Below are 57,671 nucleotides of genomic sequence, written 5' to 3'. Positions count from 1 at the left end.
TTTTGTAGAACAACAGGGCGACCGCCAGAGCGATCACCACCGTCCAGGACGCCGCAACATAACCTTTCAGTTTGAGCTTAATCAGGGCGAAGAAAAAGAACAGGATAGGTAGCGATGCTATCAGGCTGGAAAGCCAGATGTTACCGGCCGGGTCGTAGTTTTGTTGCCAGAGATTCATTGCAGGTCTCCTGAGGGCCTTCAACATAATGGAATGAGTCTTTGCTCATCTCTTCGTCACATTATGTGTAAAAGTGGCCCTGCCAATATTGTTGTGTAGGGATAATGACAACGAATGGTTAACCAGATGTTATTTATTGGCAACGGTATTGTAGGCTAATTTTAACGAAATGTGAGGGGGTATTCGGATCTGGTGATAATTGGTAGGGCCAATTAGCGGGGGAAGTACAGGGCCGGGCAAGCGGAAGCTGCCCGGCAGGCGATTAGAACTCGCTCTTCGCGAAGCCTGTCATCTCTTTCAGGCCCATTTCACGGCCCAGTTCGGTCATTGGGTGGACAACAATCAGGCCGCGCACGCTTTTCTTCAGCTTACCCATGTCTGCTTGTTCTTTTTTGGTGATGGCGCGACGGAACGGAAGTTTCGTCAGCTTTTGCGCTTCTTTGCTCAGCTTCTTACCATGCACTTCACGCAGACGCGCAATCTCTGCTTCCAGCGTTTCTTTCTCTTTTTCCAGCTCGGCATATTTGTCGGCGGCTTCAACCAGCGACAGGTCAGCCTGCTGGTGGCGGATAGCGTCCAGACGATCGCTGAGACGTTTAATTTCGTTTTTTTCGACTTCTTTCATAGGATAGCTTCTGATAAAAATAGGATGAATATCCTATAGTATGCGCGCAGAGCGGGATTATTCACAACTAATCGAAGATAAATAATCAAATACCGCAAGTATTACTCCGCTAATGATAATGCTAGTGTTTTGATTAATATGGAATTTTAAGCGATAAGATCGGTGGCGGTGCTTTTTATTTGCGGGTTTATAGTGAAGCACGTTTTCCTCAATATAATCGCCCACCTGATCCTAAACTTAAATCATCGACTGCGTAGGCCGTACGCGGAGAATACATGGAGGATTGGTCATCATGGCGAAAATAGGTGAGAACGTTTCTATTCTTATTGATAAAACTATCGATTTTATGGCTTCAAGCCAGGCTTTCCGCGAGTATTTGAATAAAACACCGCCGCGCAACGTTGTCCCTTCTGAAGTGCCGCAAGAGAATGCCGAGCTGTATCTGCAACGCCTGGCGTACTATCGACAGCTGTATCGGCCACAGCAGGAAGGGAAGTAAAGCGCTCCGCTTTATTTTTGAAAGGCTTTTTTTAAGCTGATTTTAGAAATCAGCTCGGTCAAGGAAAGCACCATCGTGGAGCGTACCATTTGCTGGTAGCGCTGGATTTGCATGGCGTGCAGACCCGAGTCTGAGGTATCAAACTGTGGTGGTGGCGGGAGCGCCGTCACGCAGTGCAGCTCACCAAATGGCCCAAGAATTTCGTCATCGGTGAACGCATATTCATTGCCGTCGTGATTTAACTCTTCACGCAGTGCCATCAACAGTTCCGCATCTTCATATTCCGGACGACTGAGTACGCCCAGACCGTAGATTAGCTTCAAACGAACCGAAAGATCGCCCAGCGGGCCATCGCCGTCGAGTAACGGTTCTACGGCATATTTCACCGCATAGTCGTCTTTGCGAAATACCTGAAGCACCAGGATATTCACCGCCTCGGTGAGTAATTCTACGGCGGTGATGAGGAAGCTGCGTACGGTTTTGCCAGCATTCAGACGCTCAAGCACACGATTTTCAAAGGCCTGTGTTTGTTCCATTATTGCCTGCATATCTGACAATCTGTCATGTCGGCGCAGGATGACCTGCGCCGTATTCTGTATCATTTGGTTGCGTTATATGCGTTAACCGCCTCCGCAACCACATCACTGTTGGCATCCAGTCCGGACACTTGCGCCAGCGCGGCCTGTGGGCCTTTTTCGTCAATCAGTGCAGCCAGTTCCTGCGCCTGCGGATCTTCTGCACTGCGATAATGCATCGCAGCGGCAATACCCTGAACCAGATTAACGTGCGGCAGACCATATTCCAGCGTGCCCAGCAGGGGTTTAATCAGACGGTCGCCTGCGCTCAGTTTACGCAGCGGCTGACGGCCAACGCGCTCAACGTCATCTTTCAGGTACGGGTTTTCAAAACGACCGAGGATTTTCTGAATGTATGCCGCATGTTTTGCTGCATCAAAGCCATAGCGTTTGATCAGTACCGCGCCGCTCTCTTCCATTGCACCTTTTACCACTGCGCGGATTTTCTCGTCGAGAATCGCGTCACGGATGGTCTGATGACCGGTCAATTTTCCGAGGTACGCGGTTATAGCATGCCCGGTGTTCAGCGTGAAGAGTTTACGTTCGACAAATGCCATCAGGTTATCAGTTAATTCCATTCCTGGGATGTTTGGCAATTCGCCTTTGAACTGCGTTTGGTCGACAATCCACTCACTGAAGGTTTCCACGGTCACTTCCAGCGGATCGTGGGTCGCAGAAGCAGATGGCGGTACGATGCGATCCACGGCGGAATCGACAAAACCAACATGTTCTTCAACCCAGGCTTTGTCTTCATCTGCCAGCGCGTTCATCACGTGGCCTTTCAACTGTGTGGTTCCGCGCACCATGTTTTCACAGGCGATGATATTCAGCGGAGTGGTGATGCCCTGAGCTTTGCGTTTGCCCAGCCCTTTGGCGATGGCCGGTGCGATACGCTCAAGCACAACCGGACCCACAGCCGTGGTGATTAAATCAACGTGGGCAATCAGTTCGACGACATCATCACCGATGCTGCTAACGGCGTTGACGCCTGAAACAGTATCGACCTGCTCGTTTTCACCGACTACATGAACCTGATAGCTATGACGGGCATTCAGGGCATCAAGGACTACCTGATTTACATCCGCAAAGGTGAGTTGTATCCCCGCGTCAGCCAGCAGTTTGCCGATAAAGCCACGACCGATATTACCTGCGCCAAAATGTAATGCTTTCATAGTATTAACCTTCATTAATGTTTTTACCCAAGAGGGCTGGGGTGAGGGACCGCATAGATTTCCCCTCAACCTAACCCTCTCCTTTGCGGAGAGGATTTTGTAGGCCCGGTAAGCGTGAGCGCCACCGGGCAATAACGCTTACTTACGACCTGCCAGCAGTTCCAGAACTTCATCCACGCTGGTGGTATGTGCCAGCCGTTCGATGACAGATTCATCATCCAGCGCGTTGGTCAGGCTGGTGATCACCTGGATGTGCTCATTGTTACGCGCAGCGATACCAATGACCAGGCGGGCAATATCATCTTCTTCTTCACCGAAGCGTACGCCTTCCGGGTACTGGCAGAACACGATACCCGTTTTCAGCACGCGATCTTTTGCTTCGATGGTGCCGTGCGGTACCGCAATGGACTCACCCAGGTAGGTAGAGGTCAGTTTTTCGCGGTCCAGCATTGCCTGGACGTATTCCGGCTCAACGTAGCCGCCTTTCACCAGTTGCTCACCGGCAAACAGAATGGCTTCTTCTTTGTTGGTGGCTTTACGGCCAAGGAAGATGTTCTCCGCACCCAGTTTGAACAGGTTGTTATCACCTTCATCAAAGCTGTCTTTCAGGTGATCGCGTACTTTTTCTTCGTTGACGTTGTGGCGTTGCGCCGCAACCAGACGCTCAGTCAGGCTGGTGTAAAGGCCGCTGTCGAGGAAGTTGGTTAGCGAAATGTGCTGAGCCTGCGGAACCTGGCGCATCGCACGTTCGGTCAGATCACGGTGAGTAATGACCAGATCCACATCCGGCGGCAGATTGTTAATTGCGCTGTTGGTAACGGAAATCTGCGACAGACCAGCATCCTGTACTTTCTTACGCAGTACGCCTGCACCCATGGCACTGGAACCCATACCAGCATCACAGGCGACGATGATTTTACGAACGTGGCTCAGGTCGTTGGTGACATCGCCAGCAGACAGCGGAGAAGCGCCTTTAGATTCTGCTTTCATGTCCTGCATACGACGGGTTGCCGCATCAATATCATCTTCTTCTTTCACTTTGCTGGTTTTCAGCAGAATCGCCGAGACCACAAAAGAGACCGCCATTGCCGCACAGATTGCCGCGATGTTAGCGAAGTAAGCCCCTTTCGGCGTCATTGCCAGCACGGCCAGGATTGAACCCGGAGAAGCCGGAGACACCAGACCACCGTTCAGGATTGTCAGGGTGAATACACCAGTCATACCGCCGAGGATAACGGCCAGGATCAGGCGTGGGTTCATCAGCACGTATGGGAAGTAAATTTCGTGAATACCACCCAGGAAGTGGATGATAGCCGCACCGCCCGCAGACTGTTTAGCGCTACCGCGACCGAAGAACATGTACGCCAGCAGAACACCCATACCCGGGCCTGGGTTTGCTTCAATCAGGAAGAAGATGGATTTACCCATCTCATGGGACTGCTGAATGCCCAGTGGTGAGAAAATACCGTGGTTGATGGCGTTGTTGAGGAACAGGATTTTCGCCGGTTCAACGAAGATAGACGCCAGCGGCAGCATGTCATGGACAACCATGAAGTTAACGCCGGCCGCCAGAATTTTGGACAGGGCTTCAACCAATGGGCCAATGCCGAGGAAGGCCAGAATGGCGAGGATCATACCGATGATGCCAGCGGAGAAGTTATTCACCAGCATCTCAAAACCGGATTTGATCTTACCGTCTACCCAGCCGTCGAAATGTTTGATTGCCCAACCGCCCAGCGGGCCTGCAATCATCGCACCGAGGAACATCGGCATATCAGCACCGACGATCACGCCCATGGTGGTAATCGCACCTACTACGCCGCCGCGTTCACCGCCTACCAGCTTACCACCGGTATAACCGATCAGCAGCGGCAGCAGATAGGTGATCATCGGGCCGACCAGCTTCGCCAGCGTTTCGTTCGGCAACCACCCTGTCGGAATGAATAATGCGGTGATAATACCCCACGCGATAAACGCGCCGATATTTGGCATCACCATGTTGCTGAGGAATCGACCAAAGCTTTGCACCTTGATCTTAATATCGGATGACATAAAAACACCCCTTCTTATGTTTGCTATCGCGCAGGCTGAAAGCCCGAGGTTTGTTAATGTAGCGGCAGGAGGTAGCCGGACCCTGTAGATACTGCGAAATCTGGCACTGAATCGTTCAACTGTCCAGTCGATGGCCTTTTATGTGACTTGTGTCACGTAAATATAGGGTGTGTGGCGTTAGTTAATGTGATTTTAATCACAAAATGTCGGTACAAAAAAACATCGGCACTCAGTAATTTGCTAAAAATGGCGATTAAATGTGAATTGGTTCACGTTTTGTAATTCACTGTTTGTTGGATTTTTGTGAAGTAGATCGCAAAGTATTTTCATTGGAGATTCCCTGGATGTGATCTTCAACAGCTTCTACCCTGGCACTTTTTTTCGCACAAGAGAGCAATTTCTCACCAGAAAAAATATTTATTTTGTGGTATGGCGAAAACCCCGATCTCCAGTTATGTTCAAAATATCAGCCAGGAAGCATACGGCTGCCGGCACAAAAAAACTCTAATTAGCGTGAATTCGAGGCAGGTATGTTTCTAAATTATTTCGCATTAGGCGTGCTGATCTTCGTTTTTCTGGTTCTGTTTTACGGAATCATTGCCATCCATGACATTCCCTACAACATGGCTAAAAAGCGTAACCACCCGCATGCGGAAGCCATTCATACCGCTGGGTGGGTAAGCCTGTTTACGCTGCATGTTATCTGGCCGTTTCTGTGGATCTGGGCCACGCTCTACCAGCCTGAAAAGGGCTGGGGGATGCAGTCACATGTCGCGCCGACCGGAAAGGAACAAGACCCTGAAATTGCCGCGCTGGCTGCGCGCATTACCCAGTTAGAACAAAGGCTGGCTGGGGAGAAAAAAACTGATGACTCCACTTTCCCGGAGATTTAATCATGGATTTGTTGATTGTTCTGACCTACGTGGCGTTTGCCTGGGCCATCTTCAAGATATTCCGTATTCCGGTAAACCAATGGACACTGGCGACTGCCGCATTAGGCGGGGTGTTTATTGTGGCGGGACTCATCTTATTAATGAACTATAACCACCCTTATACGTTTACCGCGCAAAAAGCCGTTATTTCAATTCCTATTACCCCGCAGGTCACGGGTATTGTGAGTGAGGTAACCGATAAAAATAACCAGCTGATTAAAAAAGGCGAAGTGCTTTTTAAGCTCGATCCGGTGCGTTATCAGGCGCGAGTCGACAGGCTACAGGCCGATCTGGTGACGGCCACGCATAATATTGAGACCTTAAAAGCGCAATTGTCTGAGGCGCAGGCCAATACCACGCGTGTTTCAGCCGAACGTGACCGTCTGTACAAAGATTATCAGCGCTACCTGAAAGGCAGCCAGGCGCGAGTCAATCCATTCTCTGAAAGCGATATCGATAATGCACGCCAGAACTACCTGGCACAGGATGCGCTGGTCAAAGCGTCGGTCGCTGAACAATCACAAATTCAAAGCCAGTTAGACAGCATGGTCAACGGTGAGCAATCACAGGTTGTTAGCCTGCGCGCGCAACTGACAGAGGCGAAATACAATCTGGATCAGACCGTGGTGCGGGCGCCCAGCAACGGTTACGTGACGCAGTTACTCATCCGACCGGGGACCTATGCAGCCGCTCTTCCGCTGCGACCCGTAATGGTATTTATACCTGAACAGAAACGGCAAATTGTGGCGCAGTTCCGCCAGAACTCTCTGCTCCGTCTGGAGCCGGGTGATGAAGCGGAGGTGGTGTTTAACGCGCTGCCGGGTCAGGTATTCACCGGTAAGCTGACCAGCATCCTGCCGGTTGTGCCGGGAGGGTCTTATCAGGCGCAGGGGGCATTGCAGTCCTTAACCGTTGTTCCGGGAACGGATGGTGTACTGGCGACGATTGAACTGGAACCGAATGCTGATGTAGATGCTTTACCTGATGGGATCTACGCACAGGTGGCGGTCTATTCCGACCATTTCGCCCACGTTTCGGTGATGCGTAAAGTGCTACTGCGTATGACCAGCTGGATGCATTATCTTTATTTAGATCATTGAGACCAGCATCACCTGCCATTTGTCGTGGCCTGAGCCATACTAAGCGGTGTCCAGATAGTCGTTGGACATCGCTTTTTTGTTGGCAAAAAGGACACGGCATGAAACTCATTGGCAGCTATACCAGCCCTTTTGTGCGTAAAATTTCTATTCTGTTGCTGGAAAAGGGCATCACCTTCGAATTCGTTAATGAACTCCCCTATAACGCGGAAAACGGCGTGGCGCGATATAACCCGTTAGGCAAAGTGCCCGCACTGGTCACCGATGAGGGAGAGTACTGGTTTGATTCACCGATCATTGCTGAATATATAGAGCTGTTGGATATTACACCCGCTATGCTTCCGCGTGAGCCGCTGGCGGCGCTGAAAGTACGGCAACTGGAAGCACTGGCGGACGGTATTATGGATGCCGGGTTGGTGTCGGTACGTGAGCAGGCGCGCCCCGCTGCGCAGCAGTCAGAAACTGAATTGCTACGCCAGCGAGAAAAAATTACCCGCAGCCTGGATGTGCTGGAAGGTTATCTGGCGGATGGTACGCTGAAAACGGATACGGTTAATCTGGCAACGATTGCGATTGCCTGTGCCGTGGGCTATCTCAATTTTCGTCGGGTTGCACCTGGCTGGTGTGTTGACCGACCACGTCTGGTCAAACTGGTGGAAACACTCTTTCAACGAGAAAGCTTCGCCCGCACAGAACCGCCAAAGGCTTGATGCGTATTATGTCCGCCTGAGTAAAGTCACGGTACAATCCTCTGCATATCGATATCCCTCTCCACGGTGGAGAGGGCCACCAACAGCCAGGCCCTTTCATGACAACCGACATGCGTTCACTCTACAGCCAGCTTCCTGCTATCGATCGTTTACTGCGCGATAGCGCCTTCCAGGTCTTACGTGAGTCCCACGGTCATACCCGCGTGGTGGACCTGCTGCGTCATATGCTCGATGAAGCCAGAGAGGCGATTCGCGACACGCAGGCGCTTCCAGCATGGGGGGAAGACTGGGCGCAAGAGGCCAGCGCCCGGCTAGAGCGAGAATCGCAAAGTGCACTGCGTCCGGTAATTAATCTGACGGGGACTGTGCTGCATACCAATCTTGGGCGTGCATCACAAGCTGAGGAGGCGATTGCTGCGGTGGTGCAGGCGATGCGTACGCCGGTGACGCTGGAATACAGCCTGACTGACGCCGGGCGTGGACATCGTGACCGGGCGCTGGCGGATTTACTCTGCCGTCTGACCGGCGCGGAAGACGCCTGTATCGTCAATAATAATGCCGCTGCGGTTCTGCTGATGCTGGCGGCCACCGCAGCGGGCAAAGACGTGGTGGTATCACGCGGCGAGCTGGTAGAAATTGGCGGCGCGTTTCGTATTCCCGATGTGATGTCTCAGGCTGGATGTATCCTGCGCGAGGTTGGCACCACCAACCGTACCCATGCCAGTGATTATCGTCAGGCGGTTAATGAAAATACGGGCCTGCTGATGAAGGTGCATACCAGTAATTACAGCATTGAAGGCTTTACAAAAGCGGTGGATGAAGCTGAGCTGGCCGCCATTGGTCAGGAGCTGGATGTGCCGGTCGTGGCGGATCTGGGTAGCGGCTCGCTGGTCGATCTCAGTCAGTATGGTTTGCCGCAGGAACCGATGCCGCAGCAGCTCATTGCCGCAGGTGTGAGCCTGGTGAGTTTCTCTGGTGACAAGCTGTTGGGTGGGCCGCAGGCTGGCATTATTGTGGGTAAAAAAGAGATGATCGCCCGCTTACAACGGCACCCACTGAAACGAGCGTTACGGGCTGATAAAATGACGCTGGCAGCGCTGGAAGCAACGCTGCGGCTCTATCTGCACCCAGAAGCGCTGGCGGAGAAATTGCCAACGCTACGCCAGCTCACCCGCACGAAAGAGGCGATCCACGAGCAGGCGCTACGATTACAGGCACAACTGACAGAACATTATAGTGCCGAGTTTGCGTTGAATGTCATGCCTTGCCTGTCGCAGATTGGCAGCGGCTCGTTACCGGTTGATAGGCTGCCGAGCGCGGCATTAACCTTTACCCCGCATGACGGGCGTGGAAGCCGCCTCGAAGCGCTGGCCGCCCGCTGGCGTCAGCTGCCCGTGCCGGTCATTGGGCGAATTTATGATGGTCGCTTGTGGCTGGATCTGCGCTGCCTTGAAGACGAGACCCGGTTTATGGAGATGATGCTGAAATGATTATTGCAACCGCCGGACACGTTGACCACGGAAAAACAACGTTATTACAGGCGATTACCGGCGTGAATGCCGATCGACTGCCGGAAGAAAAAAAGCGCGGCATGACTATCGACCTCGGCTATGCCTACTGGCCGCAGCCGGATGGGCAGGTACTGGGATTTATCGATGTCCCTGGCCACGAAAAGTTTCTGTCCAACATGCTGGCGGGTGTCGGTGGTATCGACCACGCGCTGCTGGTGGTGGCCTGTGATGATGGCGTGATGGCGCAAACGCGTGAACACTTGCAAATCCTGCAACTGACAGGCAGCCCACAACTTACCGTGGCGCTCACAAAAGCCGATCGCGTCGATGAAGCACGCATTGACGAAGTACGTGCCGAGGTGCAAACCACGCTGGGTAACTATGGTTTTGCCGATGCGATACTGTTCGTGACTGCCGCCAATGAAGGCCGTGGTATCGAAGCGCTGCGTGACCACTTGCTGCAGTTGACGCCGCGTGAGCTGGCCCGCGATCACACCTTCCGCCTGGCAATTGACCGCGCTTTCACGGTAAAAGGCGCAGGTCTGGTCGTAACCGGAACAGCGCTCAGCGGAGAAGTGAACGTCGGGGATGCGCTGTGGCTGACCGGGGTTAACAAACCGATGCGCGTACGTAGCCTGCATGCGCAAAACCAGCCGACCGAACACGCTCATGCCGGGCAGCGAATTGCGCTGAACATTGCCGGTGATGCGCAAAAAGAAGAGATTAACCGTGGCGACTGGCTGCTTGCTGATGCGCCGCCGGAGGCCTTCTCACGCGTCATTGTCTCTTTAGAACACTCGGCCCCCCTGATGCAGTGGCAGCCGCTACATATCCACCACGCAGCCAGCCATGTGACCGGGCGCATCTCACTGCTCGAAGGGACGCTGGCGGAACTGGTGTTTGATACACCGCTGTGGCTGGCCGATAACGACAGGCTGGTGCTGCGTGATATTTCTGCCCGTACGACGCTGGCAGGCGCACGTGTCGTGACGCTGAATCCGCCGCGTCGTGGGAAGCGTAAGCCGGAGTATTTACAGTGGCTGTCGGCGCTGGAAAGTGCGCAGAATGACGGTGAAGCGCTGGCATTGCATCTGACGCGCGGCGCGGTGAACATTCCCGATTTCGCGTGGGCACGCCAGCTCAATGGCGACGGCATGCGTCCGTTGATTGAGCAACATGGATTTATTCGCGCCGGGTATAGTCTGTTGAATGCGCCCGTTGCTGCACGCTGGCAACGTAAGATTCTGGATACGCTGGCGACCTACCATGAGCAACATCGTGATGAGCCAGGACCCGGACGTGAACGTCTGCGTCGTATGGCCCTGCCGATGGAAGATGAAGCGCTGGTCCTGCTGCTGATTGAAAAGATGCGCGATAGCGGTGCTATTCATAGCCATCATGGCTGGCTGCATTTGCCGGATCATAAGGCCGGTTTCAGCGATGAGCAGTTGGCTATCTGGCCAAAAGTAGAGCCTCTGTTTGGTGATGAGCCGTGGTGGGTGCGCGATCTGGCGAAAACCACGGCTACGGACGAGCAGGCGATGCGTCTGGCGCTACGGCAGGCGGCGCAACAGGGCATTATTACGGCGATCGTCAAAGATCGTTATTACCGTAACGATCGGATTGTGGCCTTCGCGAATCTGATCCGCGAACTGGATCAGGAGAGAGGGTCGACCTGCGCTGCCGATTTCCGCGACAGGCTCAATGTCGGACGCAAACTGGCTATCCAGATTCTGGAATATTTTGACCGTATCGGCTTTACTCGTCGTCGGGGAAATGATCATTTATTACGCGATGCATTACTGTTTCCTGAAAAGGAATGAAACAATTAATTCAGGAATAGAATGAATTAATACAAAATAAATATTGATTTAAATAAGCACATTGGATTATGAACCTAATGTGCTTTTTAATCTCTGATGTTATTAAAATAACAATCACGATCATATTTTGTTGGGATTATCACTCGTATGCTTCCTTCCTCTTTTGAGTAATTAAGGATCGTACAATGGCTGCTTCAACATTTTTTATTCCTTCCGTGAATGTAATTGGCGCTGATTCATTAAAAGATGCAATGAATACAATGGCGGAATATGGATTTCGTCGTACGTTAATTGTCACGGATGCCATGCTGGCGAAATTAGGCATGGCGAGTGAAATTCAAAAAGCGCTGCAGGAACGTGATATTTTCAGCGTAATTTATGATGGTACGCATCCTAATCCGACAACCAGCAACGTTGCCGCTGGTCTGCAAATGCTGAAAGAAAATGCCTGTGATAGCGTCATTTCCCTCGGCGGCGGTTCCCCACACGATTGTGCGAAGGGGATTGCGCTGGTGGCGGCTAACGGCGGCGATATTAGTGATTACGAAGGCGTTGACCGTTCTGCAAAACCACAGTTGCCGATGATTGCCATTAACACGACGGCAGGAACGGCATCTGAAATGACCCGTTTTTGCATCATTACCGACGAAGTACGCCATATCAAAATGGCGATTGTGGATAAGCACGTTACGCCGCTGCTGTCCGTCAATGATTCTTCGCTGATGGTCGGTATGCCGAAGTCCCTGACTGCGGCAACCGGTATGGATGCGCTGACTCACGCGATTGAAGCGTATGTCTCCATTGCGGCAACGCCGATCACCGATGCATGTGCGCTTAAAGCTGTGACGATGATTGCAGAGAACCTGACGATCGCCGTGGATGATGGTGCCAATGCTCAGGCGCGTGAAGCGATGGCTTATGCGCAGTTCCTCGCGGGTATGGCATTCAACAACGCCTCTCTTGGTTACGTTCACGCGATGGCGCATCAGTTGGGTGGTTTCTACGACCTGCCACACGGTGTCTGCAACGCAGTACTGCTGCCGCACGTTCAGGTGTTCAATAGCAAGGTTGCCGCAGCGCGTCTGCGCGATTGCGCTGCGGCAATGGGCGTCGACGTGGCTGGATTGAACGAAGCGCAAGGCGCCGAAGCCTGCATCGCGGCAATCCGTGAACTGGCCCAGAAAGTGAATATTCCGGCAGGTTTGCGTGAGCTGAACGTTAAGGAAGAAGACTTTGCTGTTCTGGCTACCAATGCCCTGAAAGATGCCTGTGGCTTTACTAACCCGATCCAGGCGACCCATGAGGAAATCATGGCGATCTACCGCGCGGCAATGTAATTCGTGATATCTGTCGTAAAGCAGTAAAAGGCTGGCGAATAATTCGCCAGTCCCGTCTACCTTTGTAATACCCCTACAGCAAGGAGACGGTCATGACCAATAACCCCCCTTCAACGCGTATTTATCCCGGCGAATATGGTTACCCTCTGAAGTTAAAGGCCCGATACGATAACTTTATCGGCGGCAACTGGGTCGCACCGGTGGACGGTGAGTATTACCAAAATCTGACGCCAGTCACCGGGCAATTACTGTGCGAAGTGGCCTCTTCCGGCAAAAAGGATATCGACCTGGCACTGGATGCTGCGCACAAAGTTAAAGAGCAGTGGGCGCATACCTCGGTGCAGGACAGGGCGGCGATTCTGTTCAAAATTGCCGACCGTATGGAGCAAAACCTGGAGCTGTTGGCCACCGCAGAAACCTGGGATAACGGCAAACCTATTCGCGAAACCAGCGCCGCTGACGTGCCGCTGGCCATTGACCATTTCCGCTACTTCGCCTCCTGTATCCGCGCACAGGAAGGGGGAATTAGTGAAGTTGATAGCGACACTGTGGCGTATCACTTCCACGAACCTCTTGGCGTGGTAGGACAAATTATTCCGTGGAACTTCCCACTGCTGATGGCGAGCTGGAAGATGGCGCCTGCGCTGGCGGCGGGGAACTGCGTAGTGCTCAAACCTGCGCGTCTGACACCGCTTTCTGTGCTGCTGCTGATGGAAGTGGTCGGTGACCTGCTACCGCCTGGCGTGGTGAACGTGGTGAACGGCGCGGGTGGGGAAATCGGGGAGTATCTGGCGACGTCAAAACGCATTGCGAAAGTGGCGTTTACCGGTTCGACGGAAGTCGGGCAGCAGATCATGCAGTACGCAACGCAAAACATCATCCCGGTGACGCTGGAACTGGGCGGTAAGTCGCCAAATATCTTCTTCGCTGATGTGATGGATGAAGAAGATGCGTTCTTCGACAAGGCGCTGGAAGGCTTTGCGCTATTTGCATTTAACCAGGGTGAGGTATGTACCTGCCCAAGCCGCGCATTGGTACAGGAATCCATTTACGAACGTTTCATGGAAAGAGCGATTCGTCGCGTAGAGAGTATCCGCAGCGGCAACCCGTTGGACAGCATCACACAAATGGGGGCGCAGGTTTCCCATGGTCAACTGGAAACCATTCTGAATTACATCGATATTGGTAAGAAAGAAGGGGCGGATGTGCTGACCGGCGGACGGCGTAAGCAGCTGGAGGGTGAGCTAAAAGAAGGCTACTACCTCGAACCGACCATTCTGTTCGGTAAGAACAACATGCGTGTTTTCCAGGAGGAGATCTTTGGCCCGGTACTGGCGGTCACCACCTTTAAAACCATGGATGAGGCGCTGGAAATCGCCAATGACACGCAATATGGGCTAGGCGCCGGTGTCTGGAGTCGCAACGGTAATCTGGCATACAAGATGGGACGCGGTATTCAGGCAGGCCGTGTCTGGACCAACTGTTACCACGCTTACCCGGCCCACGCCGCGTTCGGCGGCTATAAGCAGTCGGGCATCGGGCGCGAGACACACAAAATGATGCTCGAGCATTATCAGCAAACCAAATGCCTGTTGGTGAGCTACTCGGATAAACCGCTAGGACTGTTCTAATATCCCGTCACTTACTGCCCGGACGCGTTTAGCGTACCGGGCATCAAGTTATGTCCTGCCGCTCGAAAGACGACGGGTATATATAGAAACCCATATATCGTTATATAAATAACACCATTGCATCCAATCTGGTCATTCCACTACTATTATCAACGCTATTGTTTAAATCAAACAGCAGCCGATTATTTAATTTAAATCCCTGAGGCAAATATGTTCCTTGATTATTTTGCATTAGGAGTGCTTATTTTTGTATTCCTGGTCATTTTTTACGGGATTATTATTCTGCATGATATTCCCTATCTAATTGCAAAGAAACGTAACCATCCACATGCTGACGCAATACACGTCGCGGGCTGGGTTAGTTTGTTTACCTTACATGTTATTTGGCCCTTTTTATGGATCTGGGCAACGCTTTATCGTCCGGAACGCGGGTGGGGCATGCAGAGCGCGGATTCTTCCCTGATCCAGCTTCAGGCAAGGGTTGCCGATCTGGAAAAGAAACTGGGTGAGGCGAAGACCTCTCCGGCGGAGTAATATCGATGGATTTACTGATTGTTCTAACCTATGTGGCATGTGCCTGGTCGATATTTAAGATTTTTAAAATTCCTGTCAATAAATGGACCGTACCTACAGCGGCATTGGGTGGCATATTTATTGTGTGTGGTCTTATATTACTGATGAATTATAACCACCCGTATACATTTAAAGCACAAAAGGCGGTAATTTCTATTCCCGTCGTGCCACAAGTAACGGGAGTGGTAACGGAAGTCACGGATAAGAAGAACACGCTGATCAAAAAAGGCGAAGTTCTGTTTAAACTGAATCCGGGGCGTTATCAGGCGCGGGTTGACCGCCTGAAAGCCGATATTGTCACGGCCCAGCATAAAGAGCAGGCTCTTGCTGCGCAGCTGGATGAAATGGCTGCAAATACGCAGCGGGCAAAAGCCACACGTGACAAGCTGGCGAAAGATTACCAACGCTATGCGCAGGGGAGTCAGGCGAAGGTGAATCCTTTCTCTGAACGCGATATTGATGCGGCGCGGCAAAACTATCTGGCGCAGGAAGCGTCGGTGAAATCCTCCGTTGCAGAACAACAGCAAATACAGAGTCAGTTAGACAGCCTGGTGTTGGGTGAAAATTCGCAAATTGCCAGTCTGAAAGCACAGCTGGCTGAAGCGGAGTTTAATCTTGACCAAACCGTGGTTCGCGCACCCAGTGATGGTTACGTTACGCAGGTATTGATGCGGCCGGGAACCTATGCCGCTGCGCTGCCGATGCGCCCGGTAATGGTGTTTATTCCGGATCAAAAACGGCAAATTATCGCCCAATTCCGCCAAAATTCGTTGCTGCGACTGGAACCCGGCGATGAAGCCGAAGTGGTGTTTAATGCACTACCGGGTAAAGTGTTTAGCGGTAAGCTGGCGGCTATTAGCCCAGCCGTTCCGGGAGGGACGTATCAGTCGAACGGGGCGTTGCAATCGTTGAATTCTACGCCTGGTTCAGAAGGGGTGATTGCCACAATCGAATTGAATGAAAATGCGGATGTGAGCGCGTTACCTGATGGGATTTACGCCCAGGTCGCTGTCTACTCAGACCACTTTGAACATGTGTCGGTCATGCGCAAGGTCCTGCTGCGGATGACCAGCTGGGTGCACTACCTGTATCTCGACCACTAGACGCCGGCTATTTGGCCTACTCAGGCTGTCGTAGCGCCTGAGTAAGCTGCTGGCGTATCTCTGCCAACATCTCATCTAGAATAAACTGCACTCGCCAGGGCTGATATTCACGCTTGCGGAAGATCGCGACCAAATCCAGCCACCATTCATGTTGTTCAGAGAAACACGGAACTAGCAGCCCGGCCTGAACATCCTTTTGCACGCTCGTATTCGGCGCAAAAACAATGCCCAGATGGTTTCGAGCCAGCGCCAGTGCAGACTGCGTGTTGTCGCAGACGTAATTTCCCGTCACGCGGTAGTCGTGCATCTCTTTGCCACCGGTGGAGGTAAATCGCCAAATATTGGCATCGTCGATCATCATGGAATCAATCAGAATACAAGAGTGCTGTTCAAGATCTTCAGGGCCACTTATAGGATGAGTGCTAATATATTCCGGGCTGGCAAAGGCCGTTACTGCATATTTAGTAATAAAACTGGCGACCAATGATTCGTCTTTGGGATGCGCATAAGTGATTAAAACGTCACAGTCATCGGGAAACTCTACGCCTTCATAAAATGCTTTCCGTTCCAGATTACATGTTTTTAGCGAAAGGCTAATACCACCAATATCATGGATTTTAGCAATAACATGTTGTGATAAGTAGGCAATAATTCCGGTTGGTGCATATACCGTTACTTTGCCACGTTTTTCATGCTTATAATCAGCAATGAAATTATTCAACTGATCGTTTCGATCTAACATGTCATTGATGTAAGGGAGCAGCGCAGTACCAAACGGCGTGAGGGTCAGCTGCCGGGTGGTTCGGTCAAACACCTTTAGCCCTACTTTTGATTCAAAATCAGCAAGATATTTGCTGACATTGGCCTGTGCAATGCCGAGAACTGTGGCAGCGTGACTGATGTTTTCACTGGCAGCAATGACCGAAATAATCTTCAGTTCCCGGTGTTTGAGTTGTAATTTATTCATCGCCAAGCCCGATATATATAATTTTTTATATATTACTATATAAATATGGATGTTGCACCGATGAAATTGTAAGCATTATTATGCACGCGCTTTGTAGCTTATTTTAAAATGGAATGTTGGCATGTTAATTAAACGCAATATTGTGGCGCTATTTGCCTTTTCTTTTATGGCGAGTGCGACAGCCGCGGAATTTTCTATTGGCGGTGGCGCTGTATATAATGAATCTCCTTATCGTGGATATAATGATAATGTTCACGCAGTACCGCTTGTCAGTTATGAAAGTGAATCATTTTATTTTAGGCAAACAACGTTAGGCTATATTTTGTCGAAGAGTAAAAGTAATGAATTTAGTCTTACTGCCTCATACATGCCGCTTGAGTTTGATCCAGGTGATAACGACGATCATGCGATGAAAAAGCTGGATAAGCGCGATGCGACCGCTATGGCGGGCGCCGCGTGGTATCACCATGAGAAATGGGGCAGCGTGAAAGTCTCCGCGGCGGCAGATGTTCTGGACAACAGCAATGGTTGGGTCGGGGAATTGTCGCTGTTCCGCCAAATGCCAATGGGCAAGCTGACGCTGACGCCTGCGATTGGCGTGCTCTATTATGACGAAAACTTCAACGAATATTACTACGGCATTTCCGGCAATGAATCCCGCCGTAGCGGGTTATCAAGTTATTCCCCAGGCGATAGCTGGACGCCCTATGTCGGGCTGTCGGCAAAATATGCGTTAACCACTAATCTGACGTTGCTGGCAAGCGCCAACTATAGCGTGCTACCGGATGATATTAAGAATAGCCCAATGGTCGATCGCGACGACAGCTTTACTTTCCTGTCAGGGGTGAGCTGGCGCTTCTGATTCTCACCCGTTTGTCCTCATGGAGGAGGGCAATTTTTTCAGTGTTGCAGGCCGGATAAGACATGAAGCGTCGCCATCCGGCATGTTTTCACTTACCGCTCATTTACCCAGATGCGCATTTCACCTTCACCACGGTTTGCCCAGCTAAACCACGGAATAAATGTTAATGTCTGCGCCTTGCGGGAAGAGGGGGAGACATCGTAGTGCCACAAGGACTGTTGCGTCGCATCGTTCGCGCTGTGTTTCACGCCTTCAGCTTGAATCAGCATTTTATGGCTGAACAATCCCTTACCCTCAAATACCCTGAATTCACTCTCTTTCGGCAGCCACAGGTTATGTAACTCTTCACCATTGTCGGCTTGCTCCAGGCAATACACCAGCGGTCCACGTTGAACGGCAACTTTACCCGCAACATGGCGAACAAGTGGGTTCCCGTACACCCGACGCACTGGCATAGGAAGCGTCAGGCTGAGCGTATCGCCCTCCTGCCAGGTGCGACTGATGTGCAGATACCCTTTGCGAATATCCTGTTCAACCGGCAGACCATTCAGTGTGACCTGTGGTGCGGAGCACCAGTCTGGCAGGCGTAACGCCAGGGTGTGATACACCGGCTGGACTGAATCAATGGTGATTTTTACCTGCTCATGCCACGGATAGTTGCCACTAATGCGTAATTTGAGCGTCCCGTTCTCAACGGGAACCTCCATGCTATTGCCCACATACATATTGATATACAGCGCGTCCTGACGTGGTGTGTAGAGGTAATGACCAATTGAGGTTAAGACGCGGGCGATATTCGGTGGACAGCAGGCGCAACCGAACCAGCGCTGACGAACAGGTTTAACGTGATCATAAATATGATTGAATTTTAACGATTTAGGATGCACTTCCAGCGGGTTAACGTAGAAAAAATGCTTGCCGTCCAGCGCCATGCCACCGAGTACGGTGTTGTACAATGCACGCTCCATGACATCGGCATACTGGCTGTCGGCCTCCATCTCCAGCATCCGGCGGGCGAACATCATCAATCCGATTGAGGCGCAGCTTTCTGCATATACGGAATCGTTGGGTAGATCGTAATCGCTGCTAAATGCTTCACCGCTGCTCTGAGAGCCGATTCCACCCGTAATATACAGCTGGCGCTGGGCCATATTGTTCCACAGACGCAGACAATCCTGACGTTTGCTCTCGTCCTGGCTTAAACGCGCCAGATGCGCAACGCCAGTCATCAGATAGACAAAGCGCACGGCATGACCGATGGCTGTTTGCTGTTCTGAAATCGGTTGATGTGCCTGACTGTAAGGTTTGTCCTTCACCATCCACGCCGGGCCGTATATGTGCCAGTAAGAGGTTTTTCCGCGTTTTTCGTACTCTTCGTCGTAGAAATGAGGCTGTGTGCCGCGCTGCTCAACAAAGTAGTTTACCAACGTCATATAGCGTGATTGCTGGGTCACTTCGTACAATCGCATGAGCGCCAGTTCAATTTCCGGATGTCCGGGGTAGCCGCGCAGTTGATTTTTTCCGAGCCCAAACACGCTGTCGATATGATCTGCCAGGCGGCAAACGACGTCTAACAGGCGACGTTTTCCCGTGGCCTGGAAGAAGGCGACGCCCGCTTCAATTAAATGACCGGCGCAGTACAGTTCATGGCATTCGGCGAGGTTGGTCCAGCGTTCATCCGGTGCTTTTACCGTAAAGTAAGTATTGAGATAGCCATCTTCACACTGTGCCGCAGCCACCAGTTCAATGACCTCATCAGCGGTTTTCTCGAGCTCGGCATCCGGTTTTTGGCACAGTGACCAAGCGACAGCCTCCAGCCATTTCGCGACGTCGCTATCCTGGAAAACCATGCCGTAAAATTCGCCCTCTTGTTGCCCGGCCGCAATACGGAAGTTTTCTATCGCATGGCTGGGATCGGCTTCGGCGATGCGGTCATTGAGTGCATCCCACTGGTAGGGGATCACCACATCACGCACCAGCTGCTGATATTGTCCGAGGAACGGATCGCTGACCGTGAGCTTATGCAGGTCGACTTCCAGTACGTTCATTTCGTGCTCCTTAAGGCTGTACATGACGCTGACGCAGATCGGTGGAAATACGCGACATCATCGGGTTATTGAGTTTGCAGATGCGGATAAAGAGTGCCAGCAGAAGGTGGAACAGTGCCGGCAGCAGCGTCTCCATGGCAGTAATACCTTGCAATGAACTGACAGTTTGGTTGCCGGCACCTGGCTGATAGGCGACAAAAATAAACAACAAGCTGATGATCCCCGCGCTGGAAGCCCAGGCCAGTTTGATGAAAAACAGGTTGAAGGCGAAGTTCATGCCTGATGAACGAACGCCGGTTTTCCACTCGCCGTAATCGTCGGCAAAAGCCATCAGTGAGAAGTGCAACGGAAGTGTGAAGCCCAGAATAATGCCGTTGCCGAGGATCACCGCCAGCCACAATGTCTGATAGGCCGGGCCGGTTGGCAGGAACCACATCATTACCGCCAGCGCGGCCAGTACCAGGTTGGTGTAGTAATAGAGTTTGACGGTATCGATGCGACGGGTTAGCGGACTGACAATCACCGAGCCAAGGATGGACGCGAAGGTGACCATGGTGAAAAACAGCGACGTGTAAGCGGTACTGCCTTTCAGCACGTAGGTAATGAAGTACATGTACCCGCCGCCGCGAATATTGAAAACGTTGATCAGCAGGAATGACATCACCAGCATCAGCAATAGCTGGTCATTTTTACGTAGTCCGCCGATATGTTCGCGCAGGGTAAATTTCCCCATCATCGCCAGCGGCACGCGCTCGCGCACCCAGAAGAAACAGCACAGGAACATTACCACCGCGATAGCACACAGTATGCCAACGCCGAACTGATAACCCTGCGCGGCATTGCCCTGACCGAGAGCATCGACCATCCACGGCAGACCTACGGAGACAAGGAATCCAGCTACACCGCACAGCACAAAGCGCCAGGACTGACAGCCGATGACCTCACTGTGACGGGTTGTCATGGTGTTGATCAGCGCGCAATACGGCACGTTGATGGCGGTGTAGCCGACGGAAAGCAGCAGATAGGTGCCAAACGCCCACGCGATTTTTACGCCCATACTGGCGTCCGGGACGGTAAAGGTCAGTACACCAATGATGCCAATGGGAACTGCGATCCACAGTTGCCATGGGCGAAAGCGCCCCCAACGGCTTTGTGTGCGGTCGGCGAGTATGCCCATAATGGGGTCGGAAATGGCATCAAATACACGCAAAGCGATAAACAGTGTACCGACCAGTGCGGGCGTTAAACCGAACACGTCGGTGTAGAAAAAGGTGAGGAAGTTCATGATCAGGCAGGTAATTACCGTTCCACCCGCATCGCCTAATCCATAACCTATCTTTTCACGCAGAGATAATTTGTCGTCTTGCGCACGTTGCGCTAAATCGCTTGTCGTAATCGGAGCCGAAGTCATAAATAACTCCTGGAGATGATGTTCAGAAAGTATCCCGCTACATTGCGGGTTTTTTAGTGGTAATTTGCAAAGTACGTTATTTATTCTGCACGAAATGTTTAGCGCAACAAGGGAAGGGAAAAGTATAAAAAGATGACAATTCCGACTTCATTATGAAAATGTGATTTTGATCCGGCAGAACATGATTTTATCGTGAATAATCAAAGGTAAAGAGCACGTTAGATAATGTAAAAAGCAGAGGTTTGAATAGTTATGCTCGAATTATCCATGTCTCTTCCGATTAAAGTGCAAAATGGTGGCTTATTTATTTCCCGTGGTGTCGGTAGTCATCCGGCACGGCAATTGCAATCCTGGGAAATAATTTTTGTTGAAAAAGGGACATTAACGATTCGCGAGGGTAATGATCTTTTTCGCGTGAATGCCGGTGAAAGTTTGCTGTTATGGCCGCAACGATTACATATCGGCGTGGGGCAATTTCCAGCCGACCTGAAGTTTTACTGGCTGCACTTTGAGGTGGCGGCAGAAACCGACGCAGCCATACCTGAACCGCTACTCACAATTCCTCAGCATACCCGGGTGAGTGAGCCGCAGTATATTATTTCGCTGTTTCGCCAGTTCTTACGTGAGCAAGAAAATATACATCGCAGTATCGCATTAGAGCTGCTCTTGCTGTTGATTCTGCAGCAAATATCCGCCGCTGCCAGCGAACAGCCCGCTGATAGCCCTGGTAATGCGCTGGCATGGAAGGCCCAGCAAATTATACATACTCAGTTTCATCTGCCGATTTCGGCTTCAGCGCTGGCAAAAGAGCTACATTGTAATGCGGACTATCTGGGGCGTGTATTTCGTGGTGCTTTTCAACTGACATTAACCGAGGCGCTGCATCGTCAACGGGTGAGAGCAGCAGAAAAGCTGCTCATTAGCGATTCACTGTCGTTAACTGAAGTGGCGATGAAATGCGGATTTAATGACGTCGGTTATTTTCGCAAAATCTTTCGTAAGCACACCAGCCTGACACCGGCGGCGTGGAAGCGCCGCTATTGTAAGGAGCATATTAATTCGGCGTAACCGAAGCCTGACAAAATTTAACCGTTTCCCTTGTCCGATCAAGGCAGCATAACCGGGCTCTCTGGCACTCTGTGATTTTCATGCAGATGGAGGGGGCAATGAACGCGTTTATTATGGCGGATGCGGCGAAGTGTATTGGGTGTCGTACCTGTGAAGTTGCCTGTGTCGTCGCGCATCAGGAAAACCAGGATTGTGCGGCCGTCTCCTCTGGAGCATTTGCCCCGCGGATCCGGGTTATCAAAGATGATGCGTTTACCACTGCAGTTGCCTGCCATCAATGCGAGGATGCGCCCTGCGCTAACGTCTGTCCCACGTACGCTATTCGCCGTGAACATGGACATATCTTCGTTGAACAGGCGCGTTGCATTGGTTGTAAAAGCTGTATGCTGGCCTGCCCGTTTGGGGCGATGAATGTCGTCGCGCACACGTCACGGGTGCAGGCGATTAAATGCGATCTGTGCTGGCATCGCGAGACGGGGCCGGCGTGTGTAGAAGCCTGCCCGACCAGCGCGTTGCAGTGCATTGATGCTGTTAGTATTCAGCGGCAGCGTCTGCGGTCACAACCGCTGTAAAGCGAGTCCCGACCTGCACTGAGGTCGGGGTTTTCGTCAGCCTTCAAGCCAGGCGCGTTCTATCTCTTCAGCCAGAATCTTCACGCCAGCCTCGATTTTTTCCGGTTCCGGTACGTAATTCATCCGCATGCACTGATGCGTATGCGGCCAGGGTTTATCCAGCCCTGGGAAGAAATAGTCGCCAGGCACCATCAGGACACCGCGCGCTTTCAGACGCTGATATAACAGCTCGGTGGAAATCGGTAAATCCTTGAACCATAACCACAGGAAAATCGCCCCTTCGGGTTTATGAATCAGGCAGCGATCTTCAGATAAATAGCGGCGAATAATCGCAATTGTTTCCTGAACTCGCTGGTAATAAAACGGTTTGATAACCGTCTCAGACAGACGCAGAAGGTCGTTGCGCTTGATCATTTCGCACATGATTGCCGGACCCATTCCGCCAGGCGCAAGGCTGATAATGCCGTTCATATTGGTGATGGCGGTGATGATTTTTTCATTAGCAATAATGATGCCGCAGCGAGAGCCCGGTAGCCCCAGCTTGGAAAGGCTCATGCACAGTACAATGTTTGGGTTCCACAACGGACGCGCTTCGCTAAAAATGATGCCTGGGAAGGGGACACCATAGGCGTTATCGATAACCAGCGGAATTCCATGCTGATTGGCCAGCCGGTCCAGCTTCATCAACTCTTCATCGGTGATCACATTGCCGGTCGGGTTCGTCGGACGTGACACGCAAATCATGCCTGTCTCTTCGCCGATATGCAGGTGTTCAAAGTCAACGTGATACTTAAACTGACCTTCCGGTAACAGTTCGATGTTTGGGCGTGCTGAAACGAAAAGGTCTTCTTCGAGCCCTGAATCGGCATAACCAATGTATTCCGGTGCCAACGGGAACAACACTTTTCGGGTGGTTCCATCGGCGCGACGTCCGGCGAAGAGGTTGAATAAGTAGAAAAACGCGCTCTGACTGCCATTTGTCAGTGCAATATTTTGTGGTTCGATATCCCAACCCAGCTTTTCACGTAGCAGTTTCGCCAGCTCAGACAGTAGCTCGGTTTTACCTTGTGGACCGTCATAATTACAAAGCGCATCAGTGGCTTTGCCGTTTTCCAGCATCTCAGCCAGCAGAGACTGAAAGTAATTTTGCATCTCTGGGATTTGTGCCGGATTACCGCCACCGAGCATGATAGCGCCTGGGGTGCGTAAGCCGTCGTTGAGGTCCTCCATCAGGCGTGTGATGCCTGAATGGCGGGTAAATTTGTCGCCAAAAAGTGAGAATGTCATAGCAGGTGGTCTGTCGAACTCAGTATTAAAGTGGCTAACCATAGCGCTACCTATGGCGGGGTGCAAATCAGGCCTACAGAGCCGAATTGATGTTTTGTGCTGCAGATTTTTTGCTGGATAGTTTTTTATATTGAATCTGGCTTCCCGCGCCGTTGAGCACGAGAAGCCTGTTGGGATCAGCGTTGTCCGGCCCACACGACCATGACCTTATCGTCGCCGTGTTCGCGGATAAATCCGTATCCTTGCTTTAATGAAAGCGTGGTTTGTTTACCCGCTCCGATTGCGGGATGGCGGGCCCTGAACTGGCTAATGCGCTGCCAGTGTGCGACGCTGGCGGCCGATTTCCCGCTAACGTCCTGCCAGTTCATCTGCGAGCGCGTACCTTGTAACGGGTCTGAGCCGGTTGGGCCGAAGGGGCGTGCCGACTCGTCACCGTAAAAAAGTTGTACCGCGCCAGGTGCCAGCAATAACAACTCGGCGGCTTTGTCTCCACCTTCACGGAACAGCCGGGTGTCGTGTGATGAGAGATAGCTTAGCACGTTGAAATTCTGCAATTTATCGGCCATCTGCTGCCAGGTGAGATCGATATTCGCCAGACAATCGACGGCCCCGGCCGCCTGCTCCTGATAGTCAAAATTGATCATCGCATCGAAACCGTGGCGGTAATAATCGCTTTGCATGACGCCATGTCCCCATGCCTCACCGGTCATCCAGAAGGGGTTATCATCCAGCGCTTTGTCTGGATTAGCTTTCTTCCATTCGGCCAACGCTGAGCTGGCCTGCGCTTTTAGCTGTTGCCAGGCCGGAAGCTCGACATGTTTAGCGGTATCGACCCGAAAACCGTCAATGCCGTAGTCACGCACCCACTGGCTGAGCCAGTGAGTCAGATAATCTCGTGGCGTATAACCAGGGATGGCTTTGGCGTGGGTATCCGGCTTGTGTTGATAAAAATTCGGCAAACCCGAAGGCGTAGTGGACTCCGTTTTCAGATCGGGCAGGAAAGCCAGCGACATGGTCAGGTCGTCAAAACCTGGATTGTCGTAGTCGCCAATGTCAGTGCGGATCCACTTTTCCCCCCACCATTTTTCCCACGCGGCTTTATCACTGAAGTTGATGTAATCATTAAAGCTGTGCCAGCTCTGCCCGGACACGGGTTTCCAGTCCGTCCAGCGTTCACCGAGCGTTTTTTCCAGTTCCTCACCTGACAAGTACAACGCCCCAAACTGGTACTCCTGCATATCCGCCAGCGTGGCGTAACCGGTATGGTTCATGACAATATCGAACAGAATGCGGATGCCGCGTTGATGCGCGCCGTCAACCAGCGCGCGCAGGTCGGCCTCGTTACCCATATTGGCGTCGAGCGTGGTCCAGTCCTGGGTGTAGTAACCGTGATAGGCGTAGTGGGGAAAATCGCCTTTAGTACCACCGCCAACCCAGCCGTGGATTTGTTCAAACGGTGCGCTGATCCACAAGGCGTTGATGCCCAGATGTTGCAGGTAGTCGAGTTTGTTGGTCAGCCCGCGTAAATCTCCCCCGTGAAAGGTACCAATTTCCTGCATACCGTCATTGCGACGTCCATAGCTGTGATCATTAGTTGGATCACCGTTTTCAAAGCGGTCTGTCAGTACGAAATACACCGTGGCGTTGTGCCAGTCGAAAGCGGCAGGTGTATCTGTTTCCGCCCGTTCTAACAGTAAAAGTCCATTACCGGCCGCGTCGGGTTGTAGGGTAATGGTTCCGTTTTTCACCGTTGCCGTTTGCTGGCTATAGTAATCACGTACCACGGTGCCTTCCGGGAAGGTCTGGCTCACATCCAGCGTCAGTGGCGAGCCATCCCATTTTGGACACTGGCGGATCTGGGCGGTGATGGGGTCCGCCTCATTTTTTACTGACAGCATTAGCGTCGGTGTACCGGAGCGGGTATCGACTTCCAATGTGTAATCGCCGTCTTTAAATAAACGCCACTGTGGCGGTGTGCCTTCACAGGGTTTTAGCGACAGCATCTGATTGAGTTTAATGGCATCTGTAGGCTGCCAGCACTGTTGGTCAAAATTCAGGGTCAAAGGGCGAGTACCCTTCGTCAACGCTGCATGGCTGACAAATTTACCCGTACCTTCCGCTTCGAAAGTCGGGAATCCCTGAGAAGTCCATGATGAGGCGATGGCAATGCCGGGCAGTAATACCAGCGCAACGGCGGCAAGTTTCATAATGCTGTCCTTGATGCTGCGATTTACGCCAGTTTGCCAGTGAAATCAGAGCGGAAACTCATCCTTAGCGTCGATTTTGCCCGGATGAGAGACGAGGGTGAGCGATCACGCGCAAAAAACGACCTGATTTTGCGATAACCTCCACATTTTCTTCGAATTAACCGCACCCGGAACGGTTTGTACGTGACATAGTTTCAGAATTGGACTATTCCTTTGGGTGCTCTTGACGGCTATTTTTGATATGATTTGAGATTCATCTCTCATTTTTGTGAAAAATATAAGGTGTTGGAATGTTTAAATCCGACCAGGAGACCTAATGATATTGACTCCCATTCGACGATATGGGGCAATGATTCTTATGTTACTCACCATTGCATTTTCGGGTGAGGTGCTGGCAAAGACACACACGGCAACAACGAGTCATAAGCCCCAGGTAATCAAGGCAAGTAATACACAGGTAAGCAGTAAACAAGAGTATTCTCGCAATAGTGCAAAGAGTAGTTCACTTCCTGATTTGCGAAAATACCCTTCCGGAACACCAAGGAAAAAAGCGTTTCTCCGGACGGTTATGCCTTATATTACCAGTCAAAATGCTGCCATTACGGCGGACCGTAACTGGCTGATCTCAAAGCAGTACCAGAATCGCTGGTCACCGACTGAGCGTACGCGTATGAAAGACATCGCGAAACGCTACAAGGTGAGCTGGTCTGGTAACACGCGTAAAATTCCATGGAATACGTTGCTTGAGCGCGTAGACATCATTCCTACCAGTATGGTGGCGACTATGGCTGCGGCTGAAAGCGGTTGGGGCACATCGAAACTGGCGCGTAGCAATAACAACCTGTTTGGCATGAAATGTGTCAAAGGCCGCTGCAACAATGCACCCGGTAAGGTGAAAGGCTATTCACAGTTTGAATCGGTAAAAGAGTCGGTGAATGCCTATGTCATTAACCTGAACACGCACCCGGCATACTCTTCCTTCCGTAAATCGCGCGCGCAGTTGCGTAAAGCCGATCAGGAAGTGACAGCGACCGCGATGATCCATAAGCTGAAGGGGTACTCCACCAAAGGACAGAGTTACAATAACTATCTGTTCGCGATGTACCAGGATAACCAGCGTTTAATCGCCGCGCATATGTAATTCCACAGGCCTGATGGCGCGACGCTTATCAGGCCTGTGAGTCGCTCTGTCGGCCGGATAAGGCGAAGCCGCCATCCGGCACAATTCCCATTACAGCAACACCTCACTGTTCATGTCACGGTACTCTTTTGGCGTCGTGTCATACTCTTTCTTGAAAACGGAATAGAAATACTGCAACGACGGGTAGCCGCACATTTGTGAAATTTCGTTTATCGCGAGCGTCGTGGAGATCAACAGGCTACGCGCTTTTTCCAGTTTTTCGGCATGAATCACGGCGTGGATGGTCTCCCCGACCTCGTCTTTAAAGCGCTTCTCGAGATTCGAACGTGAAATCCCAACTGCATCCAGCACTTGTTCGACTTTGATGCCTTTACAGGCATGGTTGCGGATAAAGTGCATTGCCTGAATGACGGCGGGATCGGTCAATGAGCGATAGTCGGTTGAACGACGATTCACGACGCGTACCGGAGGCACCAGAATGCGCTGCAGCGGCAGTTCTTCATTCGCCAGTAAGCGGTGCAGAAGTTTTGCAGCCTGATAGCCCATCTGTCGTGCGCCCTGAGCGACGGATGACAGCGCGACGCGGGACAGGTAACGGGTGAGTTCTTCGTTATCGATCCCAATGACACACAGTTTTTCCGGCACCGGGATATGCAAATGCTCGCAAGCCTGCAGAACATGCCGCGCACGCGCGTCGGTCACGGCGATAATACCGGTTTGCGGGGGTAAAGTTTGCAGCCAGTCCGCCAGTCGATTTTGAGCGTGCTGCCAGTTTTCTGGTGCGGTTTCCAGCCCCTGATAGACAACACCACGGTACTTCTCTTTGGCGACCAACTGGCAAAAGGCATATTCACGCTCGGCAGCCCAGCGCTTGCCGCTGGAAGAGGGCAGACCATAAAATGCGAATCGGTTGACCCCTTTTTCTTTTAGATGCAAAAAAGCGCTTTCCACCAGTGCATGGTTATCAGTCGCAATGTAATGGACGGGTGGATAATCGCTTTCAAGATGGTAGGAACCACCGACACCGATGATGGGAACATCGACATCGGCAAGTAATTGCGCAATGTCATCATCGTCATAATCAGCAATAACACCGTCGCCTAACCAGTCTTTGATATTATCAATACGGGCACGGAAATCTTCCTCAATGAATATATCCCACTCGGATTGCGATGCCTGTAAATATTCACCTACGCCCTCTACCACCTGGCGGTCATAGGCTTTATTAGCATTAAATAATAGGGTGATGCGGTGTCGTTTATCAAACATAAGAGCCTATCCTGAAAGGTTAACGTGGCCTGTCGATACTACCAAAACCGCAGGTGCGACTACTTGATGAAGCGTGACAAATTTCTTATTTGCGTAACGCTACGCAAAATTCACACACCCCGACCAGGAAGACAATTGTCATTTCTTATCTGCGTATTACGGTTTTTTGTTTATTGATGAAGAGCCGATCGCGATCGCTTTTTTAATTGCTTATTCAGTGTGCATTTTTGGGAGCCAGCGCACATTTGGGTATTCTCTTAATGGCGGTGTGAAATAACGTAATTGAGCAATAAATCAGGAAATTCCAGTATGACTGTATCGCAGTTTACTTGCCGTATTACCTGATTATGGAGCTTATTATGCAGGCTTATTTTGACCAACTTGATCGCGTTCGTTTTGAAGGTACAAAATCCACTAACCCACTCGCATTTCGCCATTACAACCCTGATGAAATCGTGCTGGGCAAGCGCATGGAAGATCATCTGCGTTTTGCCGCCTGCTACTGGCACACTTTCTGCTGGAACGGTGCGGATATGTTCGGTATGGGGGCCTTCGACCGTCCGTGGCAACAGCCGGGTGAAGCATTGGCGCTGGCAAAACGTAAAGCGGATGTGGCCTTTGAGTTTTTCCATAAGCTGAATGTGCCTTATTACTGCTTCCATGATGTTGACGTCTCGCCTGAAGGCGCGTCACTGAAAGAGTATAAAAATAACTTTGCCCAGATGGTGGATGTGCTGGCGGCAAAACAGGAACAGAGCGGCGTGAAACTGCTGTGGGGTACGGCAAACTGCTTTACTAACCCACGTTATGGCGCAGGTGCGGCGACTAACCCGGACCCGGAAGTCTTCAGCTGGGCGGCCACGCAGGTCGTGACTGCCATGGATGCCACACATAAATTAGGTGGCGAGAACTACGTTCTGTGGGGCGGCCGTGAAGGTTATGAAACGCTGCTTAATACCGACCTGCGTCAGGAACGTGAGCAGATTGGCCGCTTTATGCAACTGGTGGTCGAGCATAAACACAAAACCGGTTTCCAGGGCACCTTACTGATCGAACCGAAGCCGCAAGAACCCACGAAACACCAGTATGACTACGATGCCGCGACCGTTTACGGATTCCTGAAGCAGTTCGGTCTGGAAAAAGAGATCAAACTGAATATTGAAGCGAACCATGCCACGCTGGCAGGCCATTCGTTCCACCACGAAATCGCTACGGCGATTGCTCTGGGGCTATTTGGTTCCGTCGATGCGAACCGTGGCGACGCACAACTGGGCTGGGATACCGACCAATTCCCGAACAGCGTAGAAGAGAATGCGCTGGTCATGTACGAAATCCTGAAAGCGGGCGGATTTACCACAGGTGGCCTGAACTTTGATGCCAAAGTCCGTCGTCAGAGTACCGATAAATACGATCTGTTCTATGGTCATATTGGGGCGATGGATACCATGGCGCTGTCGCTGAAAATTGCGGCCCGTATGATTGAAGACGGTGGCCTGGATCAGCGCGTGGCAAAACGTTATGCCGGTTGGAATGGTGAGCTGGGCCAGCAAATTCTGAAAGGTCAGATGACGCTGACGGAAATTGCGCAGTACGCTGAACAACATAACCTGGCACCGGTGCATCAGAGCGGCCATCAGGAACAGCTGGAAAATCTGGTAAACCATTATTTGTTCGACAAATAACGGACTGCCGAGTACGTCCGTAAGCCCGGATAGCGATTCGCTACCGGGCCTTTCTTTAAGGAACGATACCCTATGTATATCGGGATAGATCTTGGTACATCAGGCGTAAAGGCCATTCTGCTGAACGAGCAGGGCGATGTGGTGGCCTCGCACACGGAGAAACTGACCGTCTCCCGGCCTCATCCATTATGGTCGGAGCAGGATCCTGAACAGTGGTGGCTGGCGACGGATCGTGCTGTAAAAGCGTTGGGCCAGCAACATTCGCTCAGCGAGGTAAAGGCGTTAGGTATTGCCGGGCAGATGCACGGCGCGACGCTGCTTGATAAGCAGCAGAAGGTTCTGCGTCCGGCAATCCTGTGGAATGATGGTCGCTGCGCTGAAGAATGCGTGATGCTGGAAAATCAGGTGCCACAATCTCGTGTGATTACCGGCAATCTGATGATGCCTGGCTTTACCGCCCCTAAATTGCTGTGGGTTCAGCGCCATGAACCGGACATTTTCAGCCATGTTGATAAAGTCCTGCTGCCGAAAGATTATCTGCGTCTGCGTATGACCGGAGAGTTTGCCAGCGATATGTCGGATGCCGCAGGTACGATGTGGCTGGATGTCGCGAAACGTGACTGGAGTGACGTCATGTTGTCTGCGTGTCAACTGACTCGCGCACATATGCCGGCCTTGTACGAGGGCAGTGCGATTACCGGAACGCTGTTGCCTGCTGTCGCGCAATCCTGGGGCATGTCAGAAGTTGCGGTCGTTGCCGGTGGTGGCGATAACGCGGCGGGTGCGGTTGGCGTAGGGATGATGAATGCAGGCCAGGCGATGCTGTCATTGGGTACGTCCGGCGTCTACTTTGCTGTAAGCGACGGCTTTCTCAGTAAACCAGAAAGTGCGGTACACAGCTTTTGCCACGCGCTGCCTGAACGGTGGCATCTGATGTCGGTGATGCTGAGCGCCGCATCCTGCCTCGACTGGGCGGCAAAATTAACCGGGCTGGCAAGCGTACCTGCGCTGATTGATGCCGCACAGCAGGCAAATGAGCAGGCTGAACCGGTCTGGTTCTTGCCCTATCTGTCAGGTGAACGTACGCCGCACAATAACCCGCAGGCGAAAGGTGTCTTTTTTGGCCTGACGCATCAGCATGGTCCGGCAGAACTGGCGCGAGCGGTACTTGAAGGTGTGGGATTTGCCTTAGCTGACGGTATGGATGTGGTACATGCCTGTGGCGTTACACCGGCCAGCATTACGCTCATCGGTGGTGGGGCGCGTAGCGAATACTGGCGGCAGATGTTGTCCGATATCAGCGGGCTGCAGTTGGATTACCGTACAGGCGGAGATGTCGGTCCTGCCCTGGGCGCAGCACGGCTGGCGCAAATTGCGATGAATCCACAACAACCACTCTCTGACTTACTGCCTCAACTGGTGCTGGAGCAGGCGCATTATCCTGATGCAGAGCATCATGCTCGTTATCAACAACGTCGGGAAACCTTCCGTCGTATCTATCAGCAATTGCTGCCCTTAATGTCCTGATCGTGTTCCCCTCTGATGAGCAGAGGGGATTTTCCTCATATATGTTTCCATTGAATCAATAGCTCATGCGCATGAATGTATTCTGAAATTTCAGTTGGATAGCGTTTTTCTGTGTTGTCTTGAGTGGGTTATTCATATTGTATCCGTGGTAGAGGATAAGGAGATCCCAATGAAGACGACGCGGCTATTGCCATGGCTATTGTTTCTTTCCGGCGCACTCATTTACTGCGCAGGCCTATGGTGGTCATGCCCCTTACTCAGCGGAAAAGGTTACTTTTTAGGTGTTCTGATGACCGGATTGTTCGTGACCTACGCTTACCTGCGAGCTGAAAACCGTAATCAGAGTGATGAACGCTTTGCTTTTGTGTGTCAGATGGTTGCGCTCATAACGGTCGGGTTACTGCTCGTGGGGGTGTGGAATGCCCCGTTAGCTCCCCTCGAAATGGGGCTGTACCCGGCAGCATTCTGTGTGTGTATATCAGGGCTGATTTTGCTGATGTACCCAACGGAAAAGGCACATTCTGATGAATTCTAACTTACCAGTCTGCGCGTATCGATGCGCTGTAGCAGCATGGAAAGCAATAGGCTGCCCGCCAGCGTGGCGCTAAAAATCCATAGCATATCCAGCGGTGGCCAGTTTTTGAGTTCAATACCGCGGGTACGTAGCGCATGAATGATCAGCGCGTGGAAACCGTAAATACCTAACGAGTGACGGGAAACAATCCCCAGTATGGGCAGTGTGCGTGTGCTGAGCGTGTTTTTGACCAGCGTCAGGAGCGATGCAGCAAAGATAAATACCGCCGGGCCACAATAGAGATACCAGGTATCGGCAAAATTACCTCGCCACTGGAGCTCATGCAGCGTCCCGCGGGAAATAACAAACACGGCGACGATACACAACGCTGCACAGAGCCAGGTGAGTGAGCGCTTTTGTGTCTCCATCATGCCAATTGCCCGGCCCAGCAGGCCGTACAGAATGTAGTAGAACGCATCGCCACTGATGTACAGGTTGATGGGTAGCCACTCAAAGCCGCCCAATTTTTGCGATACGGTATTGGGATTGGCAATAACACCAATCACGACCATCAATGCCAGCAGCATTTTTCCGCTGACATTTTTCACCTGAATTAACGGGGATACCAGGTAGATAACGGTAATAGCGAAGAAAAACCACAGGTGGTAGAACACCGGTTTTTGTAGCAGGTTTTTCAACGATAGCTCAGCGTTGATCGAGGTAAACAGCAGGATGTAGGCCAGTGCAACGGTGCTGTAAAACAGTATGCACAACGTAATGCGGATGAAATGTCGCGGTCTGGCGCTGCGTTCGCCAAAAAAGAGATAACCCGAGATCATAAAAAACAGCGGGACGCTAACGCGAGAAGCAGAATTTAGCACATTGGCAAGATCCCAATTTACCGGGCTGACGCTTTGCGCATTGGTGATGTACCAGGTCGTGGTGTGAATCATCACAACCATTAAACAGGCTATCCCGCGTAAGTTATCAATCCAGAAAATTTTGGGCTGCATCAGTTCCTCTGTTTTCATTAAAAAAGTCTGACCGGTATTTGCGAACGTCGCTCACTGGATTAATCCGAGTTATTACGCTAAAGCTTGTGATGGCCTGGGGAGATTCTCACAATAGGATCTGTTTCCAGACACTAATAATAAGACTGACCAGTAAACCAGGCGGTAATAAAATGATGATGAAGTATTTCTTTCCAGCAATCCTCACGCTGCTGCTGGCGGGGTGCGCCGATCCACAATCTTCAGCACCCGTGCAGAAAGCGCAAAAGGTCAAAATTACTGCCACGCGTTCACTGGATATGGAGTCATTGTGCAAAAGTGAAGCATCGGAGCTTTATAATACGGGTGCCCAGAAAATTGCTATCACCAGTCTTGAGCAATTCCAGGGTAGCTATGAGATGCGCGGTTCTACCTTCCGTAAAGAGAGTTTTGTCTGCTCATTTGACGCAGACGGGCAGTTTTTGCACCTTTCCATGCGCTAAGTTCCCCCTTTTTCCCGTTTCGTACTGTATATCTTGCAGCCAGCGGGTATACTGACCGCTTCCTTTAAATCCACACGTATCCAGCACGAAATAATATGCAAAAGTTTGATACCAGGACCTTCCAGGGCTTGATCCTGACCTTACAGGATTACTGGGCTCGCCAGGGCTGCACCATCGTTCAACCATTGGACATGGAAGTCGGCGCGGGGACATCTCACCCAATGACCTGCCTGCGTGCACTGGGGCCGGAACCGATGGCGACTGCTTATGTGCAGCCTTCTCGTCGTCCGACCGACGGGCGCTATGGCGAAAACCCGAACCGCTTACAGCACTACTATCAGTTCCAGGTAGTGATTAAGCCGTCACCGGACAATATTCAGGAATTGTACCTGGGTTCTCTGAAAGAGCTGGGTATGGACCCGACCATTCACGATATCCGTTTCGTGGAAGATAACTGGGAAAACCCGACGTTGGGTGCCTGGGGTCTCGGTTGGGAAGTGTGGCTGAACGGCATGGAAGTCACGCAGTTCACCTACTTCCAGCAGGTTGGTGGTCTGGAATGTAAGCCAGTTACCGGGGAAATCACCTACGGTCTGGAACGTCTGGCTATGTACATTCAGGGCGTAGACAGCGTTTACGACCTGGTCTGGAGCGACGGTCCGCTGGGCAAAACAACCTACGGCGACGTGTTCCATCAGAACGAAGTGGAGCAATCCACTTACAACTTCGAATACGCCGATGTGGACTTCCTGTTCACCTGCTTCGAGCAGTACGAGAAAGAAGCACAGCAACTGCTGGCGCTGGAAAACCCGCTGCCACTGCCTGCGTATGAACGTATTCTGAAAGCCGCCCATAGCTTCAACCTGCTGGATGCGCGTAAAGCCATCTCCGTCACCGAGCGCCAGCGCTATATCCTGCGCATTCGCACGCTGACCAAAGCAGTGGCAGAAGCTTACTACGCTTCCCGTGAAGCCCTTGGCTTCCCGATGTGCAACAAAGACAAATAAGAGGCGGCCATGTCTGAGAAAACTTTTCTGGTGGAAATCGGCACTGAAGAGCTGCCACCAAAAGCACTGCGCAGCCTGGCTGAGTCCTTTGCTGCGAACTTTACCGCGGAGCTGGATAACGCTGGCCTCGCGCACGGCAATGTTGAGTGGTTTGCTGCTCCGCGTCGTCTGGCGCTGAAAGTCGCTGCCCTGGCGGAATCTCAACCCGATCGTGAAGTTGAGAAGCGTGGACCGGCAATTGCCCAGGCGTTTGATGCTGAAGGTAAACCGAGTAAAGCGGCGGAAGGTTGGGCGCGTGGTTGCGGTATCACCGTTGATCAGGCTGAGCGTCTGACCACTGATAAAGGTGAGTGGCTGCTGTACCGTGCGCACGTGAAAGGCGAAAGCGCTGAAGCGATGCTGCCGAACATGATTGCGACTTCGCTGGCGAAGCTGCCGATCCCGAAACTGATGCGCTGGGGGGCGTCTGACGTCCACTTCGTGCGTCCGGTTCACACTGTGACCCTGCTGCTGGGCGACAAAGTGATTCCGGCAACGATTCTGGGGATTCAGTCCGATCGCGTGATCCGCGGTCATCGTTTTATGGGCGAGCCGGAATTCACCATCGATTCTGCCGATCAGTATCCAGAAATCCTGCGTGAGCGTGGCAAAGTGATCGCGGATTACGCTGAGCGTAAAGCGAAAATCAAAGCCGATGCTGAAGAAGCAGCGCGTAAGATTGGCGGTAACGCTGACCTGAGCGAAAGCCTTCTGGAAGAAGTCACCTCGCTGGTGGAATGGCCGGTAGTGTTGACTGCGAAGTTCGAAGAGAAATTCCTCGCGGTGCCGTCTGAAGCGCTGGTACACACCATGAAAGGTGACCAGAAGTACTTCCCGGTTTATGCGAACGACGGCAAACTGCTGCCGAACTTTATCTTCGTTGCTAACATCGAATCGAAAGACCCGAGCCAGATTATCTCCGGTAACGAGAAGGTGGTTCGTCCGCGCCTGGCAGATGCCGAGTTCTTCTTCAATACTGACCGTAAAAAACGTCTGGAAGACAATCTGCCGCGTCTGCAAACCGTGCTGTTCCAACAACAGCTGGGTACGCTGCGTGACAAGACTGACCGTATTCAGGCGCTGGCGGGCTGGATTGCCGAACAGATTGGCGCTGATGTAAACCACGCAACGCGTGCTGGCCTGCTGTCCAAGTGCGACCTGATGACCAACATGGTCTTCGAGTTCACTGACACCCAGGGCGTAATGGGCATGCACTACGCGCGTCATGATGGCGAAGCGGAAGATGTGGCCGTCGCGTTGAACGAGCAGTATCAGCCGCGCTTCGCCGGTGATGACCTGCCGTCTAACCCGGTTGCCTGTGCGGTGGCGATTGCCGATAAGATGGACACCCTGGCGGGTATTTTCGGTATCGGTCAGCATCCGAAAGGCGACAAGGACCCGTTTGCACTGCGTCGTGCCGCGCTGGGCGTGCTGCGTATCATCGTTGAGAAGAACCTGAATCTGGATCTGCAAACGCTGACGGAAGAAGCGGTACGTCTGTATGGCGACAAGCTGACCAACGCCAACGTGGTGGATGACGTTATCGACTTCATGCTGGGTCGTTTCCGCGCCTGGTATCAGGACGAAGGCTATACCGTAGATACCATTCAGGCCGTGCTGGCGCGTCGTCCGACTCGTCCGGCTGATTTCGATGCGCGTATGAAGGCGGTCTCGCACTTCCGTACGCTGGAAGCCGCTTCTGCACTGGCTGCCGCGAACAAGCGTGTATCGAATATTCTGGCGAAGTCCGAAGAAACGCTGAATGAGCGTGTCAATGCAGCAACGCTGAAAGAGCCAGAAGAAATTGCGCTGGCGATGCAGGTTGTGGTGTTGCGCGATAAGCTGGAGCCTGTCTTCGCTGCGGGGAACTATCAGGAAGCGCTGGTTGAATTAGCTGAGCTGCGCGCGCCGGTCGATGCGTTCTTCGAGAAAGTGATGGTGAACGTAGAGGATAAAGACCTGCGTATTAACCGTCTTTCTATGCTCGAAAAACTGCGCGAGCTGTTCCTGCGCGTGGCGGATATTTCGCTGCTGCAGTAACGGTTCTGAGCTGATTTAGAAAATGCCGGATGGTGGCTGTGCCTTATCCGGCCTACAAGAAAGACACCAGTAGGCCGGATAAACATTGCGCTATCCGGCATTTTTTTATGCTGTTAGCGCAGTTGTAATTTTGTCAGGCAGGTCTGGCTATCTTCCATCGTTTTAATGGGATACTCGGCTGATTTACCGTTGTAGCTTACCGCGATGGTACCTGTCATATTGCGCGGTAACCAAATCCCGACAAAACCATTTCGGCCACTTTTCATCTCTTTTTGTACAACCACATCCCCTTTGCTATCCGTCACTTTGACGTTGAATTTTTTCCCAGGCATTTCTCCCTGACAACCGGAAAGGCTGTGGTTGAAACAAGGGTGCGTTTGCCACTCATAGGGGGCAAACGACAGATAGAACTTATCGCCGAGCGGCATCGTATACACCTGGTCGCCCGAAGACAGCTTCAGCGCGGTACTGGTGACAGAGGCTGAGTACGGCAGCGGGCGACTCTGGGGGGATTGGTCAATGGTCTCGACTATTTGCTCGACGGATTTCCCGCTGAGTCCGTGTTCAGCCAGGAAATTGGCTTCCGGTGTTGCCGCGAAGGCGGTACCGGTTGTGAGCAAACCTAAAAATAACAGCAGTGAGGATTTCGACATAGCTTCAATTCCTTGTGAAAATTGTGGAATATAAACTCGCTCACTATAAAGCTTGCCCTTAGGGAAAGGTCAAAGGTGTGATGGGTAAAGTAATGCAAAGACGTGTTCGGGAGAGGGGGCGTGGAGAACAAATAAAAAAAATCCCCGCCGTTTGGCAGGGATCTTGAATTCTGAGCTTTTTAAGCTTACAGGCTGGTTACGTTGCCAGCTGCCGGGCCTTTAGCGCCGCTTTCGATGGTGAAGGAAACTTTCTGACCTTCGTCCAGAGATTTGTAGCCATCGTTCTGGATAGCAGAGAAGTGTACGAACACGTCTTTAGAGCCATCGTCAGGAGTGATGAAGCCGAAACCTTTATCAGCGTTGAACCATTTTACGATACCAGTCATTTTACCGGACATAGTGTATTACCTTTTAAAAAATAAGTGTGCCTTTCGGCGATATGGCGTGCTCTACAGATTTTTTAACAGTAAAGGAAATGCTCACTACGAGGGGTATCAATGATAACTCTTGAAGGGACTTGCCTTACTAAACTGCTTTAATGGTCTGTACGTCAAACCGTTGAGCGCATTAACTCATTTTACGCCCGTGGATGCAACTACTATTTTCTTATTTGTGGATACCCTCCGTAAGGGAACGGTCCTTTTACCGGACCGTTCTTCAGAAAAATTAAAAAATAGCTCAATCCATCAACTGTTTACTTAATCGAGGGTCTGCCTGAATCAGACGCATCAACTTCAATTCGGTACTGGATGGCTTCACGCGTTTAGACTCCCATTCATGAACCATCGCGACCGTTACGCCCATCACCCGGGCGAAATCATCTGTTTTTAAACCTGTCCCTCGTCGTAGTTGTTCAAATTCAGCGAAAGGGTTGGTTTTTTGCGTCTGAGTAACTGTCTGCGATACATCTTTAAAAACAATCTGCTCCAGACTGCTTAGCAGTTCAAACATAGGATCTTTGTATTCCATTGAGAACTCCTATAAATCACACAGCGGGATCGTGAATTTCATCGAAGCTCATTAAGCGTAGTCGGAAAAAATGAAGGCGAATTTAAGGTATGCGTTGTGGATTCGTTTCAGCGAATCGCGGGTGACAACCTTTAGTTGGCTAACGAACTGATAAAGGTCGGGATCTCCGATCGAACCCTTCCAATTGTAAAGATGACTAAAATAGACCGCCGTTATGTGAATGGAGCATTGTTGAGCAAAACACCGGGTGGTGGAAACCGTTATTTTCCCCGACAAGATTACGCGGAAAGGGTATCTTGCGGGGCTGACCTGGACTATCCTTGTCAACGTCAGGCACGCGGGTGTCGTTGTGCGCATTTTTGGGTGAAAGGAGTATTAAAATGGCGACAGGTAAGTCCTGCTCTCGCTGGTTTGCGCCTGTTTTGGCGCTCTTAATGGTAGTTGGCCTGAGTGGGTGTTTTGATAAAGAAGGCGATCAACGCAAAGCGTTTATCGATTTTCTGCAGAATACTGCAATGCGTAGCGGAGAGCGTTTACCGACGCTTACTGCCGATCAGAAAAAACAGTTTGGCCCGTTTGTGTCCGATTACGCGATTCTTTATGGCTATTCACAGCAGGTTAATCAGGCAATGGACTCCGGTCTGCGCCCGGTTGTTGATAGCGTAAACGCAATCCGTGTTCCTCAGGATTACATGACTCAGCGTGAACCGCTGCGTCAGGCAAATGGCGCGCTGGGCGTGTTAGGACAACAGTTGCAGAATGCGAAGCTACAGGCAGATGCTGCCCATGGCGCGCTGAAGCAGGGTGATGATCTGAAACCTGTCTTTGATCAGGTTTACAGCAAAGTCGTGACCGCACCGGCAGAGGCGTTACAGCCGCTGATCCCAGCCGCGCAAGTTTTCACGCAGCAGTTGGTGCAGGTAGGCGATTTTATCGCGCAGCAGGATGCGCAGGTGAGCTTTGTTGCGAACGGCATCCAGTTCCCAACCTCACAACAGGCCAGTCAGTACAATACGCTGATTGGCCCGCTGGCGGCGCAGCATCAGGCATTTAATCAGGCATGGACTGCTGCGGTGAGTGCCGCGCAGTAATCGTCGTACGGTAAGACACATTAAAGGCCGGGTGAGCACCAATGCTACCCGGCCTTTTGTGTTATTTGGCCACTTGCGGATTTACGCAGTTCTTCTCAACTTTTCCCTGCAGTGCGTCAATTAAGTTATCCACAGCACAAGCCGCCATGTTATAGCGCGTTTCATGCGTGGCTGAACCAATATGCGGCACCGCCACCACATTCGGCAGTGACAGCAGCGGTGAGTCTGACGGCAACGGCTCTTGTTCAAACACATCCAGCCCAGCGGCATGAATCTCCCCGCTTTGCAGAGCGGCGATCAGTGCGTTCTCATCCACCACCGGGCCACGCCCGGCGTTAATGAAAATGGCAGAAGACTTCATTTTGGCAAACTGTTCGGTACTGAACAGATGGTGGGTTTCGTCCGTTAACGGCAGAATCAGGCAAACAAAGTCCGATTCTTGCAGCAGCGTATCCAGGTCGCAGTAGCGCGCGTTGAAACGTTCTTCCGCTTCCTGATGGTGGCGGCGCGCGTTGTAGAGAATCGGCATGCTAAAGCCGAAATGCGCGCGTTGTGCCAGCGCCAGCCCAATACGTCCCATGCCGACAATACCCAACGTCTTATGGTGAACATCGGTACCAAACCAGTCGGCTCCGATGCTTTTTGTCCATTCGCCTGCCTTCACGCGTTCAGCGACTTCCACCACGCGTCGCGCCGTACTTAACACCAGCGCCATTACCGTGTCCGCCACGGTTTCTGTCAGCACCGTTGGCGTGTGCATCAGCAGCACCTTACGTGCGTTTAAGGCTTCAACATCGAAATTGTCATAGCCTACGGAAATGGTCGAGGTCGCACGCAGTTTGGGCATTTTCTCCAGCAGGGCGGTATTGACGGCTTCACTGGAGCCCAGCAGGCCTTCCGCGCTGGCAAAGGCTGCGGCGTGCTGTGCTACGGTTTCCGCACGCAGGTTAGGCACCTGAGTGACAGTAAAATGCTCTTCCAGGCGATGCAGTAAATCGTCAGGTAACGCTTTATAGAGAATAATGGACGGCTTCATGCGAATCTCCGTAAGTTAAAATTTAAGCGTGGCGTGCGCCAATAGGTAGCTGTTGATTATTAGCAGGCTTAACAATAAGAGTTAGCCATACTGAGACAAAAAGCGCTACCCCCATAAAAATGTATGAGGCGGACGGGCTGCCGGTGGTGCCATTGAGGTAGCCGACAAACCAGGAACCAAAGAAGGAGCCTAATGCGCCCATGCTGTTGATCAACGCCATGGCTCCCCCAGCGACGTTGCGCGGCAACATCTCAGGAATGATGGCGAAGAAGGGACCATACGGGGCGTACATCGCCGCGCCGGCGATAACCAGCAGTGTGTAAGAAATCCAGAAGTGGTCTGCGCCAACGGCCCAGGAGCCAATAAAGGCGAAAGCGGCAATCAGCAGCAGTGGCCAGACAAACAGCTTACGGTTTTGCAGTTTATCGGAAGCCCATGAAACCAGGATCATCGCCGCCGTTGCGGCCAGATACGGAACGGACGAAAGCCAACCGACCTCTACCATACCCAGGTTGGCACCGCCGCTGCGGATAATTGACGGCAACCACAGAACAAAACCGTAGACGCCAATACTCCAGGCAAAGTACTGCATGCACAGCAGAATAACGTTACGTGAACGGAACGCTTCGCCGTAGTTACGCACGGCTTTGATACCCTGCTGTTCTTTTTCTAACTGGGCCTGCAGCGCGGCTTTTTCGGATTCTGACAACCAGCCCACCTGCGACGGTTTATCTTTTACCAGTACCCACCAGCAGAACGCCCAGATGATGGCCGGAAAACCTTCAATGATGAACATTTCACGCCAGCCCAGCGCCTGAATCAGGTATCCGGACACGACGGACATCCACAGGACGGTGACAGGGTTACCGAGGATCAGGAAGGTATTGGCACGCGAACGCTCGGACTTCGTAAACCAGTTGCTGATATAAATCAGCATGGCCGGCATGACCGCGGCTTCAACGACGCCAAGAATGAAGCGAATGGCGGCCAGCATCGGAATGTTGCTGACCATCCCGGTCAGTGACGCGCAGGCGCCCCACAGAATCAGACAGACAAAAATCAGTTTACGTACGCTGCGGCGTTCGGCGTAAATTGCGCCTGGGATCTGGAAGAAGAAATAGCCGAGAAAAAACAGCGCGCCCAGCAGGGAAGAGATCCCTTTGGTAATGCCGAGGTCCTCGTTGATACCGGCGGCGGAAGCGAAGCTGAAGTTCGCGCGGTCAAGGTACGCCAGGCTGTACGTGATAAACACGATTGGCATGATGTACCACCAGCGTTTTGCTGCATTGGTTGAGCTATTCATAGACTGCCCTCTGGTTATGCTGATACGCCGCCTCTGTCTGTAGGGTACAGAGTTGGCCGGGAATTTATTCCCCTAATTGTTCACGTGTGGGTAATCCTTCGCTGTCGCCCTGAACCTGAATGGCCAGAGCGCCAATTTTATTGCCCCGGGTCACTGCCTGATGCAGCGTTCGGCCTTCCAGCAGCGCGCTGATCACGCCGACGGCAAAGCCATCACCCGCGCCGACGGTATCGACCACGTTGTCGACTTTCACCGGCGCGACGCTGCCTTGCTCGCCGCTAGCTGCTTTGTACCAGGCCCCATCAGCCCCGGTCTTCACGATGACGGCCTTCACGCCATGACGCAGATAAAAGTCTGCAATGGCTTCTGGTGTCTGTTGTCCGGTTAAAATCATGCCCTCTTTTAACCCCGGCAGTACCCAGTCAGCCTGGAATGCCAGTCGGTTGAGTTTTTCCACCATCTCGCCTTCGCTTTTCCACAGTACCGGGCGCAAATTCGGGTCGAACGAGATGGTCTTCCCCTGGGCCTTCATGGTGCGGGCGGTGTGCGCCAGTAGTTCATATGAACTGGCAGACAGCGCAGCCGCAACGCCGCTCAGGTGCAGGTGGCGTGCGCTGGAGAAATACTCATCGTGATAATCCTCAACGCTGAGATGGCTGGCTGCAGAGCCTTTGCGGAAATATTCCACAATGGGATCGGTTCCATTTTCGACTTTAGATTTAAGCTGAAAGCCGGTAGCGTAGCGCCCGTCCAGAGTGACTCCCTGCGCATCAATCCCTTCTTTCTCCAGCGACTTAATAATAAAACGGCCAAAACTGTCGTTACCCACGCGGCTGACCCAGCCTACGTTCAGACCCAGGCGAGCAAGTCCGGTTGCCACATTAAGTTCAGCGCCTGCAACGCGTTTAATAAACTGTTCCACGTCCGCCAAATCACCGGTTTGCGTGGCGACAAACATCGCCATCGCTTCACCAATGGTGACAACGTCCAGTGAGTTTTTCATGTGTTACTCCTTGCGTAATAGAGCGACGTAGTGACGGGTAACCGCCGTTAAGTCTTGCCCTTCCAGGGGGAATTCAATGCCGCGCGGAACATCTGCGGGCAACGTGTCCAGCAGCGCCAGCCAGCGTGATTCCGTGTGATCCGGCGGCACGGCACGGTAACTGTCACTATGTGGTGTGGCGGCTTTCACATGGATATATCCAACGCTTGAGGCCAACTGCTGTGCAGCCTCTTCCGGAGAATCACCTACCCACAACCAGTTACCCATATCGAAGGTCAGAGAAATGGGCAGATTGAATGCCTGACAGGCATCGTTAAAGCGCTTCATCGGTTGCAGGCGTCCACAGGATGTCTGATCGTTTTCGACAACCAGCTCCATCCCGCTGTTGTCCAGCCATTCGCGCAACACGTCGAACTGTCCGTCATGGGCAAAATGGCCGAGGGAAACTTTTAACCACAGTGCTTGCAGGGCTTGCGCTTCCTGGAGTAATTCCGGAAGGCGAGGATTAAGATTTCCGTCTTCGGTGAACAGCGGTTCGGGGGCGGAGTAGCATGCCAGCAGGCCGAAAATCTCAATCGCAGAGGCCATTGTTGGCAGTGTTTTTAGCTCGGCGTCGGTCAGCATCTCGCGGCGGATTTCAACCCCGTCAGCACCGGCTTCGGCAATGATGGGCAGCAGGGCCGTTTGCCCACCTGCGGCGCGTACCTGGTCGTAGCCGTAAGCGGCAGTGACCACCATAATTTTTCTTTTCATGGAAACTCCAAAACTAGCGTTCTTGCTATAACGCTAGATGGAACCGGTTCCAAAGAAAAGCCCGTGATATTGAATTTATGATCACCATCACGAAGGAAATTTAGCGGGCGGTGGAGCCACGAACGATCAGTTCGCCGGAAAAAACCTGTTCCTGGATTGCGTCTGAGTCGCCATCGATCCGGCGTACTACCTGCTCGACGGCGGTGTAGCCAATCTGCCAGGTGGGCTGTTTTAGCGTGGTGATGCCGACGCCAGCCAGCTCGGCCCATTCCAGCTCGTCGAACCCGAGCAGACCGATGTCGCTGCCCCAGTTGAGGCCAATACGCTTTAACGCGCGGGCAACCTGCAACGTCAGGGCGCCATTGGCAGAGATAACGGCTTTGCGCATCCCACGATGCTGCTGGTGAAACTGGCGCAGCGTGTCATCGAGCTGCGTATTGTCCGTTAGCGGGACTTCGGCATTTTGTGCGATGACACCAGGGTATTGTGCGAGCGTGGCGCGAAAGGCGCTCAGGCGCTCGCGGCGAGTATTCACCATCCCCAGCGGCTCGCTAAGGAACAGAATGGCTTCAAAACCTTGTTCAAGCAGGTGTTCAGTGGCAACGCTCGCTGCCTGGGTATTATCCAGTCCGACCATATCGCAGGCGAAATCGGGAATTTTACGATCAATCAGTACCATTGGCAGCGCAGACTGTTGCAGACGGTTCAGTCCTTCTTCACGCATCCCGACGGCGTTCACCACGATCCCTTCGACCTGGTAGCTGCGCAGCAGATCGAGATAATGCAGCTCCTGATCCACTTCGTTGTTCGTGTTACAGACCAGCGGGGTAAAACCTTTGTCACGGCAGGCGGCTTCAATACCGCTTAACACGTTGACGGAGTAGGGGTTGGTTATATCAGCGATAATCAGGCCAATCAGGCGAGTACGCCCATGCTTCAGGCCTCTGGCCATCAGGCTGGGACGGTAGTCGAGTTCGGCAATGGCTTTTTCAATGCGGGCTAACAGCGCGTCGGATAGCAGATGCTTTTCACCATTGAGGTAGCGTGAAATGCTGGTCTTGCCGGTTTTTGCGGCCTTTGCCACATCGCTGATGGTTGCCCGTGCTGATTTGCTCATCGCTGATTTCCCTGGATTTAGTGAGAATACCTTAGCGGGAAAATCTGACGAAGCAAGTAATTTGCCCGGTGGCGCTGTGCTTACCGGGCCTATATGTCGAACGTGGGCCGGGTAAGGCGAAGCCGCCACCCGGCTCAACGATTACTGCACAGGACTCAACGTAATCTCTACGCGACGGTTCTGCGCTTTACCTTCAGCCGTGCTGTTGCTGGCGATGGGGTTCGCCGGGCCCATACCCTGAGTGCGAATGCGGTTCGCTGCCACGCCCTGGGTAATCAACGCGCTGGCGACGGAGTCGGCACGCTGCTGTGACAGACGCATGTTCAAATCGTGGCTGCCAGTGCTGTCGGTGAAGCCCAACACGTTGACGGCGGTTTTATTGTACTCTTTCAGTACCATTGCCACACCGGTCAGCGTGTTTGCGCCCGCCGGTTTCAGGTTGGCGCTGCTGCTGTCGAAGGTGACATTGTTTGGCATGTTCAGAATGATGTTATCGCCGCTACGCGTCACGCTGACGCCTGTTCCCTGCATTTTCTCGCGCAGTTTTGCTTCCTGCACATCCATGTAATAACCGATACCGCCACCTACAGCCGCACCTGCCGCTGCACCAATCAGCGCGCCTTTGCCGCGATCTTTCTTCGAAGACGAGAGTGCGCCAATACCCGCACCAACCAGTGAACCGATACCCGCGCCGATGCCGGATTTCCCTGCTTCTCGCTCGCCGGTGTAAGGGTTTGTTGTGCAGCCAGATACCGCCAGGGCGCCGCTCACGATGGCAGCAATAACAAATACACGTTTCTTCATCTTAATTCCTTAATGACTTTTTTCTTCTTTACCACAGCGACCGTGGCGGTTGATTATGACGTCTGAACATGAAGAAAATTCCAGGGAAGACTCTGAAATTTGTAAGTAACATTGAACGACATAACAATAAGCCGTCACATCGCATTCAGGAGCGCCATCTTGGCTAATTCACCTGCACATTACCCGGTGTTAACTGCCGCACACTGGGGGCCCATTCTTGTCGAAACCGATGGCGAGACTGTTTTTTCATCCCGGGGGGCATTACCCACCTCTCATCCCAACTCGCTGCAAACCGTGGTTCGCGATCAAGTACACAGTAAAACGCGGGTACGTTTTCCCATGGTGCGTAAAGGATTCCTTGCCTCGCCGGATAATCCGCAAGGCGTGCGCGGGCAGGATGAGTTTGTTCGTGTTAGCTGGGACGATGCACTGAATCTTATCGATGCGCAGCATAAACGCATCCGTGACAGTTACGGTCCAGCCTCGATTTTTGCCGGCTCGTACGGCTGGCGGTCGAACGGTGTATTACACAAAGCGGCGACCCTGCTGCAGCGCTATATGGCGCTGGCGGGGGGTTATACCGGGCACCTGGGGGATTATTCTACGGGGGCGGCACAGGCCATCATGCCGTATGTGGTAGGTGGCAACGAAGTTTACCAGCAGCAGACCAGTTGGCCGATGGTGCTGGAGCATAGCGATGTGGTGGTGCTGTGGAGTGCTAACCCACTGAATACGCTTAAAATTGCCTGGAATGCTTCTGACGAACAGGGTATTGCTTACTTTGAAGCGCTGCGCGATAGCGGTAAGCGATTGATCTGCATCGATCCAATGCGATCGGAAAGTGTGGCGTTCTTTGGCGACAAGATGGAATGGATTGCCCCGCATATGGGGACCGACGTAGCGTTGATGCTGGGTATCGCGTATACGCTGGTGGAAAACGACTGGCATGACGAGGATTTTCTCGCCCGTTGTACAACCGGATATGATTCGTTCGCCGACTACCTGCTGGGTAAATCCGATGGGGTAGCGAAAACGGCAGAGTGGGCTGCTGAAATTTGTGGTATTCCGGCAGCGAAAATACGCGAACTTGCAGCAATATTTCACCAAAATACCACCATGCTGATGGCCGGTTGGGGTATGCAGCGTCAGCAGTATGGCGAGCAAAAACACTGGATGATCGTCACGCTGGCCGCCATGCTCGGTCAAATTGGCACGCCCGGCGGTGGCTTTGGACTGTCGTATCATTTTGCCAACGGAGGAAACCCGACGCGTCGTGCAGCGGTACTGGCTTCGATGCAAGGGAGCCTCAAAGGCGGCACCGACGCGGTGGATAAAATCCCGGTGGCGCGTATCGTCGAGGCGCTGGAAAATCCCGGCGGTTTCTATCAGCACAACGGTATGGATCGGCATTTCCCGGACATCCGCATGCTCTGGTGGGCCGGGGGCGCAAACTTCACGCATCACCAGGACACCAATCGTCTGATCCGCGCCTGGCAAAAGCCGGAACTGGTGGTTATCTCGGAGTGTTTCTGGACCGCTGCGGCGAAGCATGCCGATATCGTGTTACCCGCGACAACCTCTTTTGAACGTAACGATTTGACCATGACCGGAGACTACAGCAACCAGCATCTGGTGCCGATGAAGCAGGTCGTACCGCCACAGGCTGAAGCGCGCAACGATTTTGATGTTTTTGCCGAGCTGAGTGAACGTTGGGAAAAAGGCGGATATGACCGATTCACTGAGGGGAAAAGCGAACTGGCGTGGCTGGAAACATTTTACGACATTGCTGCGCAGCGTGGTGCCAGCCAGCAGGTTGCACTGCCGCCCTTCGCTGAGTTCTGGCAAAAGAATGCACTGATCGAAATGCCGGAAAACGCCGCAAATACGCAGTTCATCCGTTTTGCTGATTTTCGCCGCGATCCACAGGCGCATCCGCTGAAAACGGACAGTGGAAAAATTGAAATCTATTCTGCAAAAATTGCAGGTTACGGCTATGCAGACTGTGCAGGACACCCGATGTGGCTGGAGCCTGATGAGTGGTTCGGCAACGCCGAACCCGACCAATTGCAGGTGCTCTCCGCCCATCCGGCTCACCGTTTGCACAGCCAGCTCAACTACAGTGCGTTACGCGAACAGTATGCGGTGGCGGATCGGGAGCCAGTGACGATTCATCCGCAGGATGCGCAAGCGCGGGGGATTGCAGATGGCGATACGGTCAGGGTGTGGAACCACCGTGGGCATATCCTGGCGGGTGCTGTTGTGACGACAGGGATCAAACCCGGCGTCATCTGTATTCACGAGGGGGCCTGGCCTGATTTGGACCCTACCGCCGACGGTATTTGTAAAAATGGCGCTGTTAACGTGCTGACCAAAGATCTCCCCAGCTCGAAGCTGGGGAACGGCTGTGCGGGCAATACCGCGCTGGCGTGGCTGGAGAAGTACAATGGGCCTACGCTGACACTTACCGCGTTTGATCCACCTGCCAGCCCATAATCCAGGTTGGATGGTGAGTCTCTTCCTGCCACGCGCTGTCTTCAATGCGAAATCCCAGTGCGTGGTAGAAGTTTACCGCTGATTGATTCTTCTGGTAGACCTCCAGGCTGAGCCACGAAAAGCGCTGCTGCACATGTTGCACCAGCGCTTTGCCGATGCCGCTTCTGATGGCGGAAGGTTCTACAAACAGCGCGCCTAAAAAGCGCTCTTCCATCACGCTGGCAAAACCTTTGAGCACACCGTTTTCTTCCCACACCCAGGTTTGCGCAGCGGGCAGGTAGACATCACGTACGATAGGCTCACTCTCGCGCCAGTAGCGTTCTTCGATAAAAGGATGGGCAAAAATGGTGCTTTCCATCCACAGTGCCAGAATGGGTGCCAGATCGTCAGCATTGGATTCACGAATCATGTTGTTCTCCTGGGTAGCACATGCAGCCGATGACATGGTCGTTGACCAGACCGCATGCCTGCATAAAGGAGTAACAGATGGTGGTGCCAACAAACTTAAATCCCCGTTTTTTTAACGCTTTAGAAAGTGCGTCAGAGGCGGGCGTTGAAGTAGGGATATCGCTCAGACTGGCTGCACGGGTTAACTGCGGTTGGTTATCGACGAATGACCAGACGAACTCGCTAAACGGCTCACCGTTTTGCTCCATTGCCAGCCAGGCGCGGGCGTTGCCGATAATGGCCTGAATCTTTCCTCGATGGCGAATAATACCGGCATCCAGTACCAGCCTTTCTACATCCTCTTCGGTCATCGCCGCAACGGTTGCAGGATCGAAGTGGTGGAATGCCTGGCGATAGTTTTCCCGTTTCTTTAGTACCGTTATCCACGACAGCCCAGCCTGCTGGCCTTCAAGGCAGATCATTTCGAACAGCTTTTTACCATCGGTTTCCGGGACGCCCCATTCCTTGTCATGATAGGCAATGTATAGTGGATCCTGACTGACCCAACCGCAACGCTGCATACTCTTCCTCGCTGTTTTTACTGGCGTAAAAATTTCATTCGGCCCGCCTTGACGCGCCCGCTAAAAAGACAATATTTAATACAGGGCCTCATGTGCCCGATATCCTTTAAACAATGACAATAATATCGCCGAATTCGGCTCTTTTCTGGAGTCGCGTTGATGATTATAAGAAACAGTAGTGGTCGTCAGAGGTTAATCCTGGCGAACGTCATCGTCTGTGCGCTGTTTGCCAATACGGCATATGGCTGGCAACAAGAATATATCGTTGATGCGCTGTCCGGTCATACGTCGGAACGTTATACATGGGACAGCGATCACCAACCACGTTATAACGACATCCTGGAAGAGCGTATTCGCTCCACCCAGAACGTGGCGGGGCCGGTGGTGAATCTTGCGGACCAAGCGGCTCTGGATGCGACCAGCGGTATGAGTGTGGGCTGGAATTTTCCCCTTTCCCGTAAGGTGACGACGGGGCCCGTCGCAGCCCTGCATTATGATGGTTCAACCACATCTACCTACAACGAATTTGGCGACAGTGTGACTTCGTTAACGCTGACCGATCCGATGTGGCATGCCAGCGTCAGTACCTTGGGCTGGCGGGTCGACTCGCAGTTTGGTGATGTGCGGCCATGGGCGCAAATCAGTTATAACCAGCAATTTGGTGAGAATATCTGGAAGGCGCAATCGGGCCTCAATCGTATGGCGGCGGCGAGTCAGGAGGGTAACTGGGTCGATGTCACTGTCGGTGCAGATATGCTGCTGAATCAGCATATGGCTGCCTATGCGGCACTTTCTCAGGCAGAAAACAGTACGAATAACAGCGATTATCTGTACACCATGGGAGTGAGTGCCAAATTTTAACGAAAAAAAGCCTGGTTAAAACATCTGTGTTACATATTGGGATCAATAATCACACGCATTCCAGCGATAGCGTGCACTAACTCCGGCAATAAAATTCAGTAACCCGACTTTTTGTCTCGTCATTCATTCCGCAATCCAGGCATTTCATTCCGTCCTGATGGCATTTCATGCCGTTTTCCCCAGGTCATAAAAGCACTTCGGTATGGTTGTCGGCAGAGAATTTCCCATTTTGTTTATGCAGGAAGACTGCCATGAAAACTTCTGATTATCAGCGTACCCGGTGGCTGACACTGATCGGCACCATCATTACCCAATTTGCATTAGGTTCTGTTTATACCTGGAGCCTGTTCAATGGCGCACTCTCTTCAAAACTTGATGCACCGGTTAGTCAGGTCGCATTTTCCTTTGGTTTGCTGAGTCTGGGTCTGGCGATCTCTTCTTCCGTCGCCGGGAAGCTTCAGGAACGTTTCGGCGTGAAACGCGTCACCATGGCATCCGGTATCTTACTGGGTGTGGGCTTCTTCTTAACCGCGCATTCTGACAGCCTGATTATGCTGTGGCTGAGTGCCGGTGTACTGGTTGGCCTGGCTGACGGTGCAGGATACCTGTTAACCCTGTCCAACTGCGTGAAATGGTTCCCTGAGCGTAAAGGGCTGATTTCCGCCTTTGCGATCGGTTCTTACGGCCTGGGTAGCCTCGGCTTTAAATTTATCGACAGCCAACTGCTGAGCACAGTGGGTCTGGAAAAGACCTTTATGATTTGGGGCGCGATTGTACTGGTGATGATTGTCTTTGGCTCCACGCTGATGAAAGATGCGCCAAACCAGGAAGTTAAAGCCGTAAATGGCGTGGTAGAGAACGACTACACGCTGGCGCAATCCATGCGTAAACCACAGTACTGGATGTTGGCAGTGATGTTCCTGACAGCATGCATGAGCGGGCTTTACGTGATTGGTGTCGCGAAAGATATCGCCCAAAGCCTGGCAAAAATGGATGTGGCAACAGCAGCGAATGCGGTAACTGTTATTTCTATCGCGAACCTGTCAGGTCGTCTGGTTCTGGGTATTCTGTCCGACAAAATTTCCCGTATTCGCGTTATCACCATTGGTCAGGTTGTTTCGCTGGTGGGTATGGCGGCGCTGCTTTTTGCTCCGCTGAATGAAGTGACATTCTTCGCAGCCATTGCCTGTGTCGCCTTCAACTTCGGTGGCACCATTACGGTTTTTCCGTCACTGGTGAGTGAGTTCTTCGGCCTGAATAACCTCGCGAAAAACTATGGGGTCATCTACCTGGGCTTCGGGATTGGCAGCATCTGCGGGTCAATTATCGCCTCGCTGTTCGGCGGTTTCTATGTGACCTTCTGCGTTATCTTTGCGCTGTTAATCATCTCGCTGGCGCTGTCCACGACCATTCGCCAGCCGCAGCGTAGTGTATTTACTGAGGCACACGCCTGATTTTACTCTTTGTCTGATTTATACACGGCGCATATATTTACAAAAATATATGCGCCGTTTGCATTCTCCATAAGCACTTTTCTCCCCTCCTGTGGTCTACTTAGCCGCGCCCGTAGACATTTCATCTCTGCTGTTGTCGCATTTTTCCCTGTTTGGTTCGATTGACCACTTCACAGGGTGTTTTTATCCCGATTCCCAGGGTTTTTTTGCATGAGATACATTAAATCGATGACGCAGCAAAAGCTTAGCTTCTTGCTTGCGCTCTATATCGGTCTGTTTATGAACTGCGCAGTTTTTTATCGCCGCATCGGCAGCTATGTGCAGGAATTTACCGCGCTGAAAGGAATCTCTGCGGTTGTTGAATTAGCCGGCACCGTGCTGGTTACCTTCTTTTTACTTCGTCTTCTGTCTCTGTTTGGTCGGCGGGCCTGGCGTGTACTGGCTACCTTTGTGGTGCTGTGTTCCGCTGGTGCCAGCTATTACATGACCTTCCTGAATGTGGTAATTGGCTACGGCATTATTGCCTCGGTCATGACAACCGATATTGATTTATCAAAGGAAGTTGTGGGCTGGCATTTTATTGTGTGGCTGGTCTCGGTCAGCATCTTACCGCTGCTGCTTATCTGGAGTAATCGCTGCCGCTATACCCTGTTAAAACAGATACGTACGCCAGGTATGAGATGGCGTAGCGTGGCCGTTGTTCTGTTGGCTGGCTTGATGGTGTGGGCGCCGATTCGGTTACTGGGAATACAGCAGAAATCGGTTGAACGGGAAACGGGTATTGATTTGCCCAGCTACGGTGGCGTAGTGGCAAATTCATATTTGCCTTCAAACTGGTTGTCTGCGCTGGGTCTGTATGCCTGGGCGCAGGTTGATGAGTCTTCAGATAACAAGTCGCTGATGAATCCGGCGAAGAAATTTACCTACGTCGCCCCCAAGAATATTGATGATACCTACGTCGTGTTTATTATCGGCGAAACGACCCGTTGGGATCATATGGGTATTTTTGGCTACGAGAGAAATACTACGCCAAGGCTGGCTCAGGAAAAAAACCTGGCCGCTTTCCGCGGATATTCGTGTGATACGGCAACCAAACTTTCGCTACGCTGTATGTTTGTTCGTGAAGGCGGAGCAGAGGAAAACCCGCAGCGTACGCTGAAAGAACAAAACGTCTTTTCCGTACTCAGCCAGCTAGGTTTTAATACCGATCTCTACGCGATGCAAAGTGAGATGTGGTTTTACAGCAACACGATGGCGGAGAACATCGCATATCGTGAGCAGATTGGCGCTGAGCCGCGTAACCGTGGCAAAACGGTTGACGATATGCTGCTGATTTCTGAGATGCAGCAATCAATCAAACCGGACGATAATGGTAAGCACCTGATTATCCTGCATACCAAAGGCTCACACTTTAACTACACGCAGCGCTATACCCGTGAGTACGCCCAGTGGAAGCCGGAGTGTGTCAATGTTGATAGCGGTTGTTCGAAAGCGCAGATGATTAACTCATTTGATAACTCGGTAACCTATGTTGACCACTTTATCACCAAAGTGTTTGACCAGCTGCGCGATAAGAAAGCGATCGTGTTCTATGCTGCCGATCACGGTGAGTCGATCAACGAGCGTGAACACCTGCACGGTACGCCACGTAAAATGGCACCACCAGAGCAGTTCCGCGTTCCTATGTTGGTGTGGATGTCTGATAAGTATCTGGAAGACCCCGATCATGCGAAAGCCTTCGCCCACCTTAAGCAGGAGGCTGATATGAAGGTTCCGCGTCGCCATGTTGAACTGTACGACACCATTCTCGGTTGCCTTGGATATACCTCGCCAAACGGCGGTATAAATGAGAATAACAACTGGTGTCATGTCCCGGACGATAAGAAGGTTGTAGCCCGGTAATGGGCTGCTGACTTTCTCACCGATCGAATGGCATTTTGATACTAAGGGATTGACGGGCGCGCAGCTGAGCAGTAAGATGCGCCCCGCATTCGGTGATTGGCGCAGCCTGGTAGCGCACTTCGTTCGGGACGAAGGGGTCGGAGGTTCGAATCCTCTATCACCGACCAAATTAGAAAAGCCCGCTCTTTGAGCGGGTTTTTTGCGTTTGTGGCTTTTGTAGGCCTGATAAGCGAAGCGCCATCAGGCAAAACATCACGCTATAACAGACATCGCCGGATGCGGCGCAAGCGCCTTATCCGGCCTACGAACGCAGTGCCATCAGGCAAAACATTTACACCGTTTTGGCATCGCAAGCACCTTATCCGGCCTACAGGCAAGCGCTGACAGGATGTATTTTGCGGTTTCCCATCCCTATTTTGACCTTCATTTTATCTGCAAAAATTGTGCACCACTTCCCACTGACTGTTAACGATTCTGTGACATATTCCATTGCCTTTTTTTATATTTGCTTGAATCTTTTTTTGCGTTACTTATGGCTGAACCCAGCATTTTCCGCTGTGCGTTTTAACGTTCATGGTATTAATCGCTCAGATATGCAGCATGTGTTGAGAAAATTTTCATAATTTGCATAAATGTTAATCACCAAATGTTTCTGAATATGAAGATATTTATTCTGGCATAGTGCGCGTAGCACAAATTTCCCTGCTGAAAATACCCGCCTGCACTTTTTTTAATCTTTGTTTGCCAATTCTCACCGTTGGTGTAAATCACGGTTACCTGTATTGACGTTTTCACATTCTGTTGACAGATTGTAGGGCATGAGGGGCATTTCATGGAGAATCCGCACTGCAACTCAGTCGCTTATGTGAACGGAATCCCCATCCTCTTAACGCCGACCCGGCCGGGTAAAAAACAAAAAAGGCCAGGCGGTGCAAACCCACTGCAAAGGGTAAAACAACAAACATCACATTTGGAGCAGAAGAATGAGTATTTCCTTGAAGAAGTCAGGGATGCTGAAGCTTGGTCTGAGCCTGGTGGCTATGACCTGCGCCGCAAGCGTACAGGCTAAAACTCTGGTTTATTGTTCAGAAGGATCTCCTGAAGGCTTTAACCCGCAGCTTTTCACCTCTGGTACTACCTATGATGCCAGCTCCGTACCGATCTATAACCGCCTGGTTGAATTCAAAACCGGTACCACCGAAGTGATCCCCGGCCTTGCTGAGAAGTGGGAAATCAGCGAAGACGGTAAAACCTATACCTTCCACCTTCGCCCTGGCGTGAAGTGGCAGGACAATAAAGAATTCAAGCCGACGCGTGATTTCAACGCTGATGACGTGGTGTTCTCTTTCGATCGTCAGAAAAATGCTCAGAACCCGTACCATAAAGTTTCTGGCGGCAGCTACGAATATTTCGAAGGGATGGGTCTGCCAGACCTGATCAGTGAAGTGAAAAAAGTGGACGATAAAACTGTCCAGTTCGTACTGACCCGTCCGGAAGCACCGTTCCTGGCTGACCTGGCCATGGACTTCGCCTCTATTCTTTCTAAAGAATATGCGGACAACATGCTGAAAGCCGGTTCGCCGGAGAAAGTTGACCTGAACCCAATCGGTACCGGTCCGTTCCAGCTGCAGCAGTACCAGAAAGATTCTCGTATTCTGTATAAAGCGTTCGACGGCTTCTGGGGCACCAAGCCGCAGATTGACCGTCTGGTCTTCTCCATTACGCCTGACGCTTCCGTGCGTTATGCCAAACTGCAGAAAAATGAATGCCAGGTGATGCCGTATCCGAACCCGGCGGACATTGCGCGCATGAAGCAGGACAAAAATATCAATCTGATGGAGCAGGCTGGTCTGAACGTCGGTTATCTCTCTTTCAACACCGAGAAGAAACCGTTTGATGACGTGAAAGTTCGTCAGGCGTTGACCTATGCGGTAAACAAAGAAGCGATCATCAAGGCTGTTTATCAGGGGGCTGGCGTTGCCGCAAAGAACCTGATCCCGCCGACCATGTGGGGCTATAACGACGACGTTAAAGATTACAACTACGATCCTGAGAAAGCGAAAGCACTGCTGAAAGAAGCCGGTCAGGATAAAGGCTTTACCGTTGAACTGTGGGCAATGCCGGTACAGCGTCCGTATAACCCGAACGCGCGCCGTATGGCTGAAATGATCCAGGCTGACTGGGCGAAAATTGGTGTTCAGGCCAAGATTGTTACCTACGAATGGGGTGAGTACCTCAAGCGTGCCAAGTCTGGTGAACATCAGGCTGTAATGATGGGCTGGACCGGTGATAACGGGGATCCGGATAACTTCTTCGCCACGCTGTTTAGCTGTGCTGCGGCGAAAGATGGCTCCAACTACTCTCGCTGGTGCTACAAGCCGTTTGAAGATCTGATTCAGCCGGCACGTGCAACCGATGACCACAACAAGCGTATTGAGCTCTACAAACAGGCTCAGGTTGTGATGCATGACCAGGCACCTGCGCTGATCATTGCTCACTCCACCGTGTACGAGCCAGTGCGTAAAGAAGTCAAAGGCTATGTGGTTGATCCATTAGGCAAACACCACTTCGAAAACGTTTCTGTCGAATAATTAAAAGCAATTAAGGAAGCGCTGCGCCCCGGTATTGTGTAAGCCGGATAAGCGCAGCGCCCTCCGGCGTAATGCTTTACCCGCGATGCAGTTTGCGTGGGATAAGATTTGTGAGCAATACAGACGCACTGTCACCAGGCTGCGCGTCATTAGAGAGAATCCGGGTTATGTTGCAGTTCATTCTCCGACGTTTGGGACTCGTCATCCCCACGTTTATCGGTATCACTCTTCTCACCTTTGCCTTCGTCCATATGATCCCCGGCGATCCGGTCATGATCATGGCAGGTGAACGTGGGATCTCCCCTGAGCGTCACGCTCAATTGCTGGCTGAACTTGGTCTGGATAAGCCGATGTGGCAGCAGTACCTCCATTATATTTGGGGGGTTATGCATGGTGATCTCGGTATCTCGCTGAAAAGCCGCTTACCGGTGTGGGAAGAGTTCGTGCCTCGCTTTAAAGCGACACTGGAACTCGGTGTCTGCGCCATGATTTTCGCCACCGCAGTCGGTATTCCAGTCGGTGTACTTGCTGCCGTTAAGCGTGGTTCTATTTTTGATCATACCGCCGTTGGTCTGGCGCTGACCGGTTACTCAATGCCTATCTTCTGGTGGGGCATGATGCTGATCATGTTGGTTTCTGTGCAGTGGAATCTGACGCCGGTTTCCGGTCGAGTGAGTGACATGGTGTTCCTTGATGATTCCAATCCACTGACCGGATTTATGCTGATCGACACAGCCATCTGGGGTGAAGAGGGCAATTTCATTGATGCGCTGGCGCATATGATCCTGCCGGCGATGGTGCTTGGCACCATTCCCCTGGCGGTGATTGTGCGTATGACCCGTTCATCGATGTTGGAAGTGCTGGGCGAAGACTACATTCGTACCGCGCGCGCCAAAGGGTTGACCCGTATGCGCGTCATCATCATTCATGCTCTGCGTAACGCCATGCTGCCGGTTGTGACCGTTATTGGCCTTCAGGTCGGTACGCTGCTGGCGGGGGCGATCCTGACCGAAACCATCTTCTCGTGGCCGGGTCTGGGGCGCTGGCTGATTGATGCGCTGCAACGCCGTGATTATCCGGTAGTGCAGGGCGGGGTATTACTGGTGGCGACGATGATTATTCTCGTCAACCTGCTGGTAGACCTACTGTACGGCGTGGTGAACCCGCGTATTCGGCATAAGAAGTAAGGGGCCATCATGTCACAGGTTACTGAAAATAAAGTTATTGCTGCACCGGTGCCGATGACCCCGTTGCAGGAGTTCTGGCACTATTTTAAACGCAACAAAGGTGCGGTTGTCGGGCTGGTGTATGTGGTGGTGATGATCCTGATTGCGGTCTTTGCCAACGTTCTCGCACCGTACAATCCAGCTGATCAGTTCCGCGATACGCTGCTGGCTCCTCCTGCGTGGCAGGAAGGTGGCACCATGGCACATCTGTTCGGTACTGACGATGTAGGCCGCGATGTGCTGTCGCGTCTGATGTATGGTGCGCGTTTATCGCTGCTGGTTGGCTGCCTGGTGGTCGTACTGTCCCTGTTGATGGGCGTGGTGCTCGGTCTGGTTGCCGGTTACTTTGGCGGTATCGTCGATAACGTCATCATGCGTGTGGTCGATATTATGCTGGCGCTGCCGAGCCTGCTGCTGGCTCTGGTGCTGGTTGCCGTATTTGGTCCTTCTATTGGTAACGCCGCGCTGGCGTTGACGTTCGTGGCATTGCCGCACT

At 52.1% G+C, this 57,671-nt stretch carries 52 protein-coding genes and 1 tRNA gene (2 of these 53 running past the window's edge); 30 read left to right on the top strand and 23 right to left on the bottom strand.

Features of this window, described 5'->3' with window-relative positions; all coding sequences use genetic code 11:
• On the bottom strand, window positions 1-178 hold the 5' portion of the coding sequence (lldP, locus tag NNO08_RS02205; RefSeq protein ID WP_271440356.1) for an L-lactate permease. 1,478 nt of this gene lie to the left of the window's left edge; 178 of the gene's 1,656 nt are visible here — the first part of the coding sequence; the start codon lies at window positions 176-178; the stop codon falls past the left edge of the window.
• Between the two features lie 262 nt (window positions 179-440).
• Complete coding sequence (locus NNO08_RS02200) at window positions 441-803, bottom strand: YibL family ribosome-associated protein (protein WP_271456095.1); 363 nt, start codon at window positions 801-803, stop codon at window positions 441-443.
• A gap of 292 nt (window positions 804-1,095) precedes the next feature.
• On the opposite strand from NNO08_RS02200, the gene NNO08_RS02195 reads away from it, so the two are divergent.
• Window positions 1,096-1,302, top strand: coding sequence for a hypothetical protein (locus tag NNO08_RS02195; RefSeq protein ID WP_271440360.1), 207 nt, complete (start codon window positions 1,096-1,098; stop codon window positions 1,300-1,302).
• Window positions 1,303-1,313: 11 nt separating this feature from the next.
• Here NNO08_RS02195 and mtlR read toward each other — a convergent pair whose 3' ends face one another.
• The 3 genes from mtlR to mtlA form a co-directional block, all read right to left on the bottom strand.
• Window positions 1,314-1,904: a mannitol operon repressor MtlR gene (gene mtlR, locus NNO08_RS02190; protein WP_271440361.1), complete on the bottom strand. Its 591-nt coding sequence runs from the start codon at window positions 1,902-1,904 to the stop codon at window positions 1,314-1,316.
• Window positions 1,901-3,049, bottom strand: coding sequence for a mannitol-1-phosphate 5-dehydrogenase (mtlD, locus tag NNO08_RS02185; RefSeq protein WP_271456094.1), 1,149 nt, complete (start codon window positions 3,047-3,049; stop codon window positions 1,901-1,903). Before mtlD ends, mtlR begins: the two co-directional genes overlap by 4 nt.
• Window positions 3,050-3,187: 138 nt before the next feature.
• Window positions 3,188-5,101 (bottom strand): PTS mannitol transporter subunit IICBA, encoded by a 1,914-nt coding sequence (gene mtlA, locus NNO08_RS02180; RefSeq protein WP_202037423.1) that lies wholly within the window; start codon window positions 5,099-5,101, stop codon window positions 3,188-3,190.
• A gap of 530 nt (window positions 5,102-5,631) precedes the next feature.
• Here mtlA and NNO08_RS02175 point away from each other — a divergent pair.
• From NNO08_RS02175 to NNO08_RS02135, 9 genes are all read left to right on the top strand, one after another.
• Window positions 5,632-5,994: a DUF3302 domain-containing protein gene (locus NNO08_RS02175; protein WP_271448755.1), complete on the top strand. Its 363-nt coding sequence runs from the start codon at window positions 5,632-5,634 to the stop codon at window positions 5,992-5,994.
• A gap of 2 nt (window positions 5,995-5,996) precedes the next feature.
• Window positions 5,997-7,133 carry an HlyD family secretion protein gene (locus NNO08_RS02170; RefSeq protein ID WP_137382079.1) on the top strand — a complete coding sequence of 379 codons (1,137 nt, stop codon included), beginning with the start codon at window positions 5,997-5,999 and terminating at the stop codon, window positions 7,131-7,133.
• A 98-nt stretch (window positions 7,134-7,231) separates the two neighbouring features.
• Window positions 7,232-7,840 (top strand): glutathione S-transferase, encoded by a 609-nt coding sequence (locus NNO08_RS02165; RefSeq protein ID WP_271456093.1) that lies wholly within the window; start codon window positions 7,232-7,234, stop codon window positions 7,838-7,840.
• A 98-nt stretch (window positions 7,841-7,938) separates the two neighbouring features.
• Window positions 7,939-9,330: an L-seryl-tRNA(Sec) selenium transferase gene (gene selA / locus NNO08_RS02160; protein ID WP_271456092.1), complete on the top strand. Its 1,392-nt coding sequence runs from the start codon at window positions 7,939-7,941 to the stop codon at window positions 9,328-9,330.
• On the top strand, window positions 9,327-11,174 hold the full coding sequence (gene selB / locus NNO08_RS02155; RefSeq protein WP_271456091.1) for a selenocysteine-specific translation elongation factor: 1,848 nt from the start codon (window positions 9,327-9,329) through the stop codon (window positions 11,172-11,174). The genes selA and selB overlap by 4 nt, the downstream gene beginning before the upstream one ends.
• 185 nt (window positions 11,175-11,359) lie before the next feature.
• On the top strand, window positions 11,360-12,511 hold the full coding sequence (gene yiaY / locus NNO08_RS02150) for an L-threonine dehydrogenase (RefSeq protein ID WP_271448751.1): 1,152 nt from the start codon (window positions 11,360-11,362) through the stop codon (window positions 12,509-12,511).
• Between the two features lie 92 nt (window positions 12,512-12,603).
• A complete protein-coding gene (gene aldB / locus NNO08_RS02145; protein WP_271454723.1) occupies window positions 12,604-14,142 on the top strand; it encodes an aldehyde dehydrogenase AldB in 1,539 nt (512 codons plus the stop codon).
• 210 nt (window positions 14,143-14,352) lie between these two features.
• Window positions 14,353-14,676, top strand: coding sequence for a DUF3302 domain-containing protein (locus NNO08_RS02140; RefSeq protein WP_103769449.1), 324 nt, complete (start codon window positions 14,353-14,355; stop codon window positions 14,674-14,676).
• Window positions 14,677-14,681: 5 nt separating this feature from the next.
• Entirely contained in the window at window positions 14,682-15,818 is a 1,137-nt protein-coding gene (locus NNO08_RS02135; protein ID WP_271456090.1) for an HlyD family secretion protein, read from the top strand.
• A 16-nt stretch (window positions 15,819-15,834) separates the two neighbouring features.
• Here NNO08_RS02135 and NNO08_RS02130 read toward each other — a convergent pair whose 3' ends face one another.
• Complete coding sequence (locus NNO08_RS02130; RefSeq protein ID WP_271456089.1) at window positions 15,835-16,785, bottom strand: LysR family transcriptional regulator; 951 nt, start codon at window positions 16,783-16,785, stop codon at window positions 15,835-15,837.
• Between the two features lie 121 nt (window positions 16,786-16,906).
• Between NNO08_RS02130 and NNO08_RS02125 the strand changes: the two genes are divergently transcribed.
• A complete protein-coding gene (locus tag NNO08_RS02125; protein ID WP_271456088.1) occupies window positions 16,907-17,647 on the top strand; it encodes a MipA/OmpV family protein in 741 nt (246 codons plus the stop codon).
• A gap of 92 nt (window positions 17,648-17,739) precedes the next feature.
• On the opposite strand, the gene NNO08_RS02120 is transcribed toward NNO08_RS02125, so the two are convergent.
• Both NNO08_RS02120 and NNO08_RS02115 read right to left on the bottom strand, forming a co-directional pair.
• On the bottom strand, window positions 17,740-19,695 hold the full coding sequence (locus NNO08_RS02120; protein WP_271456087.1) for a glycoside hydrolase family 127 protein: 1,956 nt from the start codon (window positions 19,693-19,695) through the stop codon (window positions 17,740-17,742).
• Window positions 19,696-19,705: 10 nt separating this feature from the next.
• A complete protein-coding gene (locus NNO08_RS02115; RefSeq protein ID WP_271448746.1) occupies window positions 19,706-21,106 on the bottom strand; it encodes an MFS transporter in 1,401 nt (466 codons plus the stop codon).
• 252 nt (window positions 21,107-21,358) lie between these two features.
• Here NNO08_RS02115 and NNO08_RS02110 point away from each other — a divergent pair, with 252 nt between their 5' ends.
• Both NNO08_RS02110 and NNO08_RS02105 read left to right on the top strand, forming a co-directional pair.
• Complete coding sequence (locus NNO08_RS02110; RefSeq protein WP_271440374.1) at window positions 21,359-22,174, top strand: helix-turn-helix domain-containing protein; 816 nt, start codon at window positions 21,359-21,361, stop codon at window positions 22,172-22,174.
• Window positions 22,175-22,272: 98 nt separating this feature from the next.
• Window positions 22,273-22,746, top strand: a complete 474-nt coding sequence (locus tag NNO08_RS02105; protein ID WP_271440375.1) for a 4Fe-4S dicluster domain-containing protein — start codon at window positions 22,273-22,275, stop codon at window positions 22,744-22,746.
• A 36-nt stretch (window positions 22,747-22,782) separates the two neighbouring features.
• Here NNO08_RS02105 and avtA read toward each other — a convergent pair whose 3' ends face one another.
• Both avtA and malS read right to left on the bottom strand, forming a co-directional pair.
• A complete protein-coding gene (gene avtA / locus NNO08_RS02100) occupies window positions 22,783-24,033 on the bottom strand; it encodes a valine--pyruvate transaminase (protein WP_271456086.1) in 1,251 nt (416 codons plus the stop codon).
• Window positions 24,034-24,209: 176 nt separating this feature from the next.
• A complete protein-coding gene (gene malS / locus NNO08_RS02095) occupies window positions 24,210-26,240 on the bottom strand; it encodes an alpha-amylase (RefSeq protein WP_271456085.1) in 2,031 nt (676 codons plus the stop codon).
• Between the two features lie 316 nt (window positions 26,241-26,556).
• On the opposite strand from malS, the gene NNO08_RS02090 reads away from it, so the two are divergent.
• Window positions 26,557-27,381 (top strand): protein bax, encoded by an 825-nt coding sequence (locus NNO08_RS02090; RefSeq protein ID WP_061066797.1) that lies wholly within the window; start codon window positions 26,557-26,559, stop codon window positions 27,379-27,381.
• A gap of 90 nt (window positions 27,382-27,471) precedes the next feature.
• Here NNO08_RS02090 and xylR read toward each other — a convergent pair whose 3' ends face one another.
• Window positions 27,472-28,650: a D-xylose utilization transcriptional activator XylR gene (gene xylR / locus NNO08_RS02085; RefSeq protein WP_048213671.1), complete on the bottom strand. Its 1,179-nt coding sequence runs from the start codon at window positions 28,648-28,650 to the stop codon at window positions 27,472-27,474.
• A gap of 359 nt (window positions 28,651-29,009) precedes the next feature.
• On the opposite strand from xylR, the gene xylA reads away from it, so the two are divergent.
• The 3 genes from xylA to yiaB all read left to right on the top strand — a co-directional run bounded on the left by xylA (window position 29,010) and on the right by yiaB (window position 32,394).
• Window positions 29,010-30,332 carry a xylose isomerase gene (xylA, locus tag NNO08_RS02080; RefSeq protein ID WP_137361657.1) on the top strand — a complete coding sequence of 441 codons (1,323 nt, stop codon included), beginning with the start codon at window positions 29,010-29,012 and terminating at the stop codon, window positions 30,330-30,332.
• 72 nt (window positions 30,333-30,404) lie between these two features.
• The gene (xylB, locus tag NNO08_RS02075) at window positions 30,405-31,859 is read left to right on the top strand and encodes a xylulokinase (RefSeq protein WP_271456084.1); all 1,455 of its coding nucleotides are present in this window, start codon (window positions 30,405-30,407) and stop codon (window positions 31,857-31,859) included.
• A gap of 169 nt (window positions 31,860-32,028) precedes the next feature.
• The gene (gene yiaB / locus NNO08_RS02070) at window positions 32,029-32,394 is read left to right on the top strand and encodes an inner membrane protein YiaB (RefSeq protein WP_271456083.1); all 366 of its coding nucleotides are present in this window, start codon (window positions 32,029-32,031) and stop codon (window positions 32,392-32,394) included.
• Here the strand turns inward: yiaB and NNO08_RS02065 are convergent.
• Window positions 32,391-33,386: an acyltransferase gene (locus NNO08_RS02065; RefSeq protein WP_271456082.1), complete on the bottom strand. Its 996-nt coding sequence runs from the start codon at window positions 33,384-33,386 to the stop codon at window positions 32,391-32,393. The two genes, yiaB and NNO08_RS02065, sit on opposite strands and share 4 nt — an antisense overlap.
• A 170-nt stretch (window positions 33,387-33,556) precedes the next feature.
• On the opposite strand from NNO08_RS02065, the gene NNO08_RS02060 reads away from it, so the two are divergent.
• The 3 genes from NNO08_RS02060 to glyS all read left to right on the top strand — a co-directional run bounded on the left by NNO08_RS02060 (window position 33,557) and on the right by glyS (window position 36,951).
• Window positions 33,557-33,865, top strand: a complete 309-nt coding sequence (locus NNO08_RS02060) for a YsaB family lipoprotein (RefSeq protein WP_271456081.1) — start codon at window positions 33,557-33,559, stop codon at window positions 33,863-33,865.
• A gap of 95 nt (window positions 33,866-33,960) precedes the next feature.
• Window positions 33,961-34,872, top strand: a complete 912-nt coding sequence (glyQ, locus tag NNO08_RS02055; RefSeq protein WP_001168551.1) for a glycine--tRNA ligase subunit alpha — start codon at window positions 33,961-33,963, stop codon at window positions 34,870-34,872.
• A 9-nt stretch (window positions 34,873-34,881) separates the two neighbouring features.
• Complete coding sequence (gene glyS / locus NNO08_RS02050; RefSeq protein ID WP_271456080.1) at window positions 34,882-36,951, top strand: glycine--tRNA ligase subunit beta; 2,070 nt, start codon at window positions 34,882-34,884, stop codon at window positions 36,949-36,951.
• Window positions 36,952-37,064: 113 nt separating this feature from the next.
• Here the strand turns inward: glyS and cueP are convergent, their stop codons facing one another.
• From cueP to NNO08_RS02035, 3 genes are all read right to left on the bottom strand, one after another.
• Window positions 37,065-37,604, bottom strand: coding sequence for a copper-binding periplasmic metallochaperone CueP (cueP, locus tag NNO08_RS02045; protein WP_271440384.1), 540 nt, complete (start codon window positions 37,602-37,604; stop codon window positions 37,065-37,067).
• Between the two features lie 185 nt (window positions 37,605-37,789).
• A complete protein-coding gene (cspE, locus tag NNO08_RS02040) occupies window positions 37,790-38,002 on the bottom strand; it encodes a transcription antiterminator/RNA stability regulator CspE (protein WP_000014594.1) in 213 nt (70 codons plus the stop codon).
• 280 nt (window positions 38,003-38,282) lie between these two features.
• On the bottom strand, window positions 38,283-38,573 hold the full coding sequence (locus tag NNO08_RS02035) for an HTH-type transcriptional regulator (protein ID WP_048213664.1): 291 nt from the start codon (window positions 38,571-38,573) through the stop codon (window positions 38,283-38,285).
• A 380-nt stretch (window positions 38,574-38,953) separates the two neighbouring features.
• On the opposite strand from NNO08_RS02035, the gene NNO08_RS02030 reads away from it, so the two are divergent.
• Complete coding sequence (locus NNO08_RS02030; RefSeq protein ID WP_271456079.1) at window positions 38,954-39,664, top strand: DUF3053 domain-containing protein; 711 nt, start codon at window positions 38,954-38,956, stop codon at window positions 39,662-39,664.
• 61 nt (window positions 39,665-39,725) lie between these two features.
• Here the strand turns inward: NNO08_RS02030 and ghrB are convergent, their stop codons facing one another.
• From ghrB to NNO08_RS02000, 6 genes are all read right to left on the bottom strand, one after another.
• Window positions 39,726-40,700 (bottom strand): glyoxylate/hydroxypyruvate reductase GhrB, encoded by a 975-nt coding sequence (ghrB, locus tag NNO08_RS02025; protein WP_202037453.1) that lies wholly within the window; start codon window positions 40,698-40,700, stop codon window positions 39,726-39,728.
• Window positions 40,701-40,722: 22 nt separating this feature from the next.
• On the bottom strand, window positions 40,723-42,003 hold the full coding sequence (locus NNO08_RS02020; protein ID WP_137382051.1) for an MFS transporter: 1,281 nt from the start codon (window positions 42,001-42,003) through the stop codon (window positions 40,723-40,725).
• Between the two features lie 64 nt (window positions 42,004-42,067).
• A complete protein-coding gene (locus NNO08_RS02015) occupies window positions 42,068-43,006 on the bottom strand; it encodes a sugar kinase (protein WP_271456078.1) in 939 nt (312 codons plus the stop codon).
• Between the two features lie 3 nt (window positions 43,007-43,009).
• The gene (locus tag NNO08_RS02010) at window positions 43,010-43,759 is read right to left on the bottom strand and encodes a sugar phosphate isomerase/epimerase family protein (RefSeq protein ID WP_271456077.1); all 750 of its coding nucleotides are present in this window, start codon (window positions 43,757-43,759) and stop codon (window positions 43,010-43,012) included.
• A gap of 100 nt (window positions 43,760-43,859) precedes the next feature.
• Window positions 43,860-44,876: a LacI family DNA-binding transcriptional regulator gene (locus NNO08_RS02005; RefSeq protein ID WP_271456076.1), complete on the bottom strand. Its 1,017-nt coding sequence runs from the start codon at window positions 44,874-44,876 to the stop codon at window positions 43,860-43,862.
• 141 nt (window positions 44,877-45,017) lie between these two features.
• Window positions 45,018-45,680, bottom strand: a complete 663-nt coding sequence (locus tag NNO08_RS02000) for an OmpA family lipoprotein (protein ID WP_271440388.1) — start codon at window positions 45,678-45,680, stop codon at window positions 45,018-45,020.
• 159 nt (window positions 45,681-45,839) lie between these two features.
• On the opposite strand from NNO08_RS02000, the gene NNO08_RS01995 reads away from it, so the two are divergent.
• Window positions 45,840-48,173 (top strand): molybdopterin guanine dinucleotide-containing S/N-oxide reductase, encoded by a 2,334-nt coding sequence (locus NNO08_RS01995; RefSeq protein ID WP_271456075.1) that lies wholly within the window; start codon window positions 45,840-45,842, stop codon window positions 48,171-48,173.
• Here NNO08_RS01995 and NNO08_RS01990 read toward each other — a convergent pair.
• Both NNO08_RS01990 and tag read right to left on the bottom strand, forming a co-directional pair.
• Complete coding sequence (locus NNO08_RS01990) at window positions 48,142-48,582, bottom strand: N-acetyltransferase (protein WP_271456074.1); 441 nt, start codon at window positions 48,580-48,582, stop codon at window positions 48,142-48,144. The genes NNO08_RS01995 and NNO08_RS01990 overlap by 32 nt on opposite strands.
• The gene (gene tag / locus NNO08_RS01985; protein WP_271456073.1) at window positions 48,572-49,141 is read right to left on the bottom strand and encodes a DNA-3-methyladenine glycosylase I; all 570 of its coding nucleotides are present in this window, start codon (window positions 49,139-49,141) and stop codon (window positions 48,572-48,574) included. Before tag ends, NNO08_RS01990 begins: the two co-directional genes overlap by 11 nt.
• 159 nt (window positions 49,142-49,300) lie before the next feature.
• Between tag and NNO08_RS01980 the strand changes: the two genes are divergently transcribed.
• The 8 genes from NNO08_RS01980 to dppC form a co-directional block, all read left to right on the top strand.
• Entirely contained in the window at window positions 49,301-50,002 is a 702-nt protein-coding gene (locus NNO08_RS01980) for an autotransporter outer membrane beta-barrel domain-containing protein (RefSeq protein ID WP_271456072.1), read from the top strand.
• Between the two features lie 251 nt (window positions 50,003-50,253).
• Complete coding sequence (locus NNO08_RS01975) at window positions 50,254-51,456, top strand: L-lactate MFS transporter (RefSeq protein WP_048213653.1); 1,203 nt, start codon at window positions 50,254-50,256, stop codon at window positions 51,454-51,456.
• A 210-nt stretch (window positions 51,457-51,666) separates the two neighbouring features.
• A complete protein-coding gene (eptB, locus tag NNO08_RS01970) occupies window positions 51,667-53,358 on the top strand; it encodes a kdo(2)-lipid A phosphoethanolamine 7''-transferase (protein WP_271456071.1) in 1,692 nt (563 codons plus the stop codon).
• A gap of 90 nt (window positions 53,359-53,448) precedes the next feature.
• Window positions 53,449-53,525, top strand: a tRNA-Pro gene (locus NNO08_RS01965).
• A gap of 665 nt (window positions 53,526-54,190) precedes the next feature.
• The gene (locus NNO08_RS01960; RefSeq protein WP_137398959.1) at window positions 54,191-54,427 is read left to right on the top strand and encodes a hypothetical protein; all 237 of its coding nucleotides are present in this window, start codon (window positions 54,191-54,193) and stop codon (window positions 54,425-54,427) included.
• Window positions 54,342-55,949, top strand: coding sequence for a dipeptide ABC transporter periplasmic-binding protein DppA (gene dppA / locus NNO08_RS01955; protein ID WP_271456070.1), 1,608 nt, complete (start codon window positions 54,342-54,344; stop codon window positions 55,947-55,949). The genes NNO08_RS01960 and dppA overlap by 86 nt, the downstream gene beginning before the upstream one ends.
• A 167-nt stretch (window positions 55,950-56,116) precedes the next feature.
• Window positions 56,117-57,136, top strand: a complete 1,020-nt coding sequence (gene dppB / locus NNO08_RS01950; RefSeq protein ID WP_200008797.1) for a dipeptide ABC transporter permease DppB — start codon at window positions 56,117-56,119, stop codon at window positions 57,134-57,136.
• Window positions 57,137-57,145: 9 nt separating this feature from the next.
• On the top strand, window positions 57,146-57,671 hold the 5' portion of the coding sequence (gene dppC / locus NNO08_RS01945) for a dipeptide ABC transporter permease DppC (protein WP_137382040.1). It continues 377 nt past the right edge of the window; the window shows 526 of its 903 coding nt (coding positions 1-526); its start codon is at window positions 57,146-57,148; the stop codon falls past the right edge of the window.

The organism is Citrobacter sp. Igbk 17, from assembly GCF_028069775.1.
In the GTDB taxonomy this organism is placed as follows: Bacteria; Pseudomonadota; Gammaproteobacteria; order Enterobacterales; family Enterobacteriaceae; genus Citrobacter.
Note: the sequence above shows the minus strand (reverse complement) of the source record. Positions and strands in the feature narration are given on the sequence as shown.

What these genes read in the sequence shown, in the direction of transcription:
- NNO08_RS02060 (WP_271456081.1), top strand. Translation starts at nt 33,557, where the DNA reads ATGATGATGAAGTATTTCTTTCCAGCAATCCTCACGCTGCTGCTGGCG.
- NNO08_RS02140 (WP_103769449.1), top strand. Translation starts at nt 14,353, where the DNA reads ATGTTCCTTGATTATTTTGCATTAGGAGTGCTTATTTTTGTATTCCTG.
- NNO08_RS02000 (WP_271440388.1), bottom strand. Translation starts at nt 45,680, where the DNA reads ATGAAGAAACGTGTATTTGTTATTGCTGCCATCGTGAGCGGCGCCCTG.
- cspE (WP_000014594.1), bottom strand. Translation starts at nt 38,002, where the DNA reads ATGTCCGGTAAAATGACTGGTATCGTAAAATGGTTCAACGCTGATAAA.
- NNO08_RS02170 (WP_137382079.1), top strand. Translation starts at nt 5,997, where the DNA reads ATGGATTTGTTGATTGTTCTGACCTACGTGGCGTTTGCCTGGGCCATC.
- tag (WP_271456073.1), bottom strand. Translation starts at nt 49,141, where the DNA reads ATGCAGCGTTGCGGTTGGGTCAGTCAGGATCCACTATACATTGCCTAT.
- yiaB (WP_271456083.1), top strand. Translation starts at nt 32,029, where the DNA reads ATGAAGACGACGCGGCTATTGCCATGGCTATTGTTTCTTTCCGGCGCA.
- ghrB (WP_202037453.1), bottom strand. Translation starts at nt 40,700, where the DNA reads ATGAAGCCGTCCATTATTCTCTATAAAGCGTTACCTGACGATTTACTG.
- NNO08_RS02010 (WP_271456077.1), bottom strand. Translation starts at nt 43,759, where the DNA reads ATGAAAAGAAAAATTATGGTGGTCACTGCCGCTTACGGCTACGACCAG.
- NNO08_RS01980 (WP_271456072.1), top strand. Translation starts at nt 49,301, where the DNA reads ATGATTATAAGAAACAGTAGTGGTCGTCAGAGGTTAATCCTGGCGAAC.
- NNO08_RS02120 (WP_271456087.1), bottom strand. Translation starts at nt 19,695, where the DNA reads ATGAACGTACTGGAAGTCGACCTGCATAAGCTCACGGTCAGCGATCCG.
- NNO08_RS02015 (WP_271456078.1), bottom strand. Translation starts at nt 43,006, where the DNA reads ATGAAAAACTCACTGGACGTTGTCACCATTGGTGAAGCGATGGCGATG.
- glyQ (WP_001168551.1), top strand. Translation starts at nt 33,961, where the DNA reads ATGCAAAAGTTTGATACCAGGACCTTCCAGGGCTTGATCCTGACCTTA.
- NNO08_RS02030 (WP_271456079.1), top strand. Translation starts at nt 38,954, where the DNA reads ATGGCGACAGGTAAGTCCTGCTCTCGCTGGTTTGCGCCTGTTTTGGCG.
- xylA (WP_137361657.1), top strand. Translation starts at nt 29,010, where the DNA reads ATGCAGGCTTATTTTGACCAACTTGATCGCGTTCGTTTTGAAGGTACA.
- glyS (WP_271456080.1), top strand. Translation starts at nt 34,882, where the DNA reads ATGTCTGAGAAAACTTTTCTGGTGGAAATCGGCACTGAAGAGCTGCCA.
- NNO08_RS02130 (WP_271456089.1), bottom strand. Translation starts at nt 16,785, where the DNA reads ATGAATAAATTACAACTCAAACACCGGGAACTGAAGATTATTTCGGTC.
- NNO08_RS02175 (WP_271448755.1), top strand. Translation starts at nt 5,632, where the DNA reads ATGTTTCTAAATTATTTCGCATTAGGCGTGCTGATCTTCGTTTTTCTG.
- NNO08_RS01960 (WP_137398959.1), top strand. Translation starts at nt 54,191, where the DNA reads ATGGAGAATCCGCACTGCAACTCAGTCGCTTATGTGAACGGAATCCCC.
- cueP (WP_271440384.1), bottom strand. Translation starts at nt 37,604, where the DNA reads ATGTCGAAATCCTCACTGCTGTTATTTTTAGGTTTGCTCACAACCGGT.
- mtlA (WP_202037423.1), bottom strand. Translation starts at nt 5,101, where the DNA reads ATGTCATCCGATATTAAGATCAAGGTGCAAAGCTTTGGTCGATTCCTC.
- xylB (WP_271456084.1), top strand. Translation starts at nt 30,405, where the DNA reads ATGTATATCGGGATAGATCTTGGTACATCAGGCGTAAAGGCCATTCTG.
- eptB (WP_271456071.1), top strand. Translation starts at nt 51,667, where the DNA reads ATGAGATACATTAAATCGATGACGCAGCAAAAGCTTAGCTTCTTGCTT.
- selA (WP_271456092.1), top strand. Translation starts at nt 7,939, where the DNA reads ATGACAACCGACATGCGTTCACTCTACAGCCAGCTTCCTGCTATCGAT.
- yiaY (WP_271448751.1), top strand. Translation starts at nt 11,360, where the DNA reads ATGGCTGCTTCAACATTTTTTATTCCTTCCGTGAATGTAATTGGCGCT.
- mtlD (WP_271456094.1), bottom strand. Translation starts at nt 3,049, where the DNA reads ATGAAAGCATTACATTTTGGCGCAGGTAATATCGGTCGTGGCTTTATC.
- NNO08_RS02005 (WP_271456076.1), bottom strand. Translation starts at nt 44,876, where the DNA reads ATGAGCAAATCAGCACGGGCAACCATCAGCGATGTGGCAAAGGCCGCA.
- avtA (WP_271456086.1), bottom strand. Translation starts at nt 24,033, where the DNA reads ATGACATTCTCACTTTTTGGCGACAAATTTACCCGCCATTCAGGCATC.
- NNO08_RS02065 (WP_271456082.1), bottom strand. Translation starts at nt 33,386, where the DNA reads ATGCAGCCCAAAATTTTCTGGATTGATAACTTACGCGGGATAGCCTGT.
- aldB (WP_271454723.1), top strand. Translation starts at nt 12,604, where the DNA reads ATGACCAATAACCCCCCTTCAACGCGTATTTATCCCGGCGAATATGGT.
- NNO08_RS02090 (WP_061066797.1), top strand. Translation starts at nt 26,557, where the DNA reads ATGATATTGACTCCCATTCGACGATATGGGGCAATGATTCTTATGTTA.
- NNO08_RS02020 (WP_137382051.1), bottom strand. Translation starts at nt 42,003, where the DNA reads ATGAATAGCTCAACCAATGCAGCAAAACGCTGGTGGTACATCATGCCA.
- dppA (WP_271456070.1), top strand. Translation starts at nt 54,342, where the DNA reads ATGAGTATTTCCTTGAAGAAGTCAGGGATGCTGAAGCTTGGTCTGAGC.
- dppB (WP_200008797.1), top strand. Translation starts at nt 56,117, where the DNA reads ATGTTGCAGTTCATTCTCCGACGTTTGGGACTCGTCATCCCCACGTTT.
- NNO08_RS02110 (WP_271440374.1), top strand. Translation starts at nt 21,359, where the DNA reads ATGCTCGAATTATCCATGTCTCTTCCGATTAAAGTGCAAAATGGTGGC.
- NNO08_RS02195 (WP_271440360.1), top strand. Translation starts at nt 1,096, where the DNA reads ATGGCGAAAATAGGTGAGAACGTTTCTATTCTTATTGATAAAACTATC.
- NNO08_RS02200 (WP_271456095.1), bottom strand. Translation starts at nt 803, where the DNA reads ATGAAAGAAGTCGAAAAAAACGAAATTAAACGTCTCAGCGATCGTCTG.
- NNO08_RS02135 (WP_271456090.1), top strand. Translation starts at nt 14,682, where the DNA reads ATGGATTTACTGATTGTTCTAACCTATGTGGCATGTGCCTGGTCGATA.
- malS (WP_271456085.1), bottom strand. Translation starts at nt 26,240, where the DNA reads ATGAAACTTGCCGCCGTTGCGCTGGTATTACTGCCCGGCATTGCCATC.
- NNO08_RS02115 (WP_271448746.1), bottom strand. Translation starts at nt 21,106, where the DNA reads ATGACTTCGGCTCCGATTACGACAAGCGATTTAGCGCAACGTGCGCAA.
- NNO08_RS02125 (WP_271456088.1), top strand. Translation starts at nt 16,907, where the DNA reads ATGTTAATTAAACGCAATATTGTGGCGCTATTTGCCTTTTCTTTTATG.
- NNO08_RS02165 (WP_271456093.1), top strand. Translation starts at nt 7,232, where the DNA reads ATGAAACTCATTGGCAGCTATACCAGCCCTTTTGTGCGTAAAATTTCT.
- mtlR (WP_271440361.1), bottom strand. Translation starts at nt 1,904, where the DNA reads ATGATACAGAATACGGCGCAGGTCATCCTGCGCCGACATGACAGATTG.
- xylR (WP_048213671.1), bottom strand. Translation starts at nt 28,650, where the DNA reads ATGTTTGATAAACGACACCGCATCACCCTATTATTTAATGCTAATAAA.
- NNO08_RS01975 (WP_048213653.1), top strand. Translation starts at nt 50,254, where the DNA reads ATGAAAACTTCTGATTATCAGCGTACCCGGTGGCTGACACTGATCGGC.
- selB (WP_271456091.1), top strand. Translation starts at nt 9,327, where the DNA reads ATGATTATTGCAACCGCCGGACACGTTGACCACGGAAAAACAACGTTA.
- NNO08_RS01990 (WP_271456074.1), bottom strand. Translation starts at nt 48,582, where the DNA reads ATGATTCGTGAATCCAATGCTGACGATCTGGCACCCATTCTGGCACTG.
- NNO08_RS02035 (WP_048213664.1), bottom strand. Translation starts at nt 38,573, where the DNA reads ATGGAATACAAAGATCCTATGTTTGAACTGCTAAGCAGTCTGGAGCAG.
- NNO08_RS02105 (WP_271440375.1), top strand. Translation starts at nt 22,273, where the DNA reads ATGAACGCGTTTATTATGGCGGATGCGGCGAAGTGTATTGGGTGTCGT.